Source organism: Subtercola sp. YIM 133946 (assembly GCF_036553535.1).
Taxonomy (GTDB): domain Bacteria; phylum Actinomycetota; class Actinomycetes; order Actinomycetales; family Microbacteriaceae; genus Subtercola.
In genome coordinates, this window is record NZ_JAZHPE010000005.1 from 1 (window position 1) to 57,671 (window position 57,671).

Sequence of the window (57,671 nt, forward strand, 5' to 3'; positions counted from 1 at the left end):
CAGCGGGGGTCGAGGGGGGTGGTTTCGATACGCCCGCTGCGCGGGCTACTCAACCAGCGGGCGGATCGAGACCGGGGGTCAGACCGAGGTCAGCTGGCGGTCGTGGCCGGTGACGCGGATGGCGCGGTTCACCGAGCTGACCACCGCCTTCAACGATGCCGTCGAGATGTCTGCGTCGATGCCGACGCCCCAGTACGTGACACCCTCGACCTGGCACTCGACGTACGCCGCCGCGAGGGCGTCGCCACCGGCGCTGAGGGCGTGCTCGACGTAATCGAACACCTTCACCTCGACACCCTCCTGCGCCAGCACGTCGAGGAAGGCAGCGATGGGTCCGTTGCCGTCGCCGACGATCGACCGGGTCTCGTCGCCCACTCGCAGGTCGACGGCGAGCGACGTCTGGCCGCTGAGCTCGCTCGACGTGCTCGTGCGGGTGAGCTCGAACCGGCCCCACTTCGCCTCGGCGCGCGACGCGGGCGCAGGCAGGTACTCGTCTTGGAAGATCTCCCAGATCTGGTCGCTGGTGACCTCGCCGCCCTCGGTGTCGGTCTTCGCCTGCACCACACCGCTGAACTCGATCTGCAGGCGCCGAGGCAGGTCGAGCGCGTGATCGTTCTTCAGCAGGTAGGCGACCCCGCCCTTGCCCGACTGCGAGTTGACACGGATGACCGCCTCGTACGACCGGCCGAGGTCTTTCGGGTCGACCGGCAGGTAGGGCACCGCCCAGACGAGCGAGTCGACGTGCACGCCCTGGGCGGCCGCGTCGGCCTCCATGGCCTCGAAGCCCTTCTTGATGGCGTCTTGGTGCGAGCCACTGAACGCCGTGTAGACCAGGTCGCCGGCCCAGGGGCTGCGCTCGTGCACCTTCAGCTGGTTGACGTACTCGGCCGTGCGGCGAACGGCGTCGAGGTCGCTGAAGTCGATCTGCGGGTCGACACCCTGCGTGAACATGTTGATGCCCAGTGCGACGAGGTCGACGTTGCCGGTGCGCTCTCCGTTGCCGAACAGGCAGCCTTCGATGCGGTCGGCACCCGCCAGGTAGCCGAGCTCGGCGGCCGCCACCGCGGTACCGCGGTCGTTGTGCGGGTGCAATGAGAGAATCACGTTCTCGCGGTGGGCGAGGCGGCGCGACATCCACTCGATCGAGTCGGCGTAAACGTTCGGCGTGGCCATCTCGACGGTCGAGGGCAGGTTGACGATCACCTTGCGCTCGGGTGTCGGTTCGAACACCTCGATGACCTGGTTCGTGATGTCGAGCGCGAACTCCAGCTCGGTGCCGGTGTAGCTCTCGGGGCTGTATTCGTAGTAGACGACCGTCTCGGGGATGGTCTGCTCGTACTGCCGGCACAGCCTGGCGCCCTCGAGCGCCAGGTCGATGATGCCCTGCTTGTCGCTCCTGAACACCACGTCGCGCTGCAGGATGCTCGTGGAGTTGTACAGGTGCACGATGGCCTGCTTGGCGCCCACCAGCGACTCGTATGTGCGCTCGATGAGGTGTTCGCGGGCCTGTGTCAGAACCTGGATGGTCACGTCGCCCGGAATCGCGTTCTCTTCGATGAGGCTGCGCACGAAGTCGAAGTCGGTCTGGCTCGCGCTCGGAAAGCCGACCTCGATCTCTTTGTAACCCATGCGCACCAGCAGGTCGAACATGATGCGCTTGCGCTCGGGGTTCATCGGGTCGATGAGCGCCTGGTTGCCGTCGCGCAGGTCGACGGCGCACCAGCGCGGGGCATGGGTGATGGTCTTCGACGGCCACGTGCGGTCGGGCAGGTCGACGCCCAGCGTCTCGCGGTACGGGCGGTACTTGTGCACCGGCATGGCGGTGGAGTTCTGGTTGTTCTTCACGGGTTCTTCCTCACGTCTCAGTGTGTGCGTCTGGGTGGATCAGCCAATGACGAACTCCGCGACGAGGAAGGCTTTATGAAAGCTCGTCGCGGCAGCTAAGAAGGAGCAGACCGAAAAACACCCTCCGAGGCTATCACGATCCGCGCGGCGACGCGGAGACGGTCACGAACCGCGCGAGGCCAGCAGCGCGATCGCCTGGCGCGCCGACAGCGTGGGCACGTAGGCCCGGGCGAGCGCGACCCCCACGGCCGGCAGGGTGAGCGGGTCTGCATAGGCGAGGTAGAGGGGCACGTTCTGCGGCCGGAACTTCTGCTTGAACGCAAGCAGCGACTGAAAGCCGTAGACCGGCTCGAGCGCCCGCCCCAGCACGTCGAGCAGCGCGGCGCGGGCTCCGCCCTCACGCGCGGCGCCCTCGCCGGCAGCGGCTCCCCCGTCTTCGGTGTGGGCGAGCGGCGCGGCCGACAGGCTGACGAAGCGCAGCCCCTCGCGCTTGGCGGCGAGGATGCTCTCGCCGATCGTGAACTCCATGACGCCGTTGATCGCCCCCGGCCGCCGGCGCATGAAGTCGAGCGTGTAGCCGACCACCGTGTCGTTCTCGAACGTCGGGAGCCAGCTGGTCACGCCCAGCACCCTCTCGTCGGCGTCGACCGCCAGCACCAGCCGCACCTCGGGGTCGGTCAGCTCATCGACCCCGCCGAGGGTGAAGCCCATCTCGGGCAGCTGCTTGTCGGCCACCCAGGCCTCCGAGATCTCGCGCACCTGAGCCGCCTGGCCGAGGGTCAGTCGGGAGAAGGAGGTGAATTCGGCCCGGATGCCGAGCTTGGTCGCCTTGTTGATCGCGGTGCGCACATCCTGCATCTTCTTGCCCTCGAGCGAGAAGGCGGCGAGGTCGATGCGAGCCTCTTCGGCGATCTTCATCATCGACCAGTGCAGGCCCGCGAAGACGGGGGCGAGCTCGGCCGAGACGACGTAGAACACCGGGGTCCAGCCGTGCCGCGTGCAGAACGCGGCGAACTGCGCGATGGTCTCGGAACGGGCATCCCGAGCCGTCGGCGCACCGAGCCGCTCGCCACCCAGCGGCTCGCCCGTCGCTATCGCGACCCCGTTCACCACCCGGTAGGCGATGGCAGACCCCTGATCGGGCGAGAACCAGTAGTGGTGGCCGCGCCAGGTCGTGATCCACGAGAGCGAACCGGTCGCGCCCTGGTGCAGCAGCGTCCGGATGCGCCCGGCCTCGCCGCCCGCCTGCCCGAGGCGGTGCCGCGACACCGAGAGAACGGCCGTCACCGCCACGACGAACCAGAACAGCGGCCCGACCCACTCGTACACGAACTGGGCCGGCCCGCCGTTCGGAAACACGTCGACCCGCTCGAGCGAGAGAAACCCGACCGGCATGAACCGCTCGGGCAGGTCGTAGAGCAGGTCGGCCAGGTTCACGGCCGGCGCGAACTGGTCGCGCAGGGCGTAGGCCACGACGAGGTAGACGGCCGCGATTCCGACCAGCGCGCTGGCGATGATGATGAAGAACCGCGGCGTGGCGCCGAACGTGGAGTCGACCGGAAAGATGCGCAGGCTGCCCACCAGCAGTGCGGCGATGAGCAGGGGCACGAGCACCGAGACGAACACCGACACGCTGGCCTGGTCGAACGTGCCGTTCGAGAAGTCGAAGAACGAGCCCGTGCCGAGCGCCGGAATCACCCCGTAGTAGGCCACGCCCAGCACGGTGAGAAACAGGTTGACCGCGACGGCGAGCCAGAGGGCGACGCGACGGCCGCGCAGGATGCCGAGCGCCGCGATCAGCAGCACGACGAGCGGCAGCACGGTGACCAGCACCGGGCCGAGCCCGTCGAGCCGGGCGGCCGCGTGCGCGTCAGAGCAGTCGTCGCCGTAGGCCGCCGCCGCGCACTGGGCCGCAAGGGCAGCCGAATTCGAGAGGGTGTCTCGAAAGAGCAGGCCGAGCGGCTGCAACGGGCCGAACCCGTTCGGTGCGACAACGGTGATCACGGGGCCGACAGCCGTGATCGCCACCAGGGCCGCCAGCAGAGAGCGCTGCTCGCGATGGGTGCTGCGGTAGCGGGTCGGCTCTCCCGCTCGCCCTCCCGGTCGTCGCCGCGCGCGCACGCGCCAGAGCGCGGCCCCGAAGGCCACTCCCACGACCGCCGCGAGCAGCCGGTACAGGTCGACCGGCAGCCCCGAGTACAGCACGAGCATGAGCAGCACAGTGAAGCCCAACACGCGGATGCGCCGCCGCAGCAGCGGCCCGGCGAACGCGCTCGCCGCCATGATGGTGCCGACGATGGGGGTGATCGGGTCGATCGTGGCGTACGACCGAACCTGCTCGGCCACCACGATGCCGAGCCACAGCCCGACACCCTGCAGGGCCAGGCCGAGACCCCCACCGAGAACGGCGACGACGACGTAGCTGACCGCAGTGCGCCAGGTGCCCATCAGTCGCTCGGCCGCACCCAGCATGATCAGGATGATCGGCACCACGATGAGAATGTGCAGCGCCCTGGCAGCGAACAGCACCGAGGTGATCGCCGCGAACCAGTGGTGCTGCCCCACCACCGAGTCGAAGCTGAACGAGAACGCCGGGTCGAACAGCCGGTACAGCGATGCATGGAAGACCAGCTGCAGCACGCCCACGACGATCGCGACGCCCACGATGACCCAAGTGAACGGTATCGAGGCCGCCCAGCGGCCGACGGCCCTCGAGGCGACGACGGCACGTTCTGCGGCGCTCACGAGGCCAGCCCGAAGTGGTCGGCGAGCAGGCCGAACCCGCGCGCGAAGGCGTAGGTTGCCGTGGTGTAGTCGTGGGCGCTGCCCGGCGCCTCGAAGTAGGTCACGGTCATCCCGGCGTCTCGAGCGGCCTGCGACACGGTCAGGGCGTAGGGCCCGTACATGTCGTCGTTCTGACCGACCGAGAACACTGCGAAGGTGCCGGCGTAGGGTGTGTGTTTCTTCAGAATCGTGAGCGGCTGGGCGTCGAGGTAGGCAGCGCTGTTACCGGCGAACCCCTGTTCGACGGTGGTCGACTCGTCACCGAGCGACGGCACGAGCTCGCCCGACACATCGAGAATCGAGCCGAAGAGCTGCGGATGCCCACCACCGAGCTGAATCGAACAGGTGCCGCCCTGCGAGAACCCCGCGATGCCCCAGCCGGCGGGGCCGGGCGCCACGGGCAGGGTGGCCGAGATCCAGTCGACCACGTCGACAGTGAGGTAGGTGGCCGAGTTGCCGAGCGGCCCGTCGACGCACATCGGGTTGTCGTCGGGCGCCCCCAGCTGGTCGGGCGCCACCACGATCGGAGCCAGGCCGTGATGCGCGTGGGCGTATGCATCGAGCGTCTCGATGAGGTGTGCCGAGACGAGCGGGTCTGACGGCTGGCCCGGCTGGCCCGACATCGTGATCACCACAGGCAGGCCGGGCGGATGCGCGGTCAGGGCGGCCGGCGGAAGATAGACCAGCGCGGGGCGGGCCACGAAGCCGCTCGCCGTGCCGGGAATCTCGACCTCGCTGACCCGGCCGGTCGCCGGCATGTCGGCCGGGGCGTTCCAGGCGGCGGCGATCGTCTGCCCCGCCGGCGGTGGCGGCCCGGCCTTGGCCAGCGTGCCGAGCGGGCTGTCGGCGAAGGGCGAGATGCCCAGCAGCGCGTCGACCGTGGGGTACGTGCCGATGTCGATGTTGAGGCTCATCGCGGTGGCGGCGGCGATGACCACGATGGCCAGCGCAGACAGCACCCTGCGCCACCACCGGGCAGCGACCAGCGAGCACACGCACACCGCCATGAGGCCGAAGCCGATGCTCACCCAGGCCAGGGCCACCACCGAGAGATCCACGCCGAACAGGTTCAGCCCGCTGGTGACGACGAGGGCCGTGAGCCAGCCGATCACCGCCCCGCCGAGCAGCGCGATCGCGCTGGTGACCGACCAGCGCCGCCTGCTCCACCGCGGGCCCGGCCGCACAGCGAGTTCCACGACGACGAGCACGGCGGCCACCGCGTACACGATCACCACGAACGCGCCCGCGACGATGCTGACGGTTCCGAACGAACCCATTGCACTAACCCTTACTCGAACCCCGACCTGCGGTGCACAGCCCGGGCCGCACAGCCGAACGGCACCGTGATCGGGCCGTGCCGCGGCACGGCGATCAGAAGCGTACCGTCACCAGAACCCTGTCATCGAATGCTGTCTATCTGGTGTTAGCGTGACCGCAGTACGCTGGGGTGACCGAACCGAAAGGCACAGGGCCACAGATGACGACGTTCAGCCACGAGCGGGCAGGCGCATGACCGCGGCGCAGAACATCCTGATCGCCGGGGGCTCGGGCTTCATCGGCACCGAGCTCACGAAGCAGCTGCGCGAGCACGGCCACCGCGTGGTGCTGCTGGTGCGGCACCCGACGCACGACCCCGACGAGCGCATGTGGGATCCGGATGCCGGCTGGCTCAACCCCGAGACGGTGCAGCGCGCCGACGCCGTCATCAACCTCTCGGGCGCGTCGATCTCTCGGCTGCCCTGGACCTTGGCGTACAAGCGCACCATTCTCGAGTCGCGCGTGAATGCGACGACCACTCTGGCCTCGGCCATCGTGAAGTCGGCAAACCCGCCCGCGGTGTTTCTGAGCGGCTCGGCTGTCGGCTACTACGGCGACCAGCCCGGCGTCGTGCTGACCGAACAGTCGCCGATGGGCGAGGGGTTCCTGCCGAAGGTCGTCGACTCGTGGGAGCGGGCATCGCGCATCGCGGCACCGGTGACACGGGTCGCGAATATTCGCACGGGGGTGGTCATCGGGCAGGGCGGCCTGGTGGGCACGCTGAAGCTGATCGCCAAGCTGGGTGGTGCGGGCCCCCTGGGGTCGGGCGCACAGCACTGGCCCTGGATCAGCCTCTACGACGAGGCCGCGGCCATCCGTCACCTGCTCGACTCGGGGCTGTCTGGCCCGGTCAACCTGGCCGCGCCCACCTCGGCGACCGCTGCCGAGGTCATGAAGACCATCGCCCGGGTGGAGCACCGGCCCTACTGGCTGCCGGCCCCGGCGTGGGCGATAAAGGGGGCGCTGGCCGACGCCGGTCGCGAACTCATTCTGGCCGACCAGAACATGTCGTCGCAGCTGCTCACGGCCGACGGTTTCGGGTTTCGTGACACCGTGCTCGACGACACCCTCGAGACGGCTCTGGCCGCCGCCTGACCAGCTCGGCGCGGGCCGGCCGCGGGTGCGCGGGCCAGCCGCGGGTACGCGGGCCGGCCGCAGGTACCGGGATGGCGCCGGCCCAGGTCGGCTGCGGGTGCCGGGCCCGATCACCCGGCCGCGTCAACGCGCCGACACTGCTCAGGCCGGCTGCGGCTGCCGGTGGTAGAACGCGATCGCCTGGCGCAGCGCCTTGCGCGCCCGCTTGCGGTCGCCGCTGGCGTCGTAGGCCAGCCCGAGCCTGAACCATGCCTTCCACGACTCGGGGCTCGCATCGACCTCGTCTCGGTACGTCTCGAAGTCAGCGTCGGCCGCATCGCGGAACGGGCGGCCGCTGGGCCGCTTCGGCAGATCGTCGACCGGAAGCTCGCCGTTGTCGCGCAGGATGCCGACGAGCTTCTGCGTCGTGAACCCGAACAGCAGTTCGCGGTAGAGCGCCCAGGCCCCGATGACCGGCAGAATGATCAGCGCGAGCCCGATACCGACGCCGGCCGGAACCCCGGTGCCGATGAAGAGCAGCGCGTGCTGAAAGACGAGCACGAGGTACACGACCAGGATGACCGCCATCACGAGGGCGGCGATGCGCCGCTTCATGCGATGGTCGCGGTGGCGGCCTGGCCCGACACCGTCTCGGGCTCGGCCACCCAGCCGGCGTCGGGCGCTGCGGCGGGCTGCGCCGAGGCGGCCAACAGCTGGTCGAGGCGAAGGAGCTTGTCGAGGCCGACCGTCACCCCGCGTGCGCTGCGGGCGGCCTCGAGGCCCAGCAGGATGCCCCGCTCGTACGAACTCGTCGAGATGGTCTCGTGCGTGAGGGTCAGCACCTCGCCCGTTCCGCCGAAGATCACGTCTTGCTTGGCGACCACGCCGGCCAGCCGCAGGCTGTGGATCGGCACGCTGGCGACCTGCTGCCCGCGGGCGCGCTGGTCGGTGTGCGGCGCCGAGACCGGCCCGATGCCGGCCCGGGCGGCGGCCATCAGCTCGGCGGTGCGCACCGCCGTGCCCGATGGCGAGTCGAGTTTCGCTGCGCCGTGCGCCTCGACGATCTCGATCGAGTCGAAGAACTGGGCGGCCATCGCGGCGAACGAGGTCGCCAGCACCGACCCGAGCGAGAAGTTCGGCACGATGACGACGCCGGTCGACGGCTCAGACCCGAGGCTGTGTTCGAGGCGCAGGATGCGGTCGCCCGACCATCCCGAGGTGCCGACCAGCACGTTGATGCCGTGCGACACGGCGAAGTCGACCACGCTCTGGCTGGCCCCGGGCACCGTGACGTCGACGGCCAGGTCGGCGCCCTGCATCTCGGAGAGCTCGCTCGCCGAACCCAGTTCGGCGAACAGCTCGAACTCGGTGTGCGCGGTCACGATCGCGCTGACCAGCCGGCCCATCTTGCCTGATGCGCCGACGACAGCGACCTTCGTACTCATACAGCCAATCTACCAAGCCGTTCTGGGTGCCACGGCGACGTCGTAGGCTCGACGGGTGAAGCTGCGCGAGACGAGTGTGATCTCGGCCGACGCCGTTCGGCTGCTGACCGAGTACTTCGAGAGCCGTGCGCTCGGCTTTCCGGCCGACCAGGGTGTCTACCACGTCGCGTTCCCGCCGCCAGAGCATTTCGTCTCGCCACGCGGCGTGTTCGTGCTGGTCGAGACCGATGACGGCCGCGCGATCGGTTGCGGGGGCATCCGGCGCATCGCCGACGGGCCGGCCGGCGAGGTGCGGTACGAGGTGAAGCATGTGTGGGTCGAGCCCGGGTTCCGCGGCAACGGCTGGGCGGGCATCCTGATGGCCGACCTCGAAGATCGTGCGCGGAGGTTCGGTGCGCACGAGATCGTGCTCGACACCAACGCCAGCCTCACCGCCGCCGCCCGCCTGTACGCCCGGCTCGGCTACCGTTCGATCGACGCCTACAACGACAATCCGAACGCCACGAACTGGTACGCCAAGTCGCTCTGAACGCACGAGGGTCGAGGCACAGAAGGTGGTGCGGGCTCGCGGGTTCAGGCGTGGGTGCGGCTCAGGGGTTCAGGCGTGGGTGCGGGCTCGCCGGTTCAGGCGTGGAGGCGGGCTCGCGGGTTCAGGCGTGGGCGCGCAGCAGGCGCTAGCTGAGCGTCGCGACCGTCGACTCAGTACGGCTGGGCGTCGGCCATGCCGGTGCGCAGCTCGACCGGCAGATGCCCCAGGTCGTTGTGCGCCACCAGCTCGGGCATACGCCCGCTGCGGTACCGGATGATCGTCAGACCGCAGTTCGCCTGGTTGACCCCGACCCAGCGCCAACCCGGCGCACTGAGCGCCTCGCGCACGAACCAGCCGATGACGAAGTTGTGCGTGATGAGCAGGTCGTGCGTGGTCTCGCGCGACGGAGTGAGAAACTCTGCCACCGCGTCGGCCATCTGTGCGCGACCGGCATCGACCTCTTCTTCGGTGACCGAGTTGAAGAACGGCTCGAACGAGTGCGGCATCTCGGGTGAGTACTCGGTCGGCACGCAGTCGAACAGCAGCGGTGTCGGCTTCGGGTCGAGGGCCGGCAGCTGCTTCGCCATGATGGCGGCCGTGTCGGCGGCGCGCTGCAACGGCGAGTGCCACACGGTGTTGAACGGCACGCCGCCCAGCCGGTCGGCGATCAGTCGCGCCTGGCGTTCCCCGCGCGGTGACAGCGGCCCGTCGGCCACTCCGTATTCGGCGTCGACCTGCTCGCCGTGACGCACGAGGTACAGCATGTGCCCCAGGTTCACGATGCCACCGGCTCGAGCTCGTCGGTGTCGGCACTGTCGGCGGCGGCGGCAACCACGCCGACGGCGGCTGCGGCGTCGAAGGCAGCAACGGCGTCGAAGGCATGCTCGTCGAGCGCTCCGACCGCCGCGATCGACAACGGTCGCGCCGCGATCTCCTGCGCCAGCCGCTGCACGTCGGCCGGGGTGACCTCGTCGAGCCGGCGCAGCGCCTCGTCGAGGTCGGCGAACTCCCCCGTGGTGAGTTCAGAGCGGCCGAGCCGCGACATCCGTGTGTCGGAGTCTTCGAGGGCGAGGGCGGCCGAGCCCGAGAGCTGCCCGCGGGCTCGCGTGAGTTCGTCGGCCGTGATGCCGTCGTCGGCGAGACGACCGAGCTCGGTCAGCAGCAGCTCGGCCACCTGGCCGGCGTTCTTCGGCGAGCAGCCGGCGTACATGCCGAACACCCCCGCATCCGAATACCCCGAAGCGAAGGAGTAGACCGAGTAGGCGAGGCCGCGGCGTTCGCGCACCTCCTGGAACAAGTGTGACGACATGCCTCCGCCCAGCACCGAGTTCAGCACGCCGAGCGCCGAGCGCCGGTCGTCGGCGGCCGAGAATCCCGGGTAGCCGAGCATCAGCACGGCCTGCTCGTTCGGTCGTTCGGTGAGCGAGAAGGCCGAGCCGCGTTCGATGGTCGCGAGCGTCGCCGTTCGCCTGGCCACCGGGGCGGCCCCGGCGTCGAGCTGCCAGCCGCCGGCGCTGACGGCGTCGGTCACCGCGGCGACCAGCTCATCGTGGTCGACGGCACCCGCCACCGTCACGACCAGGTCGTTGGGCCGGTAGTTGGCACGGTAGTGATCCCAGACGGCGTCGCGCGTCACAGCGCGAATGGTGTCGCTGTCGCCGCCGACGGGCCGGCCGAGCGGATGCCCGCCCAGAACGGCCTCGAACAACCGCTCGCCCAGCACATCGTTCGGGTCATCGTCGGCCATCGCGAGCTCTTCGAGGATGACGCCGCGCTCGTTCTCGAACTCGCTCCGTTCGAGCAGCGACGACGTGAACATGTCGGCGAGAACCGAGACCGCCATGGGCAGGTCGCGGTCTTGCACCTTGGCGTAGTAGCAGGTGTACTCCTTGCCGGTGAGCGCATTGTGCTCACCGCCGACCTCGTCGAACGCCACGGCGATGTCGAGGGCTGTGCGCGACGCGGTGCCCTTGAAGAGCAGGTGCTCGAGAAAGTGCGTCGACCCGTAGCGGGAGGGAACAGCCGCCGTACCGGCCCCGGCGGGCACGGCGCCGAGCTCGTCGCGCGAACCGACTGCCACCCAGAAGCCGACGGTCGAGCTCCGCGCACCCGGCACCCGTTCGCTCAGAATGCGGATTCCGCTGGGAAGCACAGAACGCCTGACCAGTGCGTCACCGGATGCGGTGAAAGACAGCTCGGGCAGATCGAGGGGAAGAGCAACAGCACCGTTCATCGTCATCCACCCTAGTCGACCGCGCCTTGTACGGCCCCGGGTCGAGACCTGATCGAGGGGTGTTCCCAGCCTGAGTCAATCCATGGCGTCGTGGATGCTGCGGGCCTTCGTGATGCCGTAGCTGTGGGCCGGCTTCATTCCGAGCACGATCTTGCCGCGGGCGTGTCTCGTCTCGAGGTCGTCGAACGCCTCCTGCACCAGGCCGAACGGGTAGTACCCCGAGATGAGCAGCGAGATCGCGCGGGAGCCGGCCAGGTCGGCGAGCATGCCGAGCACCTGCGTGTTGTGGGCGGCGGCCTCGGCGTCGGGCACGATGGCCGCGAGTTCGCACGCCTTGCGGTCGTCGCTCGAGGTGAAACGGGAGGGGTCGACCCCGAGGGCCGCCGAGATGTCGGCGCCGTCGACGCCGAAGTTGTCGAGATAGGCCGCCACCCCGTTCGGCGCCAGCTTCTCGATGCGCTCGGCGAGGCCGTCACCGTAGACGACCGGCTTCACCCCGAGCTGGCGCAGGTAGTCGAAGTTGCGTTCGCCGCAGGTGCCGATGACTGTGGCGCCCTTGAGCTTGGCGAGCTGGATCTCGATACTGCCGACTCCCCCGGCGGCCGCCGACACGACGATTGCGTCGCCCGGCCTGATATTCACCGATTCGATGGTGTCGTAGGCCGTCAGCCCGGCGAGGAAGAGCGCCCCGGCGACCTCCCACGGCAGATGCTTCGGCTTCACGACCAGGTTCGAGGCCGGCACCACCACGTGGTACGCCTGCGATGAGAGCCGTGCGTGGCCGAGCACCTCGGCGTTGCGGCGCAGCGTGGTCACGCCCTCACCGACCTCGAGCACGATGCCGGCGAAGTCACTGCCCTGCGTCTGGTTCTCGGCGCAGTCGATGTGGTCGACGAACTGGCCACGGCGAATGTACGCCTCGATGTGGTTGATGCCCGCGACCAGCACCTCGACGAGCACCTCGCCGGGCCTCGGGTGCGGCATCTCGATCTCGACGAGTTCGAGCACGTCCACTCCGCCGAAGGCCTGGAACGAGACGGTCTGGGTGCTGTTCGCGATTCTGCTCATGCCTCATCATGTGCCTGCGCGGCCCCTGCGCCGTGGCCTTGCGCGGGGCCGCCCGATGTGCAGTGCCGGCAGATGTGCAGTGCCGGCAGATGTGCAGTGCCGGCAGAACGACGGATGCCCGTCACCTGCACCTGCGAACAGGGCGGGCGACGGGCATCCGTCGTTTCAGCTGTGTCGCGTCAGATCAGACGACGGCGCCTTCGGCAGGCTCGACGGGGCCCTGGCTGTGCGCAGCCGAACCCTCGGTGTCGGCCGGGTCGGCCTCGTCGATCACCGGAGCGAGCGAGAGCTTTCCGCGGTCGTCGATCTTGGTGATCTCGACCTGGATCTTCTGGCCGACACCGAGCACGTCTTCGACGTTCTCGACACGCTTGCCACCGGCGAGCTTACGAACCTCGCTGATGTGCAGCAGGCCGTCTTTGCCGGGCATGAGCGACACGAACGCACCGAAGGTCGCGATCTTGACGACCGTGCCGAGGAACCGCTCGCCGACCTCGGGGTTGAGGGGGTTCGCGATGGCGTTGACCGCCATGCGAGCAGCCTCGGCCGACGGGCCGTCGACCGCACCGATGTAGACGGTGCCGTCTTCTTCGATCGAGATGTCGGCGCCGGTGTCGTCTTGGATCTGGTTGATCGTCTTGCCCTTCGGGCCGATCAGCTCACCGATCTTGTCGACGGGAATCTGCACCGAGATCACGCGGGGCGCGGTCGGGGCCATCTCGTCGGGGGTGTCGATCGCGGCGTTCAGTACCTCGAGGATCGCGGTGCGGGCGGCCTTGGCCTGGCCCAGTGCGCCATCGAGCACCGACGTGGGAATACCGTCGAGCTTGGTGTCGAGCTGGATGGCCGTGATGAACTCACTCGTACCGGCGACCTTGAAGTCCATGTCGCCGAGCGCGTCTTCTGCACCGAGGATGTCGGTGAGGGCCGCGTAGCGCGTCTCGCCGTCGACGGTGTCGGAGACGAGGCCCATGGCGATGCCGGCGACGGGGGCGCGCAGGGGCACACCGGCGTTCAGCAGCGACAGGGTGGATGCACAGACCGAGCCCATCGAGGTGGAGCCGTTCGACCCGAGGGCCTCACTCACCTGGCGGATGGCGTAGGGGAACTCCTCACGCGACGGCAGCACCGGCACGAGGGCGCGCTCGGCCAGGAAGCCGTGCCCGATCTCGCGACGCTTCGGGGTACCGACACGGCCGGTCTCACCGGTCGAGTAGGGCGGGAAGTTGTAGTGGTGCATGTAGCGCTTCTTGGTGATGGGGCTCAGCGAGTCGATCTGCTGCTCCATCTTCAGCATGTTCAGCGTGGTGACACCCAGGATCTGGGTCTCGCCGCGCTGGAAGATCGCCGAACCGTGCACGCGAGGGATGACCTCGACCTCGGCGTCGAGCGGACGGATGTCGCTGAGGCCCCGGCCGTCGATGCGGATGCCGTCACGCAGGATGCGGCCGCGAACGACCACCTTGGTGACCGACTTGTACGCGGCGCTGAACTCGGTGAGAACGCTGGCCGGCAGAACGCCCGCCTCGACCTTCTCGGTCAGGGCGACCTTCGCCTCTTCCTTCACCGCGTCGTCGGCGTCTTGACGCTCGATCTTGTCGGCGATCTGGTACACGTCGACGAGCTTGTCGTAGGTGAGGCCGGCGACGTTGTCGTAGGTCTCCTTCGAGTAGGGCAGGAAGACCGGGTAGTGTGCGATCTCCTTCGCCGACTGCGAGGCCAGAACGGTCTGCGCGCCGACGAGCTGCTTGATGAACGGCTTGGCGGCCTCGAGGCCCTGGCTGACGACGGCCTCGTCGGGCTTGGTCGCGCCGGCCTGGATGAGGTTCCAGCTGTGCTCGGTGGCCTCGGCCTCGACCATCATGATCGCGACGTCTTCGTTGCCGTTGTTGTCGGTGACGACACGGCCGGCCACCACGATGTCGAAGACAGCCTCTTTGAGCTGGTCGAACGTCGGGAAGGCGACCCACTGGGTGCCGATGAGCGCGAGGCGCACGGCGCCGATCGGGCCCGAGAACGGAACGCCCGAGATCTGGCTCGAGGCGGATGCCGCGTTGATGGCCAGTGCGTCGTAGAACTCGCCCGGGGCGATCGACAGCACGGTGATGACGACCTGCACCTCGTTGCGGAGGCCGGTGACGAACGACGGGCGCAGCGGCCGGTCGATCAGGCGGCAGACGAGGATGGCCTCGGTCGAGGGGCGCCCTTCGCGGCGGAAGAACGAGCCCGGGATCTTGCCGGCTGCATACGAACGCTCTTCGACGTCGATGGTCAGCGGGAAGAAGTCGAAGTTGTCTTTCGGGTGCTTCGAGACGCTGGTCGCGCTCAGCAGCATGGTTTCTTCATCGAGGTAGGCGGCGACGGCACCCTGTGCCTGCTGCGCCAGACGACCCGTTTCGAACCGGATCGTGCGGGTGCCGAACGATCCGTTGTCGAGAACGGCTTCGGCGAATTTGATTTCTGGACCCTCCATGTGGGGGTTTTCTCCTTTATTTTTTGTTCCGCACCATACCGGCGCGAAGAACGTCGCATTCCCGTGTGGAACACGATCCTCCTGGGAGCAGGGGCAGATTTTGAGAAAATGCCGCAGCAGCTCCATTTGTAGCAAGATGAGTCTATCAGCGCACCGCTCCGGCCGGGCGGAATCGCCGCGAACGGCGCGCTGGGGGGATCTCTACAGGAAGTTGCACTGCATGCGCACCACCGTTCACCGTGGAACACTGACCACCGCCGCGCTGCTCGTGGCGCTCGCCCTCGCGGTCGGGGGCGCCACCGCTCCCGCTCTCGCCGACGAGACTCCGTCGCCCTCCCCTGGCCAGACCCACGAGCTCGGCTCCTCCTTCGGCGCGAGCGACACGCCCGGCGCGAGCGACACGCCCGGCGCCAGCGAGACTCCCGACGCGAGCGACACATCCGGCGCAGGCGACTCCTCGGCAGCTGCCTTCACACCCTCGGGTGTTCCGGGTTTCGACGTGAGCAGCTTCCAGCCGAACGTCGACTTCGCCGCCGCCTATGCCAAGGGCGCACGCTTCGTGTACATCAAGGCGACCGAGAGCTTCAATTCGACGAACGACATCTTCCAGAGCCAGTGGAACGGGGCGACGAACGCCAACCTGATCCGCGGCGCCTACCACTTCGCCGATCCGTTCGAATCGAACGGCACGAAGCAGGCCATGTTCTTCCTCGCGCACGGAGGTGCCTGGACGCCAGATGGCAAGACCCTGCCCCCGGTGCTCGACATGGAGGCCAATCCGTACGGCGCCGTCGACGGCGATCACTGCTACAGCAAGACCCCGGCGCAGTTGGCCGTCTGGGTGAGCGACTTCTCGAACACGGTGCTGCAGCGCACGGGCATCCGGCCGACCATCTACACGAACACCGACTTCTGGAAATCGTGCATGAACGGCAACCCGAACTTCGGCGCGAACCCGCTCTTCTTCGCCACGCGCGGAGTCAGCACGCCGGGCACACTTCCGGCCTCGTGGTCGACGTACACGTTCTGGCAGTACGCAGACGACTCGAAGAAGCCTGTGTTTCCGGGCGACCAAGACGTCTTCAATGGAAGTCTCGCGGCCCTGAAGGTGTTCGCCGCGAACGCGACGCCCGACAGCAACTACATCACCGCCCTGTACCACGACTACCTCGGCCGGGCGGCCGGCCCGACCGAGCTCGCCGGCTGGGAGACCAACCTGGCCGACGGTGCGCCCCGCAGCTCGGTGGCTGCCGGGTTCGTGAACAGCGACGAGTACCGGCTCATCCGCATCGACGCCGCCTACCAGACCGTTCTCGGCCGCGCGGCAGAGCCAGGGGGGCGACAGAGCTGGCTGAGTGCGATGCACAGCGGCGGCATCACGACCGACGACATCGAGACGTCGCTCTACGCCTCGGCCGAGTACTACCAGAAGAACGGCAACAGCGACGTCGGCTTCGTCACCTCGCTCTACCAGAATCTGTTGCACCGCGACGGCACGAAGTCGGACTACGCCTTCTGGGCCGGCCTGGTCGCACAGAACGGACGGCCGTGGATGATCGCCCAGTTCTGGGACGCGAACGAAACGATCAGCGCGCGGGTCAGTGCCATGTACCAGCTCTACCTCGGGCGTGTACCCGACGCGGCCGGGCTGCAGGGCTGGGTGAACGTGGCGCTGCAGATCGGCGACTCGGGGCTGCGCTCGGGCTTCACCAGCAGCACCGAGTACTACAACCGCAGCCAGTCGCGCACCTATTGATATCGAATATATGACACCGAATATGATGTTTGCTCAGGGACGAGAGGAGTCGTCGTGAAGACTTTGTCGAGGCTGGCCCTGCCGCTGGCCGTCACCGCGCTGTTGGTGGGCGGCGGCGCGGGTGCGGCCCAGGCGGCGACGACGCCGACCCCCGTGCCGTCTGCCGCCGCGACGCCGACCGCCGGCGCAACGCCCACGTCAACGCCGACACCGCCGCCCACGCCCAGCGCGACGCCGACGCCGACGGCCGCCGCGACACCGACACCGACACCGACGCCCACCGCGACGCAGACACCGCCGCCTACGCTCGCCCCCGCGACGGTTGTGAGCGACCCCACGCTGGCCGAGCAGAACGCCGCCCACGACCACAGCATGGGGTCGACCATCCCTGAGTTCGAGCCGGGCAGTGCCACCGGCGACGCCACCACGCTCAGCCCCCAGGGCCTGCAGGAGAACGCCCAGGCCGCCCTCGCCACCCACGTACTCGGCATGGACGTCAGCGGCTGGCAGCCCACGGTCGACTGGAACGCCGCATGGGCGAACGGCGGCCGCTTCGTCTACATCAAGGCCACCGAGAGCAACGACTACACGAGCAGCCATTTCGCCGCCCAGTACAGCGGCGCGACGGCGGTCGGCATGATCCGCGGTGCCTACCACTTCGCCAACCCGCACGAGTCGACGGGCGCAGTGCAGGCCAACTATTTCGTGAACAACGGCGGCGGCTGGAGCGCCGACGGCCGAACCCTGCCGCCGATGCTCGACATCGAGTACGACCCGTATGCCGGCTCTGACGGCACCGACGCCTGCTACGGCCTCAACTCGGCGCAGATGGTGGCCTGGATCGCCGACTTCTCAAACACGGTGCTGGCCCGCACGGGCATCCGGCCCACCATCTACACCACCACCGGGTGGTGGAAGACCTGCACGGGCAACAACGGCGCGTTCGGCGCGAACCCGCTCTTCATCGCTCGCTGGCCCCAGAACATGTCAGACGGTGCCGGCGCCCTGCCGAACGGCTGGAACAGCTATGCCGTGTGGCAGTACGCCGACGCCGGGGTCTTTCCGGGCGACCAAGACCTCTACAACGGCGACTACTCCGCCCTGCGTGCCTTCGCCTCGAACGGCACCGCCCCGGCCAACGGCACGACGCTCGACAGCAACTACATCACGGCGCTGTACCACGACTACCTCGGCCGGGTGCCGTCGGCCAGCGACATCGTGTTCTGGGAGAACGCGCTGGCCGACGGCGCGCCGCGCAGCGACATCGCCGCCGGGTTCGTCAACAGCGACGAGTACCGGCTCATCCGCATCGACGCGGCCTACCGCTCGGTACTCGGGCGCAACCCCGACCCGGGCGGCCGGCTGAGCTGGCTCGACGCCATGCACCGCGGCGGCATCACGACCGACGACATCGAGACGCAGCTCTACGGGTCGGCCGAGTACTACCAGGCGCACGGCAACACCGACAGCCTCTTCGTCGCCTCGCTGTACTCGACCCTGCTGCACCGGCAGGGCACAGCGTCTGACTACGCGTTCTGGTCGGCACTCATCACGCAGCACGGCCGCTACTGGGTGATCGCGCAGTACTGGAACGCGAACGAGACCATCAGCCAGCGCGTCAGTGCCATGTACACGCTGTACCTCGGTCGCGCGCCCGACGCCGACGGACTGCAGAGCTGGGTGAACATCGCCCTGCAGATCGGCGACTCGGGGCTGCGCTCGGGGTTCACCAGCAGCAACGAGTACTTCGCCCGGTCACAGAACCGTCGCTACTGACCCGGGCCGCCGCTACTGACCCGGGCCGCCGCTACTGACCCGGACTGCCGTCACTGACCCGGGCCGTGCTCCGTGGGGCCGACGATCGACGGCCCCACGGCCACACGCAGCGTGTACGGCCGCTTCTGGTTCAGGATGCTCGCCGGCACCGTCACGTACCGGCCCTGTTCTGCGAGCGGGGCCAGTGCGGCATCCGCCCGCTGGTCGATCTCACGGGGCAGGTAGCCCGTGCGGTACACGCGCGACCCGATGACGATGTCGACGGCGACCCGGTAGTCACGGCCGAGCCACGCCGTGGCCCGCGGAACCAGCACGGCGGTGAACGGCGACACACCGTGCGCCAGGGCCGCCTCGATGCTGCCCTGGTGACGCTTGCCGTCGACGACCGGCAGCACGTCGTCGGTCTCGCCCTCGACGAGTGTCACGCCGGGCCCCAGCGCGAGGGTTCCTTCACCGTCGCGGCGCAGCGCGAGAACGAACAGCGGCAGCACGAGCAGAACGGCGGCCGCACCCGCGATCAGCAGCAGCACGGTGAGCGCCACCGCGGTGACGACTGGCAGGTCGAGCCGCTCGAAGACGGCGCCGATGAGCGAACCGACCAGAACGACACCGAGCAGGAACGGATCCCAGCGCCACAGGGGCAGCTTCTGCCGTACGGGTCGGGTCATGGTCTCTCTGATCGAATCGGATCGGATCGGGTAGGGTCTGATCGGGTCGGGCCCGGCCGGGCCGGGCCGGGCCGGGCCGCAGGATAGGCCGCGGGATGGGCCGCGGGATGGGAAAAGGGCCGCCTCCCTGCAGGAAGACGGCCCTCTGCCAGCATGAGAAGCCGGTGCTCGACGCGCTGCTGCCAGCGCGCCGCTTCAGTGCGCTCTTATCGGCACGCTGCTTTCGGCGCGCTCTTATCGGCGCGCTGTTATCGGCGCAGGCCGAGGCGTGCGATCAGCGAGCGGTAACGCTCGATGTCGACGCTCTGCAGGTAGCCGAGCAGACGACGACGCTGACCAACCAGCAGCAACAGGCCACGACGTGAGTGGTGGTCGTGCTTGTGAAACTTGAGGTGCTCCGTCAGATCGAGGATGCGGGTCGTCAACATGGCGACCTGAACCTCGGGAGAACCGGTGTCACCTGGGTGGGTGGCGTACTCGTCGATGATGGCTTTCTTGGCATCTGGCGTTAATGGCATAGATGACCCCTTTTCTCTCGTTGCGCGGCGCCCATCACAGGGTGTGTGGGCTCTCTTCATCCGCGGCCGTTCGACGGCAACCTTGCGAGTTTAGCAGAAATCGACGTGACAGGGCTCTAGCCCATACAATGACCGTATCGATGAGTGAGGGCTTGGTCTATGTCAATGGTGGGCTCTTCACGTGACGTCTTGGCCGACATCCTGCTCGGCTCGAGACTGCGCACCGTGTTCCAGCCCATTGTCGAGCTCGAGACCCGCGCCACCGTCGCCTACGAGGCGCTGACCCGGGGGCCGGCCGGTTCGACCCTCGAGAGCCCGGATGCCCTGTTCGCCGCCGCGCGTGCGAACGGCCGGCTCGCCGAACTCGACTCCGCCTGCCGGGTCGAAGCCTTTCGCGCGGCGTTCGCCGCCGGGCTCGACACCCCCCGGGGTCTGTTCATCAATTCCGAGCCCGAGGCGCTCGCCCTGCTCGCCGGCGACGTTCGCCCGACCACTCCGGCCATGGTGCTCGAGATCACCGAGCGACTGCTCACCGGCGACCCCGCGCAACTGCTGCGGTCGATCGACCATGTGCGCGACCTCGGCTGGAGTGTGGCACTCGACGACGTGGGGGCTGATTCGGCATCCATCGCCCTGCTCCCCCTAATCAACCCCGAGATCATCAAGCTCGACCTGCGCCTGGTGCGCGAGATGCCAAACCAGCATGTGGCCCGCATCATGAACGCGATCACCGCGCACGCCGAGTCGACCGGCGCGATCATCGTGGCCGAGGGCATCGAGACAGAGCGGCACCTCGACAACGCCCGCGCGATGGGCGCCACGCTCGGCCAGGGCTGGCTGTTCGGGCGCCCGGTCGACCTGCCGAACCCGCTGCCCAGCATCTCGGGCCTCCCGTCGCCGGTGGTCGGCCTGGCCGAGGCGCCCGGGTCGACCCCGTTCACCATCTCGGCGAGCAGACGTGTGGCACGGGCCTACAGCCGCGACCTGCTGGCCGAGATCAGCCGGCACCTCGAGTCGCGGGCCCTCGCCGGGGGCGACACGGCTGTGGTGCTGTCGACGTTCCAGTACGCCTCGAACTTCGTCGGCGACGTGGCCGCCCGGTACGCCGAGCTCAGCGAGACCGTCGCTCTGGCGGGCATCCTGGCCGCCGACCTCGAGCCAGACCCGACCCTGCCGCGCCTGCACATGGCGGCGATCGCCGACCGGGATGCCCTGCTGCACGAATGGAGTGTCGCCGTCGTGACACCCGAGTTCACGGCCCTGCTGGCCGCCCGCGAACTGGCCCCACAGCCTGGTGCCGGCGCCGATGCCGAGCCGCAGTTCGAGTTCGTTCTGACGCACGACCGGGCCATCACGATCGCGGCCGCGCGGTCGCTCATGGCCCGGCTCTGACCCTGGGGGCTAGGGCGCAGAGGTGAGCTTCAGCGCCTGCCGGGGGCAGAGGCTCACGGCGTCGCGCGCGGCATCCAGTTCGCCCGGCGACAGAGCGACGTCGGAGCGGTCGCCGGGGGCCGCCTGGCGGGCCAACGGGTAACCCCATTCGTCGCGTGCGAGGCGGCCGGCCAGCAGTTCGGTGCAGAGTCCACGGCCGTCGCAGCGGGTCCAGTCGATGTGCAGGCGGGCGGCGCCCACGGCCGGGTGCTCGGTCATCGGGCGTGCACCTCGCAGCGGCCGTCGAGATGGGAACGGACATCCGAATCGAACGCCGTCAGCGCGCTCAGCACGAAGCGGGCCGTGCCGTCGGGGTGCGAGCACGAGCCGCGACCCGTGACCACGTCGGCGAGGCGAACCACCTCGGCGGGCAGGCGTGCGTCGCGGGAACGCGCGGCCAGCCTCGTGAGTACGTCGGCCAGGGCGGGCAGGCCGTTCACGCACGGTCCGCACTGGCGAGCCGACTGGCCGGCCAGGTAGTGGGCGATGCGGGCCGCGGCGTCGAGGCCGCAGCGGTGGGAGCCCAGAACGTGAACGACGCCCGCACCGGGCGCGGCACCGTGCACCGCGAGGGCGGCGCGCGACAGCGGCAGGTCGATGGCGCTCCCCGGCACCCAGCCGCCGTGGTACCCGCCGACGAGCACCGCCGAGACGCCCGGCCATGCGGTCGGCGCAGAGCCGTCGTGGCCCGCCGGCGCGGCCGGGAAGCAGGCGGCCACGATCGCGTCGACCGGTGTCGCGCCGGCGACCTCCAACACCTGGGGCACGGGTACGTCACCGCTCACCGTGACGAGACGCGTGCCGGGCTCGTCTGGCGTTCCCATCGAGCGGAACCACTCGGCCCCGAACCGCGCCACCAACGCCAGCTGCGCCAGTGTCTCGACGTTCTGAACGAGGGTCGGCCGACCCCCGATACCCGACTGGCTGAGGTGCAGCAGGTGGTCGCGGGGCACGCTGACCGAGCGCTCGACGGCGTTCGCGACCGCCGTGGCCTCCCCCGCTACGAACGCCTCGGGCGCCACCGTGAGGCTCACATGGCCGGCGTCGGGGCGCTCAGAGAGGGCGCGCCGAACCGCCTCGTGCGAGGCCGCTGAGACGAACAGCGACACCGTGGATGCCCCGACCAGGGCTGCGCAGAGCAGCAGCCCGTCGATCACCAGGTGCGGGGCCTGCCTGAGCAGGGTCTGGTCTTTGAGGCTCAGCGGCTCGCCCTCGGCCCCGTTCGCCACGACCACCGTGCGCCGGGCCCTGCCCCGCGACATCGGGGTGCCTGTGCTGGTGCCGGTGCCTGTGCTTGTGCCGGTGCCGGTGCCGTCGCTGGACAGCGGTCTGGACAGACCGGCGCTCGCCCGCACCGACGCGAGCTTGCGCCACACCGGAAAGCCCGCGCCGCCACGGCCCTCGAGCCCCGAGCGCCGCAGCTCTTCGATGAAGGCCTCGGCTTCGGAGATCTGCGGCAGTGCGGCGTAGGCCGCCAGGTGCCCGGCGAGCGACGCGTCTGCGGCCCGGAAGAGCCGCGCCGCGCCGGCCGGGGGCGAGACGGCACCCGGAACGGCGCCGCCCGACGGCGTGACGGCGCCCGGAACGACACCGGCAGCGGTACCGGGCAACGCACCCGGCACCCTGGCAGCCATCACCGTCACGAGAGCTCACCTGCCCGAACCGACCGGAACTCGACGAACCGGGCCGACACCCGCCAGCCCACTGCGGCGAGCACGAGAGCGGTGCACACCGCCGACAGCCAGAGGAACCAGGGGCTGGTGCCGTCGGTGCCGTTGCCGATCGCGTGGGCGAGCGCGACGGGCCACATCGCGTAGGTCAGCCAGTGCACCGCCCGGAATACGCGCAGCCCGAGCCGGTTGCGCAGCAGGGCAGTCACCGTCACCGCGACCAGCAGGTCGACGGCGACCGTGCCGAGCCCCTGCCAGAACGGCAGGAAGCTGCCGAAGAACGGCACCACGATGTCGAGCAGGGTCAGCTGGGCGAACGAGTCGAAGAAGAGCGAGACGATGTGGATGAGCAGAAACACGCACGCGACCAGCGACACGTTGCGGTGCACCAGCGTGATCGAGAATCGAGGCAGCCCGGGCAGCGGCCGTCCCGACCGGGTGACGATGCCGAGCAGCACCGAGAGCGTGATCGCAACCAGCGCCACGACGCCGGTGCCGCGCCCGATGGCCCACAGTGCGGCATCCATCAGCGGGCCTGCCGAACGTGCACGCTGTCGTCGTCAGGCCAGCCGCCGAGGGTGAGCACGCGGCCGTCTCGGTTCACCAGGCGGGCCGTGGTGGCGCGCCGGGCGAGCCAGCCGATGGCCCGGTAGCCCCGAACGACGGATGCCGTACTGACCGTGTTCGCCCGAACACAGCTGGCGGCCGAGACGGTCACGGTGCGCCACACCGCATCAGCCGGCAACCCGAGCGCAGGATCGAGGATGTGGTGCAACGTGCGGCCGCCCTGCTGCCAGCGGCGCTTCTGGGTACTCGACGTGGCGAGTGCGTGGCCCGGGGCGAGGGTGACCTGGCTCGCCGGGTCGCCCGGCAGGTCGCACACCGTGATCTGCCAGCCCCCGTCGGGGCCGGGGCCGGCCGTGGCGATGTCGCCGCCGAGGCTGACGAGCACGCCGCTGCCGAGTACGGCGAAGACGCGGGCAGCGGCGAGGTCGGCGGCGAGGGCCTTGGCGGTCGCGCCGAGGTCGAGGCTGAGGTCGGCCGGCACCGTCAGGCGGTTGCCGTCGAGCGTGATGCGTCGCCAACCCGCCACCCGCGGCGTGCTCGTCGTGACGGGCACGCCGAGTACGGTGCGGCTCGGCCGGGCCGCCGGTGCGCCCAGCCCGGTGGTCGGTGCGGGCACCGCGGGGGCGGCGGGCGTGGCGGCGCTCTCGCGGTCGTAGCCGAGAGCCGTGGCGTCGCGGTCGTAGCCTGCAGCCGTGGTGTCGCGGTCGTAGCCGAGAGCGGCGCTGTCGCGGTCGTAGCCTGGAGCCGTGGTGTCGCGGTCGTAGCCGAGGTGTGCGATGTCGCGGTCGTAGCCGAGGTCTGCGAGGGCCGCGCCGAGGGTGGGGTCGACGTCTCCGTCGGTCAGGCGTGCGGCGGCGAGGGCGGTGCGCACGAGCAGGGCGAGCGTGTCGCTGACCTCGACTCCTTCGGGCAGGTCACGGTGCAGACGGTTCAGCTCCGACGTGGCAGCGAACCGGTCGCAGGCCCGCCCGACATCGTCGAGCACGTCGCGCACGATCCCCTCGGCGGCGGCCAGCAGGTGCGGCACGGTGACGACGACGCGCATGGTCGTGCTCCACTGCTGCCACTGCACCGCGGCGGTCTGCTGCACGCCGACGCCCGTATCATCCAGGAGCGTCATCATGACCCCGCCGTGCTGGCGTGCGACGACGAACCCGTGCCGGGAGTGACCGCGCTGCCGGAACTGCCCGAGTCGGCGCCAGAACTGGAGCTGCCCGAGTCGGTACTGGAGCTGCCCGAATCGGTGCCCGAGCTCGAGCTGCCCGAGTCGGCACTCGAGCCACCCGATCCAAAGCCAGAGGATCCGTCTGTCGACGGCGACGACGAGGTCGAGCTGGACGAGCTTGACGTGCTGGTCGAGCTCGACGCGAGCGGCGTGGTCGCCCACAGCGCCACGCTCGTGGCACCCCCGGCGATCAGACCGGCGAGGCTGACGGCCAGCGTGACGAGCCCGGCCCGCCGCCTGCCCAGGTCTCGTGGGTTCATGTCTCGCCTCCGCTGTTCTGTCGCCTCGGCCGCGCAGACCGCGGGCCGTGAACTCGCGCCGTGGGGTTCGCCTACGAGTACAGCTTGCGCCTTCGCTCTGCGAGAAACGCTGGAGTTTGCTATGAACCGAGCCAAAACCCGAGGGCCGCCGCCGCAACGGAGACCACGAGCATCCCGAGCCCGTTGGCGAGCGCAGCGGCGTACCGCCTGGTCTGCGCGAGACGAACGGTCTCGAAGCTGGCAGTGCTGAAGGTGGTGTAGCCGCCGAGGAAGCCGGTGCCGAGCACGAGCCGCCAGTCGTCGGTCAGCACCGAGCCGAGGGCGAGCGCGGTGACCAGCCCGAGCAAAAACGACCCGGTGACGTTGATGACCGTCGTGCCGATGGGGTAGCCGGCCCGCACGTATGTGCGAATGACACCGTCGAGCACGAAGCGGCTCATCGCGCCGAGCCCGCCGCCGATCGCGACCGCGACCACCACCCACGCGCTCACGAGGCCTGCCGTCGGCGCTGGATGGTCGAACCGAGGGCGATGCCCGCGATGGTGGCCACGGCTCCGAACACCAGCGTGCCGAGGGCGTACAGCGTCGCCTCGACCACGTGTCCGCCGTGCAGCAGGGTCACGGTGTCGACCGACAGCGTGCTGTAGGTGGTGAAGCCGCCGAGCACTCCGGTGCCGAGCAGCAGGCGCAGCCTCTGCCGGGTGCCCTGGTCGGGCCCGAGCCGCGCGAGGGTGTCGAGCAGCAAGCCGAGGGCGAATGCGCCGAGCAGATTGATGGCCAGCACCGGAACCGGCAGCCCGCTGATGGTGGGGAAGGCGTCGACGATGACGAAACGCACCGCGGTGCCGACCGCCCCGCCGAGCGCCACGAGGCCGAGATTCGCCAGGCGGAAGTGCACCGGCCGAGCCGCGCCCGCCTGGGACTCGCCGACCTCGGTATCGCTGTCGACCGGCAGGTCGCTGCGTTCGTCTGCGGGTGAGGTCACAGCTGAAAGCCTACGGTGCGCCGACTCGCACTCCGTTTCAGCGCGCGTCGGCGTGGCCCTCTAAACTCACCCCATGAGTAACTATGTATACGGTGGCCGCGCAGACATCGAGAAAGCCCTCGACATGCTGGTGAACCTCGACGACGTGCAGCGCAACGCGATCGTGGTGCTCGAGATCGACGAAGAGATCGACCGGCTGCAGACCGAGCTCGACAAGATCGACAAAGACCCGTCGCACGTTCCCGACGCCGACTTCATCGAGGTGCTGAGCGGCTACGTCGAGCGCGCGGACGACTGGAACAGCAAGCAGTAGCGCGGTAAGCACGGCCGCGCGACGGAGACGCTGCACATCGCACATTGCACATCGCACATGGCACATCGCTCAGCGCGCAGACGCCACTCGGCCGCGACGCCGCCGCGACTCAGCGCTGGATGACCAGCAGCGTCGAGGTCGCCGTCGCCAGCAGGGTGCCCCGGGCATCCGTCAGCCGGGCCTCGGCGAACGCGGCACGGCCGCCCATCTTCACCACGGTGGCCTCGGCGGTCACTTCGCCGGTCTGGGCGGTGATGGCGCGCAGGTACGACACCTTCAGCTCGAGCGTCGTATACGCCTGCTCGGCGGTCAGCAGGGAGTGCACGGCGCAGCCGCACGCCGAGTCGAGCAGGGTCGCGGCATAGCCGCCGTGCACCGAGCCGATGGGGTTGTAGACGCGCTGGCTCGGCGTGCCGGTGAACACGGCGCGGCCCTCGTCGATGCTGACCAGGTCGAACTCCATGGTCTGGCCGATCGGCGGCTGCACGCCGATCTCGATCAGGGCGCGCAGTTGGTCGATGCCCGAAAGGCCGGGGCCGGCTTCGTCGGCGAGTGTCACGGTGACTCCTGAGTGGTTCGAGTGTCGTAATGTCGAAGGGCCGAGGTTATCGCCTCTGACGCGACAGCCAACAATGAATTGGACACATTCCACAGTGACGAACGTATTTTCGTGACGGCCGACGACGACGACCTCACGAATGTCGACTCGGTGCACAGCGCAGAGCCGCTGGGCGCCCACGTGGCCGGCGACGCCGCCGGCGAGACGGATGCCCAGACAGAGCCCCTGAGACGCCGAAGCCGTTTCGTCGACCTCACTCCCCTGCGCGCCAGCCCGCCGTTCGCACGGCTCTGGACAGGCGCTGCCATCTCGGGCATCGGCGGCCAGATGACCATCGTCGCCGTCGGCCTGCACATCTACGACCTCACCGGCTCGACCTTCGCCGTGTCGCTGGTGGGAGTGTTCACGCTGCTGCCGATGATCGTCTTCGGGCTGTACGGCGGCATTCTGGCCGACACCTTCGACCGCCGTCTCGTGGCGCTGGTGGCGGCCATCGTCACCTGGGCGTCGACGGCCACCCTCGCCGGGATCGCCTGGGGTCAGGTCGGTGCGGTGTGGCCGTACTACATCCTCGCGACCGTGATCGCGGTCGGCAGCACGGTGATCGGCGCGACCCGCCAGTCGATCGTGCCGCGTCTGCTGCCGAAAGAACTGCTGCCCGCCGCCAGCGCGCTGAACGGCATCAGCATGGGCGCGAGCATCACCGTCGGCCCCGCGCTGGCCGGCGTTCTGGTGGCGACGGTGGGCATCCAGTGGACGTACACGGTCGACGTCGTGCTGTTCATCGCCGCGTTCACCGGCATCTTCTCGCTGCCGAAGATCATCCCGGAGGGGTCGACCGGCCGCGCCGGGTTGCGTGCCGTCGCCGACGGCATCCAGTTCTTGAAGAGCGCGCCGAACGTGCGCATGTCGTTCATCGTCGACATCATCGCCATGACCTTCGGGCAGCCCCGGGTGCTGCTGCCGGCGGTGGGCGCGGTACTGATCGGTGGCGGTGCGATCACCACGGGCATCCTGACCGCCGCCGTCGCGGTGGGGGCGCTGCTCAGCAGCATTCTGTCGGGTCGGCTCGGGCACGTGCGCTGGCAGGGCCGGGCCATCGGCGGCGCGATCACGGTGTACGGCGCGTTCATCGCCCTGTTCGGCGTGATTCTGCTGGTCACGAGCCTGCTCGACGACGTGCGGCTGCACCCGATCGGCGAGTCGATCGGCGACGCGAACATCGGGGCGCTGGTGCTGGCGACGCTCGCCCTGGCGGGCTCGGGGGCGGCCGACAACGTGAGCGCGATCTTCCGCTCGACGCTGCTGCAGGCGGCCGTGCCCGACGCGATGCGCGGGCGCATCCAGGGTGTCTTCACCGTGGTGGTGGCTGGCGGGCCGCGCCTGGGCGACGCCTACATCGGCATTCTGGCGACGTTCGCGGCCCTGTGGTTTCCGCCGCTGTTCGGCGGCATCGTCATCATGGCGCTGATTCTCGTGCTGCTGCGCCTGAACCCCGGCTTCCGCCGCTACGACGCACAGAACCCGCTGCCCTGACGGTCGGTTCCGTCCCGGTCAGCGGGTTCTGGATGCGCGGCTACTGCCAGCGGTGCGCCGCAGCGGCGGCGGCGCACCAGACGAGGTCAGCTGAAAGCGGCGGCGTGTACGTCGCTTTCAGCGCCGGGCGGCGCCACGACGACGGTTCGAGGGCTGATGCCGGCAGTGCGCCGCAGAGGCGGCGGCGCACAGGCAAGCACAGCTCAGCTGACGCCCTTGAGGTCGATCACGAAGATGAGCGTGCGGCCTGAGAGCTGGTGCCCTCCGCCGGCGGGGCCGTAGGCGAGCTCGGGCGGAACGGTCAGCTTGCGGCGGCCGCCCACCTTCATGCCGGGGATGCCCTGCTGCCAGCCGGCGATCAGCTGGCGCAACGGAAAGTTGATCGACGCGCCGCGGCTCCACGACGAGTCGAACTCGTCGCCCGACTCGTAGTCGACGCCGAGGTAGTGCACGTCGACGGTCGACCCTGCGGTGGCCTCGGGGCCGTCGCCCTCGACGATGTCGACGATTTCGAGGGTCTCGGGTGCGGGCCCGTCGGGCGCGTCGAGTTCTGGCTTGGTGGTGAGATCTGTCATGGTTCCATCCAACCGGTCGGGGCGGGCCAAAGTCAAAGCGGTTACGCCCTCAGCGCACCGCGCTGCCGTAGAGCCGGAAGGGGGGCGTGCCGCACCCGCCCCTCGACCCGACCTCCGACCCCCGACCCGAGCCGCGCACGGTCAGGCCCGGTCGACGAACGTCAGCCGCTGCGTCGGCCGCGTCATCGACACGTACAGCGCCGAGGCACCGCGCGGAATCTCCCGCAGCATGCGCTCCCGGTCGACTATCACCACCGAGTCGAACTCGAGGCCCTTGGCCTCTTGCGGGGTCAGCACCGCCACCGACCGGGTGAGCCCGACCGCACCGAGACCCACGTCGCCGGGCAGCGCAGCCGACACGGCATCGAACGTGGCGTCGAGGTCAGCCGGGGCGACGATGACGCCGACCGTGCCGACGGGGTCGATGCCCCGGTCGACGGCGACGGCATCCAGAACCGCGCGGTGCAGGTCGTCGGGCAGGCGGCCGGATGCCCGAACAGTCGTGATGGGCCACTCGCTCTCGCGCACCGAGGTCGAGCGGGTCACGGGCAGCCCCTGTTCTTCGGCGAACCGCTGTGCGGCATCCGCGATCTGGGCGGGGGTGCGGTAGTTCACCGTGAGCTCTTCGAGCCGCCAGCCCTCCCCCTCACGGGTGCGGCCGACGAGCGGGGTGACGGCCTCGCGCCAGCTGCTGGCGCTGGCTGCGGCGCTCGCCTGGGCGATGTCGCCGACGATGGTGAACGAGCGCAGCGGGCCGCGGCGGCGCAGCAGGCGCCACTGCATCGGCGACAGCTCCTGCGCCTCGTCGACGACTATGTGGCCGTAGGTCCAGGTGCGGTCGGCCGCGGCGCGTTCGGCGGTGGTGCCGCGCGAGGCCTGCTCGGCGAAGGTGTCGGCGAGATCTTCGGCCCGCACGAGCCCTTCGACATCCATGTTCTTGATGGCCTGCTCGGCGTTACGGATGTCGAGTTTGCGCTGCTGCCTGGCCTCGCGGTCGACGGCGGCCGAACGCTCGTTGTGCTCGCCGAGGTGCTCGGCCGCCTCGTCGAGCAGCGCGACGTCAGAGACGGTGAAAGCGGCATCTCGGCCGCGGCGCAGCAGCGCGCGCTTCTCGTCGCTCCAGCGCGGGGTCAGCTCGGCCAGCCACTGCGGGCGGGCGTAGAGGTCTTGCAGCAGCTTCTCGGGAGTCAGAGGAATCCAGGCCGTGTTCAGCGCCACCCTGACGTCGTACGACTGCCGCAGGTCTTCGCGCAGCCAGCCGTAGTCGTCTTCGTCAACCGTGTTGCCGTGCGAGCGGAGCTGGGTCGCCAGAAGCCGGGTGAGCTCGGCCAGGGCCGCCTTCACGAACACCACCCGCGCCTCGTTGTAGCTCTTGCGGCTCTCGTGGGCGCGGGTCATCGCGTTCGCGATCACGCTGGGTTCGAGGGTGAGCAGTTCGCCGTTGACGTCGAGCTGCTGTGGCTCGGTCGGCACCTTCTGGCGCGACCGGATGGCCCGCTCGATCAGCCCCGCCATCTCGGTGGCACCCTTCACCTGCGCAACCGCCGGCTCGTCGTCGGCGGTGGCGTCGATGCCCGGGAACAGCTGCCCCACGCTCGCGAGCACCACGCCCGTCTCACCGAGGCTCGGCAGCACGGCCTCGATGTACTGCAGAAAGGCGCGCGAGGGCCCTACGACCAGCACGCCCGAGGTCTTCAGGCGGTCGCGGTACGAGTAGAGCAGGTACGCGGCACGGTGCAGCGCCACGGCGGTCTTGCCGGTGCCCGGCCCACCCTGCACCACCAGCACGCCCTGCAGGGGCGAACGGATGATGCGATCCTGCTCGGCCTGGATCGTCGCGACGATGTCGTGCATGCGCCCGGTGCGCTGCGTCGACAGCGACGCCATCAGCGCGCCCTCGCCCTGCAGCGCCCCGGCCTCCTCTTCGCTCAGCCCGGCGCTGTCGAAGATCTCGTCTTCGATCTTCACGATCTGCCGGCCCTTGCTCAGCAGGTGGCGACGAGAACGGATGCCCATCGGCGTCGCCGCGGTCGCCTGGTAGAAGGGGCCCGCCTGCGGCACGCGCCAGTCGAGCAGTATCGGCCGCAGGTTCTCGTCGCGCAGGCCGATGCGCCCGATGTACCGGTACGCGGAGTCGGCCTCCTCGCCCTCGCCCGCCTCGCTTGTTCCGCCGGGGGTGCCCGCGCCAGTCGCATCCCCGGCGCCACCCGCCCCGGTACCGCCGGCATCCGCGTCGCCCGCGGCGACCTCGAGACGCCCGAAGGCCAGCCGCTCATCCACGTCGTTCAGCGCGGCGATGCGATCTTCGAACACCCGGGCGAACGCGTCGCGCTCAGACCGGCTCTGGTGGTTGCCGCCGACGTCTTGCGCGTGCACCCGCGAGAGCTGCGCCCGGGCGTCGTCTCGCAGCGCGTCGAGCCGTTCGTACAGCTTCGCCACATAGTCGCGTTCACGGTCGAGCTCGGCTGAAACCACGTCTGTTACCCCTCAAAAATCCGGCTAACCATTCTACCCCGGCTCACCCGTGCGCCGGCCCGGCCGAGCCCAGCCCGTACAATCGGGGGCATCAAGAACGTGGTCGTCGAGCTAGGAGGCTCCGAACCGGAGGCGAAGCGACTGAAGCACTGCGACTCCTTCGGGGTTGTCATCGGGCGCGGTGAATTCCCATTCGGAACCGTCAAAGGCCGACAGCACCAGAGAACAGCCCGAGTACTGTTCCGCGCGTAGCAGCTGGTCACCGGGCACTTCGCTCGCAGCAGCGACTGCGACGAGCCAATTGAGGTCGGTCAACTCATCCGCAAGCTGCACCATCTCTCGCCACGTCGTGGCCACCCCGCCGGGATGGTTGAGCGCCGTGTCTGCCAACGCCTGAACATCACAACTGCTCGATTCGTGGGTATAGCCCTCGAATTCGAGGATGACCCACGACCAGTCGTTTGAAGGAACACTCGCCAATACATCGGCCAGGCCGAGCTTGATACCCCCTGGCGTCCGCATCCTGATGACGAGGTTCATTGTCATTGCTCCGCTCTCCCGATCCCACCGCTCCTATCATGACGATAGTTCATCATTGTCGGCCGAGCCCAGCCCGTACAATCGGGGGCATGACGGATGCAGCGCACGCGCCGGGGCGCGACGAGCGGATGCCGCCGGCCGTCGGCGATGAGAGCCCCGTCGAGACGCTGGAACGCAACTGGAGCGAACTGCTGCAGGAGTTCAGGGTGGTTCAGACCGGAACACAGATTCTCACCGGGTTTCTGCTCACGCTGCCGTTCCAGGCGAGATTCGGCGACCTGACGGCCTTCCAGAACGCGCTCTACCTGTGCCTGGTGGTCGGTTCGGCACTGGCCACGGCCCTCGCCCTGACCCCGGTGAGCATCCACCGCGTGCTGTTCCGGCACGGCGCGAAGGCGCAGATCGTCACGACGGCCAATCGGCTCGCGCTGGTCACCCTCGGTGTCGTGTCGCTGGTGATCACCGGCACGGTCGCCTTCATCTTCGACGTGGTGCTCGGCGACACAGCGGCGGTCGTCGCGGCTGTCGCGGCCCTGGTCACGCTGGCGGGGCTGTGGGTGGCGCTGCCGCTCAGCATCCGCCCCCGTCAACACCCGCCCGTCTCGTGAGCGACACCCGGCAGGCCGACGAGCTCGGCCACGGCATCGACATCGGCACGGCCGACATCGGCACCGGCGACGCAGGCACGCTCGACGACCGTGACGCGACGCCCTTCGACTTCTCGCGGTCGGCCGTCGCCGAGCGCCTTGCCGCCGATCGCGAGATCAGGCGCCACGGCGCCACGGCCGACTACCGCGACCTCGACCGCCGCGCCCTTCGCTACGCCATGCGGCGGGCGTACTTCGGCTTCTTCCTGCACCGGGGCATCGACTCGAGCGCCACGCTCACGTTCTACTGCGCGCTGGCGCTCTTCCCCGCCACACTCGCCGTGGTCTCGATCGTGGCGCTGCTCGACCCACAGGGCGACGTGGTGCGCGTGATTCTGAACGTGATCGACAGCTTCATACCGAAGGCGACGGTCGACACCACCCGGCTCGCGCTGCAGCAGTTCACCCGCATGCCCGACCCGGTCATTGCGCTGGTCATCGGTCTCGCACTGACCATCTGGGCGGGCAGCAGCTACGCCACCTCGTTCGGGCGAACCGTCAATGCCGTCTACGGGGTGGTCGAGGGCCGGCGGTTCATCAAGCTGCGGCTGCTGATGCTGCTCGAGTCGGTGGTGCTCATCGCACTGCTCTCGCTGATCGTTCTGCTGGTGATCGTCACCCCCGACGTGGCCCACACCGTGGTCGTGACGCTCGGCTGGCCTCCGTTCGTCGTCGACGTGTGGAGCGTCGCCAAGTGGCCCGTGCTCGCTCTACTGGCGATCTTCACGGTGGTCGTGCTCTACTACGGCACTCCCAACGTGCGCCGGCCGCGCATCCGCTGGATCTCGGTGGGGGCGGCCTTCGCGATCGGCGCCTGGAGCCTGACCACCGGCGCGTACTCGCTGTACATCTCGACGTTCGCTGGGTACGACCGCTTCTACGGTCTGCTCGGTGGCGCGATCATCACCCTGATCTGGCTCTTTCTGTCGAACCTCGTCATCGTCATCGGTGTCGAGGTGGATGCCGAGCTGACCCGTGCGCGCCAGCTGGTCGTCGGGCTGCCGTCAGAGGAGGCGATCGTCATGCCGCTTCGCGACTCGTCGCGCATCGACATTCTGGCCAGGCGGCACCGGGCCGACCTCGACGAGGGACGGGCTATTCGCGAACAGGCCGACCTTCTGCGCCGCCGTTCGCGGCATCAGCAGCCGCCAGCGTGATCGCCTCGGCGTCGGCGCTGATGACCTGGGCGTCTGCAGCATGGGCCCCCACGGCACCTGTGCCGAGGTCGTCAGGGCTGATGATCGGAATCGCGCTCGTGATCGCCTCGAGCCCCGACAGCCGCGCGGGCGACAGCAGCTTCGTGACGCGCTCGCGCGTCATCAGGTCGGCCTCCACCACCAGGTCGGCGATGTTGCGGCCGGTGAGCAGGGCCGTCTTCGCCAGCGCCGACGAAGCCGAGTAGCCGATGTAGGGCGTGAGGGCCGTGACGACCCCCACCGAGGTCGACACGAGCCGGTCGAGCCGGTCGATGTTGGCGGTGATGCCGTCGATGCAGTTGACCCGCAGCGTGAGGCACCCCTGTGTCATCCAGGCGATGCTCTGCAGCAGCGAGTGGGCGATCACCGGCTCGAAGGCGTTCAGCTGCAGCTGGCCGCCCTCGGCCGCCATCGTCACGGTCACGTCGGCGCCCGCCACCGAGAATGCGATCTGGTTGACCACCTCGGGGATGACCGGGTTCACCTTGCCGGGCATGATGCTCGACCCGGCCTGCCGCGCGGGCAGGTTGATCTCGCCGAAGCCGGCCTGCGGGCCGCTCGAGAGCAGCCGCAGGTCGTTGCAGATCTTGCTGAGCTTGATGGCAGAACGCTTCAGGATGCCCGACAGCTGCATGAACACGCCGGCGTCGCTCGTGGCCTCGATGAGGTCGGGCGCGGTGACGTACTCGAACCCGGTGAGCTGGCGCAGGTGGCGGCGCACCGCGTCGGCGTAGCGCGGGTCGGCGGTGATTCCGGTGCCGATGGCCGTGGCGCCGAGGTTGATCTCCCAGAGCAGCGGCACCGTCTCGGCGAGCCGCTGGTTGTCTTCGGTGAGGGTGGTGGCGAAGCCATGGAACTCCTGGCCGAGGGTCATCGGCACGGCATCCTGCAGCTGGGTGCGGCCGATCTTCAGCACATCGGCGAACTCGACCCCCTTCGCGGCGAACGAGTCGCGCAGCTGCTCGTGCTCCACGAGCAGGCGCTGCAGGCCGAAGCACAGCGCGAGCTTCACGGCCGTCGGGTACACGTCGTTGGTGCTCTGGCTGCGGTTCACGTCGTCGAGCGGGTGCAGCGCCCGGTAGTCGCCCTTCGGCCGCCCCATCAGCTCGAGGGCGATGTTGGTGAGCACCTCGTTCGCGTTCATGTTGGTCGAGGTGCCGGCGCCGCCCTGGATGACACCCACGACGAACTGGTCGTGGTACTCCCCGTCGCGCACCAGCTGGCAGGCCTCGTCGATGTGACGCGCCTTGACGGGGTCGAGCACGCCGATCTCGGCGTTCGCCCGCGCGGCGGCCTGCTTGACGATGACGAGGGCGTTCACGAGGTCGGGGTACACCGAGATGGGCCGGCGGCTGATGGGAAAGTTCTCCAGCGCCCGCGCGGTATGGATGCCCCAGTAGGCCTCGAACGGAATCTCGATGCTGCCCAGCGAGTCGGTCTCGGTTCGCGTCGCACCGGTGTCGGTGACCGTGGCGGTGCTGGTGTTTGTGATGGTCGGGAGGGGGTTCGTCGCCGTCGACGGGGTGGTCGGTGAAGTCTGCACGACGGCGACCTTACTCGCCTCAGGTGAGTTTTCTGAGGAATCCGCGGATGAACGCATCTTTCTTCTGGGTGAAGGGCGGATACACGAGGTTAAATGTGTCGGGCTTCAGAATCTTGCTGAGCACGGCCTTCTCGTGACTGAACACCTGCACGCTGCGTTCGCCGTGATACGCACCCATTCCGCTGGCGCCCACTCCCCCGAACGGCAGGCCCTGCACGAGCAGGTGCGCGGCCGGCACACCGAATGCGATCGCTCCCGACGAGGTGCCGGTGATGAAGCGCCGGCGCACCGCCTTCGACTCGGTGAACACGTAGAGGGCGAGCGGCTTGTCTCCGGCGTTGATGTACGAGATCGCGTCGTTGAGGGAGTCGACGGTGACGATGGGCAGGATCGGGCCGAAGATCTCTTGCGCCATCACCGCCGAGGTGCGGTCGACGTCGTGCAGCACCGTCGGTGCGAGGTACCTGGTTCGGGCATCCGACTCGCCACCGGCGACCACGGTCTCGCCGGCCAGCAGACCGGTGAGGCGCTCGAACTGGGCATCGTTGACGATGCGGCCGAAGCTGTCGCTCGTCGCCGGGTCGGGGCCGTAGAACTCGGCGATGACCTCGGTGAGCAGCGGCTCGAGCGCCGCAGCCACCGCGGGGCTCGCGAGCAGGTAGTCGGGGGCGACGCAGGTCTGGCCGGCGTTCATGAACTTGCCCCAGGCGACCCGGTGCGCCACCGCACGCAGGTCGACCGTGTCATCGACGTAGACGGGCGACTTGCCGCCGAGTTCGAGGGTCACCGGCGTCAAGTTCTCGGCGGCGGCGTGCATCACGATGCGCCCGACGCGGCCGTTGCCGGTGTAGAAGATGTGGTCGAAACGCTGCTTCAGCAGTTCGGTGGTCTCGGGCACCCCGCCCTCGACGATGGCCACGGCACGCTGGTCGAAGTACCTCGCGAACAGCTTGGCGAACACCGCGGAGGTCGCCGGGGCGAGCTCGCTGGGCTTGGCCACCAGGGCGTTGCCGGCAGCGAGGGCGCCGATGATCGGCACGAGCAGCAGCTGTACGGGATAGTTCCAGGGCGCGATCACCAGCACGACGCCGAGCGGTTCGAGCACCGTCTTCGCCGACGACGGAGCGATCAGCAGGGGTGTGGCCACCCGCTTCGGCCGCAACCACCGCGTCAGGTTCGCCAGAGTGTGCTCGATCTCGGCCAGCACGAACCCGATCTCGGTGAGTTGCGCCTCTGCCGGGTTCTTGGCGAGGTCGGTGATCAGCGCCGCCTCGATCTCGGGTGTGTTCTCGAGCAGCAGCGCCTTCAGCGCTTTCAGCTGACGGATGCGCCAGGCCACCGGCTTCGTTCTGCCGGCCTCGAACGTGCTGCGCAGCCGCGCCACAAGGGCGCCGACGTCGTCGCGCGGGGGCGCCACCGAAGCGTCGGGCGTGCGCGCGTCGGCCACTGCTTCGGCGGGAGAAGCGTCAATGCTCATGGTTCATCGTAGGCCCGGGCCGAGCCGTGCGAGCGAGAAATTCGGGTTGCTGATCTCGGGAGCGCGCCCGGTGCGGGCGAAGCCGGCCCAGGTGCGGCGCAGCACCCGCCCGAACCGGTCGAGGTCGCTCCAGTCGGTGTCGCCGAGCATCGGCGATCCGCGCCAGAACTGCTCGTCGGCCCAGAAGAACGGCAGTTCGATGCAGTGGCAGGCACCCCACGGCGTGCCCGCCGGCCGCCAGTCGACCCGGTAGGTGAACACGGTGGCACCCGAGCGCTCGAGCAACCGCGCCAGGCGCAGGGCGGGAGCGGTGAATGCGCGGCGAGTGAGGGCGTAGGTCAGCGGTCTCGTGAAGGGCCGCGACAGCCGGGCGGTCTGCGCGCGGCGGAGGGCCGGCACCGAGTCGATGAACACGCTGAACTCGTCGCGGTTCGAGCCGATGAGGGCGTCGATCTGGCCGGCGCGGCGTTCGAGCAGGGCATGCCACTCGGCGGAGGGCGGCACGGGCCACACACCCGGGGTCGGCGCGTAGGGCATCCCTCTGGTGAGGAAGTCGCCCGACAGACCCGTGGTGGCCGCGACCTGGGCGTGCAGCATCGGCAGCACCGCCGCGGTACGCAGGTCGTCGCCGAGCTTCGCGAGGAAGTTCGCACTCAGCTCGGCCGCGAGGGCCTCACGCCCGACGCTCAGCCCGAGCGGCGCGCTCTGCAGGATGACCCGGTGGTAGAGGTGGTCGGCCTCGGTGACGGCCAGCAGGTGCGCGATGGAGTCGGCCCCGGCCGACTGGCCGAACAACGTGATGTTGCCCGGGTCTCCCCCGAAGCTCGCGATGTTCTGCTTCACCCAGTCGAGCGCCGCGAGCTGGTCGAGCACGCCGAGATTGGCCGGTGCGACGCCGTCGATCGGCAGAAAGCCGAAGACGCCGAGCCGGTAGTTGATTCCGACCACGATCACGTCGCCGTCGGTCACGATGCGCGAGGGGTCGTAGATCTCGCCGCTGCCCGATCCGTTCACGTAGGCGCCACCGTGAACCCACACCATGACGGGTCTCGGGCTCTCGCTCGGTTCGGCCGGGCCCGTGATGTTCAGAAAGAAGCAGTCTTCGGCCATCGGCGGAATACGCTTCGGCAGCGCCAGCATGGTCATGCCGAAGCGCGGCTGGGGGCACATCGGCCCGTCGCCGAGCGCCTCCTGCACGCCCTCCCACGGTGCTGCGGCCACCGGCGGTTCGAAGCGTGCGGCCGTGGCGTAGCGCACCCCGCGGAAACGGCGCAGGGCGCCCTCGATCGAACCGCGCACGGTGCCGTTCGGCGTCTCGACGTCGACGGTCGGCGCATCGGCCGGCGCGCGCTGGAACCCGGCGTCGGCGGTCTTCTCCGGGCTCGCCAGCTGCTCGTCGTCGTGATCCACCGGGGTGCACTCTCCTTCTGCTCAGTCGGCCGCCTGACTCGCGGCCGCATCGTGGTGGGGCCGGTCGGCGACCGGCTGGGGGCCGATCAGCGACCGGCGAGTACGTCTTCGAGGGTGCGCGGCGCGTGGCCGGTGACCCGTCGCACGTCGTCGCTGATCGCCTCGAGCTCGCCGTCGCGAATACCCGTGTAGGTGCTGACCCAGGCATCGACCATGAACGCCGGGGCGCCGAAGTGCGCGCGCGACGCGTAGGCCTCGTCGACCGTCTCGTCGTGGAAGGTGAGGGTGCGCCCCGTGGCGACGGATGCCCGGCGGGCCACATCGGCGAAGGTCAGCGTCTCGCCACCGGTCAGGGCGTAGACCTGCCCCCGGTGTGCCGCCGCATCGCGCAGCACGGCCACGGCGACGTCGGCGACGTCTGCCCTGGCAACCGCGGCGATGCGGCCGTCGCCGGCCGGTCCGCGGATGACGCCCGTCTCGTCGGCCCACTGCGGCAGCAGGTCGAGGTAGAAGTTGTCGCGCAGAAAGGTGTGGTCGCGCCCCGAGGCGCGCAGCACGTCTTCGGTCTCGCCGTGGTCGCGGGCGAGGGTGAAGCGGGCGTGCGGGCCGGCACCCGTGAATGACGTGTAGACGAAGTGCGACACGCCCGCGTCGATCGCGGACTGGATGAACTGCACGTGCTCGGCGACGCGGTTCGGCGACTCCGACGCCGACACCATGAAGAGCACGTCGACGCCCTCGAGGGCTCGCCGGCCGGCGTGTTCGTCGCCGTACTCGGTCACGCCCACCGAGATGTCGGCGCGCGCCGGCGAACCGGCGGCGGCGAGCTCGGGTACCCGGGCAGCGTCGCGCACGATCAGGCGCAGGGAACGGTCATCCTGGGCCAGCTGACGGGCGACCAGCCCGCCGACGTGCCCGGTGACCCCGGTGATACCGATGGTCGGCTGCATGCCGAGAACTCTACCCCCGGGCGTGAATCTGTTCGATGATCGCCAGCGCCTGCAGCGAGCTGCGCGGGTCGACCGGCAGAGCCGACCCGGTGGTGAGGGCGTCGCCCAGCACCCGGTAGAACCCCGCGTAGTCACCCGGCTCGGTGGGGCGCCGGGTCAGGCTGCCGTCGACGCCGAGCTGGCCCCAGGTCGACTCCGGCTCGACACCGAAGCCCTCGTCGGCGGGCCGGGCGCCCGAACGCAGCGCATCCTCCTGCCCGTCGAGGCCCCACTTCGTGTAGGCGCCGGTGGAGCCGAGCACGTGGAAGCGCGCACCCTTCTGGGCCGCGAGCGAGTTCATCCAGAGATGGCTCGTCACGCCGGAGACGTGCCGCAGGGCGACGAACACATCGTCGTCGGCCGAGCCGCCCGGCAGCCGGGTCGCCACCTCGGAGTACACCTCGTCGACCGGACCGAACAGCTGCAGCGCCTGGTCGGTCAGGTGCGAACCGAGGTCGAAGAGAATGCCGCCGCCCTCGGGCACCGTCACCTCGCCCTTCCAGTCGCGGCCGCCCTGCGGCTTCCACCACTCGAAGCGCGACTCGAACCGGTACACCTCGCCCAGGGCGCCCTCGTCGAGCAGGGTGCGCAGCGTGAGGAAGTCGCCGTCCCACCGGCGGTTCTGAAACACCGTGAGCGCCACGCCGAGCTGCTCGGCGCGCTCGATGAGCTCGGTGGCCTGCGCCACGCTGGCGGCGAACGGCTTGTCGATCACGACCGAGAGCCCGGCGTTGATCGCGGCGAGCGCGAGGCCGTAGTGGCTGCCCGGCGGTGAGCCGATGACGACGAGGTCGAGGTCGTCGGCCTTCTCGAACAGTTCGGCGGTCGAGTCGAGGATGACCGTGTCGGGGTACTCGTCGCGGGCCTCTGCCTGGCGCCCGGCGTCTGACGTGACGATCGCGTCGAGTGAGAAGCGCGGGTCGAGCGCGATGAACGGGGCGTGGAAGATGCGCCCCGAAAGACCGAACCCGATCAGGCCGGTGCGGATGGGCGCGGTGAAGACGCTCGACGGGACGGGGCCGGAATCTGCGGGGGTGGTCATGCTGCCAACCCTAGCGATGTGGCACCTGTCGGAATACTCCCAGTTGCTTCGCAGTTGGCAAGGAGATGCAGCAGACGACACCCACGCCCCCGACAGAGGGCGTCTTGACCGCCCGCGAGCGAAAGCGGCTCACCAAGCCCGAGAACGAGCGGGCGATCGTCTTCGTGCTGGCCTTCACCGGACTCATCGCCTCCTTCATGCAGACGCTGGTCACGCCGATCGTGCCCGAGCTGCCCACACTGCTGAACACCTCGCCGTCGAACGCGACCTGGGTACTCACCGCCACGCTGCTGGCCGCGGCCATCGCCACCCCCATCGCCGGGCGGCTGGGCGACATGTTCGGCAAGCGCCGCATCACGCTCGTGCTGTTGTTGCTCATGCTCGCCGGATCGGTCATCGCCGCGCTCGCCACCGACGTCACCGTGCTGATCGCGGGGCGGGCACTGCAGGGCATCGGACTCGGTGTGATCGCCCTCGGCGTGAGCATCCTGCGCGATGTACTGCACCCGAAGCGCCTCGGCGGTGCGGTCGCCCTGGTCAGCGCCACGCTCGGCATCGGCGCGGCGGTCGGTCTGCCCATCTCGGCGCTCATCGCCGAGAACTTCGACTGGCACATGCTGTTCTGGCTGGCCAGCGCGCTGGCTGTTCTCGCACTCGCCCTCGTCTTCTTCGTCGTACCGGTGAGCACGCTGCGCACCGGCGGTTCGTTCGACTTCGTCGGCGCCGTGTTCTTCGCCATCGGGCTCGTCGGCATCCTGCTGGCGGTCTCGAAGGGCGGCGAGTGGGGCTGGGGCAGCCCCGTCACGCTCGGGATGCTCGCCGGCGGCGCGGTCGTACTGGTGCTGTGGGGCGTGTACGAACTGCGTGCCGACAACCCGCTCGTCGACCTGCGCATCGCGGCCCGCCGCCCGGTGCTGCTCACCAACCTCGCCTCGATCACGGTGGGATTCGGCTTCTTCGCCAGCGCGGCCGTACTGCCCCAGCTGCTCGAGGCACCCTCGACCACCGGGGTCGGGCTCGGCCAGACGCTGCTCGTCTCGAGCCTCTGCCTCATGCCCAGTGGCCTCGTCATGTTCTTCATGGCTCCCGTGGCCGCACGCCTGAGCGCCGCCCGCGGGCCCCGCATCAGTCTGCTGCTCGGCGGCTTCATCATCTTCGTCGGGTACGCCATCGCCATCGGCCTGATGACCGAGGTGTGGCACGCGGTCTTCATCGCCACCGCCGTCGGGTTCGGCGTCGGCTTCGCCTACGCGGCCATGCCGACACTCATCATGCGCTCGGTGCCCGCCACCGAGACCGCCGCCGCGAACGGGCTCAACTCGGTGATGCGCAGCCTCGGCTCGACGGTCGCCGCTGCCGTGCTCGGCCTCATTCTGTCGTCGAACATCGTGATCAGCGACGGCCGGCCGATTCCCACCGCCGGGGCCTTCCAGCTCTGCTTCGCGGTGGCCGGCGCCGTGGCGCTGGCCGGGGTGGTCGCCGCGTTCTTCATTCCGCGCCAGGAACCGGCCGACAGCACGGCGAGCATCCCGGTGGTGCAGACACGGGAGCCCGCGCTCTCCTGACCGCAAGCCCATATCTGGCCCTCGCTCTTTCCGTAAGGTGAGGAGCTATGGAAACGGGTGAACTGCTCATCATCCTCGCCGGGTCGCTGGCGGTCAGCGCGTTCGCGCGCTGGCGCGGATGGCCGGCGCCGCTGCTGGTCGTCGGCATCGGGCTGCTGGTGTCGTTCATCCCGGGTGTACCGAGCGTCGAGATCGACTCCGAGGTCATTCTCACGGTCATCCTGCCGCCCCTGCTCTATTCGGCCGCGCTCGACGTGTCGTACCAGAACTTCAAAGAGAGCGCGCGGCAGATCAGGCGGCTCGGTGTCGGTCTCGTGGTCGTCACAGCGTTCGCGGTGGGCGGGGTGGCCTACCTGCTGGTGCCGTCGCTGACACTGCCGGGGGCGCTGCTGCTCGGGGCCATCGTCTCGCCGCCCGACGCCGTCTCGGCCGCGGCGATCGGCCGGCGGCTCGGGCTGCCGCGGCACGTCATGACCGTGCTCTCGGGCGAGAGCCTCATCAACGATGCGGCCTCGCTGACGCTGTTCAAAGTGTTCGTGGCGGTCATCGGCGGCGAGATGCTCAGCTTCGGCGGGGTGGCCTGGCTGTTCGTGGTGACCATCGTGGTGGGCATCGCGGTGGGGCTCGCGATCGGGGTGGTCGTGCAGTTCATCCGCATGCGTGTGCGCGACTCGCTCGTGGGCACGACGCTCAGCCTGCTCGTGCCGTTCGCCGCCTACGCAGCGGGTGAGGCCCTGCACGGCTCCGGTGTTCTTGCGGTCGTGGCGGCCGGTCTCCTCATCGGCTACAACTCGCCGCGCACCGGCTATCAGACACGACTGCAGGAGCGCCCGGTGTGGGCCTCGATCGACCTGCTGCTCGAGGGCTTCGTCTTCGCCCTCATCGGGCTGCAGCTGCGCGACGTGACCACCAGCGTCGCCTCGAGCGGGCTCGGCCTCGGCGCCTCGGCCGCACTCGCAGGGGTGGTGTTCGTGGTGGTGGTGCTGGTGCGCCCGGCGTTCGTGTTCGCCGCCTACTACCGCAGCAGGGGCTGGCAGAAGTGGCGGGCGCGCATCCCGGTGCTGAACCGGCTGCGCGACCGGTCGGAGCCCGAGCTGAACTGGCAGGAGCTGAGCGTCATCTCGTGGACGGGCATGCGCGGCGTCGTCACGCTCGCGGCCGCCGCGGCGGTGCCCACCATGACTGCGTCGGGGCCGGTGGCCGAGCGCGACACGATAACCCTCGTGGCCTTCACGGTGACGGTGGGAACGCTGCTGGTGCAGGGGCTGACGCTGCCCTGGCTGATCCGTCGGCTCGGTGTGGTCGACGAGGGCCAGGTCGAGCGCGACACCGAGAACGAGGTGCGGGTGTTCGAGCGCAGCGTGCGCGAGACGAGCGACTACATCGACGCGCACCACGACGAGTGGGCCGAGAAGTACGGGGCCGAGAAGCTCGACCGGTCGATCGACATCCTCAAGAAGCAGTACGCCCGGCAGGTCGCGGTGCTGCTCGAAGAGAACGACCTCGACGAGCAGCAACTGGATGCCCCGACCATCGACGAGGCGATCGACACGTCGGTCGTGCACGAGCCGCGCCTCTCCGGTAGCGAGCTCAACGAGCTGCGCAGCGAGCTGCTCGACCACCGCCGCCTCATCGCGGTGCAGCAGCGCAACGCCGGCGAGCTCGACGAAGAGGTGATGCGCAGCGTGCTGCGGGGCATCGACGCCGAGCAGCTCGCCCTCGACACGTCGACGTTCACCCGCACGCGCACCGAGAACGACAGGGCGGCCCAGGCGGCCGAGGAGTCCGGGCGTGCCGACGGCGACGGCCAGGTGGAGCAGGTCGACAGGTCGGGGGTGAGCAATGAGCGGGAGTGATCGCGGTGGAGCGACCACCGGGCGCGGCGGTCTGCGGTCGTGGTCGATCGGCCACCTGGCACCGGTCGGCCGGTTCTACGCCGGCCGGCGACCGTCGGGTGTCGCCGTGGTCGACGACGTGCTGCCGCACCCCCTCGAGTCGGTGCGGTTGCGCACCTACAGCCCCGCCCGCGGTGCCGCCGACACCCGCGCGGTGATTCTCTACTATCCTTCCGCCGCCGACGTCGCCGCCTTGCGCGGCCGGGTCGGCGAGTGGCTCTGCGGGTCGCTCGCCAAGCAGCTTCCGGCGGTGGTGGTTCGCGTCGACGTCTCGCCCGAGGTGACCGGGCAGAGCGAGGCCGGGTACGAGGCTGTGCGCTGGGCCGCCGCCCGGCATCCACATGCCCAGCTCGCCGTTCTCGGCGCCGGCGACGGCGGCTCGCTGGCAGCCCGCGTCTCGATGCTCGCCCGCGACGAGCGCAGCAGGGCCGAGCTGCCCGACGACGCGACAGACCCCTTCCGCACCCACACCCCCAGCACCGACACGATCAGCACCGACGCCTCCCGCACCGACACCCCCAGCACCGACGCCTCCCGCACCGACACCCCCAGCACCCGCGGCCCCGTATCGCCGCACCTCGAACGGCAGGCGCTGATCACGCCCGACTTCAGCCTGATCGCGGGCCCGCCTGCCACCGCCGACGCCCTCGCCGCCTCGTTGGTCGCGCGGCTGAGCGAGCTGCCGCCCACTCTGCTGCAGCGACCTCTGGCCAGCAGCGCCCAGCTCGGCGGTGAGAACCTGGCCGTTCTGCTGCGCGAGGCGGGCGTGGCCGTGCGCGAGATCGAGTACCCGAAGACAGCCGTCGGCTGGGCCTCGTACCCCCGTGCCGTGGGTCATTCCGGCCGCGCACTCGACGACCTCGTGGCGTTCTTCAGGCGGGGCCTGATCGATGACGGCTTCGACGTGGTTCCGGCGTGGAACGTGCACTGACCCAGGGTGCACAGCGAGACCGCGCACACATCGTATTGTTAGATCACGTGGGTTCGAGCACTGCGAAGGATGGGCATGTCTCAGTCGGTCGAAGACAACTCTTCAGCACCTGCACCAGCGTCATCGGCCGAGCCGATCGACCCTGACGACCCAAACGTCGCCCACCATGTCGTGGCCGACCCCGACCAGCAGCCGCACGGCCGCGTTCGGCACTGGCTGCTGCAGGGCCTCGTCGACCAGTCGGGCCGCTACCAGGGCTCGTACGCCGCCAAGGCCGAGAAGACGCACTCATGGTGGCGCGTCATGTGCCTCACCGGCGTCGACTACTTCTCCACGCTCGGCTACCAGCCCGCGATCGCCGCCCTCGCGGCAGGCCTGCTCTCGCCCTTCGCCACCATCGTTCTGGTGCTGCTGACACTCTTCGGCGCCCTGCCGGTGTACCGTCGGGTGGCCCGAGAGAGCTTCAAGGGCGAGGGATCGATCGCCATGCTCGAGCGCCTGCTGCCCTGGTGGGGCGGCAAGCTCTTCGTGCTGATCCTGCTCGGTTTCGCGGCCACCGACTTCATGATCACGATCACGCTCTCGGCCGCCGATGCCACCGCCCACGCCATCGAGAACCCGTTCGCGCCGGCCTGGTTCCAGGGCAACCAGATCGTCATCACGCTGGTCTTGATCGCGCTGCTGGGTGCGGTGTTCATCCGTGGTTTCAAAGAGGCCATCGGCATCGCCACGGTTCTCGTGGCGGTCTACCTCGTGCTGAACGCGGTGGTGGTGCTGGTGTCGATCGGCCACGTGTTCGAGAACCCGGTGGTGGTCACCGACTGGTGGGCGGCCCTGACGGCGCAGCACGGCAACCCGCTGGTCATGGTGGGCATCTCGCTCATCGTCTTTCCGAAGCTCGCCCTCGGCCTGTCGGGGTTCGAGACCGGGGTCGCCGTCATGCCGCAGATCACCGGCGGCCCCGACGACACCCCGCAGAACCCGAAGGGGCGCATCCGGGGCACCTGGCGCCTGTTGACGACCGCCGCGGTCATCATGAGCTGCTTTCTCATCACCTCGAGCTTCGTCACCACCCTGCTGATTCCCCAGGCCGAGTTCCAGGCCGGCGGCGAGGCGAACGGCCGCGCCCTCGCCTACCTGGCGCACGAATACCTCGGTCCGGCGTTCGGCACGTTCTACGACATCAGCACCATCGCCATCCTCTGGTTCGCCGGGGCGTCGGCGATGGCCGGACTGCTGAACCTCGTGCCCCGCTACCTGCCGCGATACGGCATGGCGCCGCAATGGGTGCGGGCGGTGCGGCCGCTCGTGCTGGTCTTCACCGGCATCGCCTTTCTGATCACCCTCGTCTTCAAGGCCAGCGTGGATGCCCAGGGCGGCGCCTATGCGACCGGCGTGCTCGTGCTCATCACCTCGGCCTCGGTCGCCGTGACCCTCTCTGCCCGGCGCCAGCGCCAGCGCAAACGCACCATCGGCTTCGGAATCGTGTCGGTGGTGTTCCTCTACACGACGATCGCGAACGTCTTCGAGCGGCCAGACGGCGTGCGCATCGCTGCGCTGTTCATCCTGGCGATTCTCGTGGTGTCGCTGGTGTCGCGCGTGCAGCGCTCGTTCCAGCTGCGCGCCACGAGCGTCACCCTCGACGAGTCGGCCCTCGCCTTCGTGCGGGAGGATGCCCGGCGGGGCCACATCCACCTCATCGCGAACGAGCCCGACGACGGCAGCGCGATCGAGTACCGCGTCAAGAACAAGGAGGAGCGGCAAGACAGCCACATTCCGCTCGGCACCAAGATCATCTTCGTCGAGGTCTACCCGGCAGACTCGTCGAACTTCGAAGAAGATCTGGTGGTGCGCGGCGTGATGAAGCACGGCTACCGGGTGCTCGAGGTGCGCAGCGGCAACATTCCGAACACCCTCGCGGTGGTGCTGCTGACCATCCGCGACGAGACCGGGGTGGTGCCCGAGATCTACTTCGAGTGGACCGAGGGCAACCCGCTGTCGAACATGCTGCGATTCTTGATCACCGGCGGCGGCGAGGTCGCACCGGTCACTCGCGAGGTACTGCGCGAGGCCGAGAAAGACCTGAAACTGCGCCCCGGCGTGCACGTGAACTGATCACCACCCCCGCCCGCTGCCGCGACGGCTTCGAGGTTCGCCGCAGTGCCGCCAGTTCGTCGGCGAACGCCTCGCGCGAGCGCACCAGCTCGGCCTGCATCTCGACGATCTGGGCCGACAGCGCATCGATGTGCTCGACGTTCGCCGTCTGGCTGCTCGAGTCGGCGCGCACGCGGTCGACCAGCCAGCTCGCGAGCGTAGCCGTGATGACACCCAGCAGGGCGATGCCGGCGATCATCAGCCCGACGGCGATCAGCCGGCCCTCGAACGTGACGGGCACATAGTCGCCGTAGCCCACGGTGGTGATGGTCACGAAGGCCCACCAGAGGGCGTCGCCGATGTTCGTGATGTCGGCGCCCGGCGCGTTCTGCTCGGCGTCGAGGATGCCGAGCGCGGCGATGATCACGAGCAGGCCGGCCGAGCCGATGACGTAGGTGGCCACCTTGCCCCGGAACGCCGTTCCCGCAGTGCGCTGCAGCACCGTCCAGAGCATCACCAGCCGCAACAGGCGCAGCGGTCTCAGCATGGGCAGCGCCACAATCAGAAACTCGAGGATGTGCGTGAAGAACCAGCGCAGCCGCCGCGGCGCAAGCACCAGGTTGGCGATGTAGTTGATCATGAACACGCCCCACACGGCCCACATGATCACCTCGGCGGTGACCTGCTGCGCGCCCTTCAGGTTGCCGATCACATCCCACGAGTACACGGCGAGAAAGACGATCGACACGACGGTGAGCGGCCACTCGACGGTCGAGTTCCAGTGCGCCTGGCCCTCCTCGCCGCGGTGGAAGCCGAAGAACCGGCCGTGCGCCGCGTGACCTGACGGCGGCTCGCGGTACTCCTCGTCGGCCATCGTGCCGGGCAGCGCCTCGGTCAGCACGTCGGTGATGCGGTCGGTGATGGCAGCGGCGTCTGCCTCGCGCTCGGCCTGCGCCAGCCCGATGCCCGAATCCGGCTGGGCCGTGGTGTGCGTCTTTCTCGAACTGCGAATGCTCATGACGAACCCCGTCTCTCGTGGCCCGGCGTCGACACCGAACCGCTCCCACGAATGGGCATGAGCATAATGCGCGTGCGGGTGCGGCACGTTTCGCCCGTGTTACGGCCTCGGTCGCCTACTCTGAAGGTATGAACGCCACGCACACCCCCGGGTCTGACGACAGCCACCTCGACGAGATCGAGCGAGACGAAGACAAGCGCGAAGAGGCGCAGGTCGACGAATCGCTGGAGAAAGACGGCCTGCTGCCCGTTCCCGAGGCGACCCCGACGGAGGGCCCGGCGCCCGCAGCCTGACCAGCCCGCGGCCAGTCGGCTCCCGACAAATCAGCCCACGGCAAGTCAGCCGGCAGCCAGATCAGCCTACGGCACGTCAGCCCACAGCCAGCCAGTGTGCCGCCTGACCAGCCCGCAGCCAGATCACCGCGACGGCAGCCACTTCCTGGCCGCCCTGAACTCGCCGCGTGCCCGGCTGTAGTCTTCGATCGCGTAGTCGGCGCGCTGCTGCTCGAGGGCGTGCAGCCGCCCATAGCCGAAGGTGTTCTCCCCCTCGCTGAAGGCCAGGTCTGAGCTGGCGACGAGCAGCCCCTGCAGCAGAATGCTGTCTCGGTACTCCCCCAGCGAATCCTGAACGCGTTCGGCGGCCTGCGCCAGCCGCCTCGCCTTGTCGCCGAAGATCGCCGTGTCACCTGACGACACCGCCTCGACCGCGAACCGCAGGCGGCGCGCCGCCTTGCGCACGGCGTGGATGCGTTCCTGCCACTCGGCCGCGTTCGCAGCACCGTTCACCTTCGCCATGCGCCTGGTCACCCGGCGGTAGTCGTGCCGAAGCCCGGCCGCGAGCACCTTCGCCGCGGGCCGGTCGCCGATGGGCTTGAACTTCACACCGGCGACGAAGCTCTCGAGGTCGTCGAGCAGCCCGAAGTACCGCGACCCCGACATGACGACGTGCAGATAGTCGAGCGCCGTGTGGTACTCGGCGCTCTTGCTGCTCACCACGCGGGCCAGCACGGCCTCGTGCATCTTCTTGTTCGACTGCGAGCGCACCAGGTTGCGGGCCCGGTCGTGCATCACCTGCGGGTCTCTGGCGTCGCCGAGCACCACGCCGAGGGCGGCGAGCTCGGTCTCGAGGTGAGCAGCGGCCGACGAGGCGAAGATCGGCCGGAACGTCGCGAGCACGCTGCGCAGCCGGCGAACGGATGATCGCATGGCGTGCACCGCCTCGGCTTCGTCTTGGCGCACCAGCGGGTCGGCGGTCTTCAACCGGTCGGTGAGCTCACCGATGGCCGCGCGCAGCACTTCGCCGGCGGTGCTCTTGCTGGTCAGCGACCAGCGCGGCGGAAGCTCGCCCAGCTTCTGGCGACCGAGCGCGTGCGCGAGCTTCGAGATACTCTTCGACGGATGCGCACCCACCTCAGCGAGGCGCTTCTCGATGGCGTCGAGCAGGGCCTGCCGCTTCTTCGGTGAACCGGGCGCGTTGTCGGTCAGCTCGACCTCCCACTCGCGCCACACCCGCAGCAACCCCGTGCTCTCGTCGACCGCCGACACCAGATCGTCGGCGACTTCGGCCACATCGAGGTCGTCGCCGTCGAACAGGCAGTAGGTGGTTCGCGTGGTCGTCAGCCGTGCCACCGGCGACAGTCGGTGGTCGCGCACGTGCACCAGCACCAGATCGAGCACGGCCTCGGGAATCGGTGTCTCGTCGCCGAGCGGCCAGTGCAACTCGAGCCGGCCCTCGTCGCCCGGCAGCTTGATGTGCCAGCCCTCGTCGGCACCGCCGACCCGGCGCCGCAGAACGATGCGCTGGCCGGCCAGGTCGAGCCGGTCGGTGTCGTAGTAGACCGCCGTCAACGTTGCCGTCTCGGGTTCGCTGACCCGCGCGATGCCGGCCACGCCGACCAGATCGGGCACCCCGACGGTGTCATCGACATCGTATTTGCGCTCGATTTCGATGTGCACCTGATGGCTCATGCTGTCTCACTCCACTTCACCGGTACAAACGTAATGCATAGACCACATCGGCCGACGGGCCGGCCGGCCGGGCTACGGTGGAGGCATGGCTGCGCTGACCCCACCCACTGCCCGAAAGATCCCCCTGGAGCGAACCCACCACGGCGATACGTTCATCGACGATTACGAGTGGCTGCGCGACAAAGACAGCGCTGAGGTCATCGAGCACCTCACCGCCGAGAACGCCTACACCGAGCAGCAGAACGAGCACCTCGCGGGCCTGCGCCAGTCGATCTTCGACGAGATCAAGGGGCGCACTCTCGAGACCGACCTGTCGGTGCCCGTTCGGGAGGGCGACTGGTGGTACTACACCCGCACGATCGAAGGCAAGCAGTACGGCGTGCACGCGAGGGCCCCGATCGCCGCGCCCGACGACTGGGTGCCGCCGGTGCTCGAGCCCGGGCATCCGATCGACGGCGAAGTGGTGCTGCTCGACGACAACGTCGAGGCCGAGGGCACCGACTTCTATTCGCTCGGCAGCTTCGATGTGAGCCTCGACCAGGGCCTGCTCGCGTATGCCGTCGACACGGCCGGCGACGAGCGCTACACCCTGCGCATCCGCGACCTGGCAACCGGCACCGACCTCGACGATGTCATCGAGAACACCGCGCCGGGCGCCACATTCTCGCCCGACGCCCGCTACCTCTTCTACCCGACCGTCGACGAGTCGTGGCGGCCCGACACCATCTGGCGGCACCGGCTGGGTTCGCCGGCCAGTGACGACGTGGTGGTGTACACCGAACCCGACGAACGGTACTGGATCGGCATCGGCCTCACCCGCAGCCGCCGTTACCTCGAGATCGGCATCGGTTCGAGCATCACCAGCGAGTCGCTGCTGCTCGACGCGAGCGACCCCGAAGGCGAGTTCACCGTGGTGTGGCCGCGCGTCGAAGGCGTCGAGTACTCGGTCGAGCACGCCGTGGTGGCGGGCACCGACCGCCTGCTCATCACGCACAACGCGCACGGCGAGAACTTCGAGCTCGTCGAGGTGGCTCCGGATGCCCCCACCGACTCCGACCGCTGGCACACCATTCTGGCGCACAGCCACGAGGTACGGCTCGAGAGCGTCGACGCCTTCGCCACCCACCTGAGCCTGGAGTACCGTCGCGATGCGCTCAGCCGGGTGGCGGTCATCCGGCTCGCCGGCAAGGAGGGGCAGGGCGACGCAGGCATCTCGGTCGACGGAGGCATCGGAGTGGAGGGAGGCGCCGGAGTCGAGGGTGCCACCGGGGTCGGCGCCGGCTGGCCGTACTCCGAGCCCGTCGAGCTGCCGTTCGACGAACCGCTGTTCGCGGTCGGCACCGGCGGCAACCCTGAGTTCGCCCAGCCCACGCTGCGGGTCGGCTTCACCTCGTTCGTCACGCCGTCGACCGTGTACGACTACGTCGTGGCCACCGGCGAGCTGCGGCAGCTGAAGCAGCAGCCCGTGCTGGGCGGCTACGACCCCGCGCAGTACGCGCAGCGCCGCGAGTGGGCGGTCGCCCCCGACGGCACTCGGGTTCCCATCTCGCTCGTCTCCCGCGCCGACGGGGGCGCCGCCTCGGCAGCCGCCGGTACCGCCGAACCGGCCCCCACCGCCGCAGGCTCTGCCCTCGGGCATCCGTCGCCCGCGCCGCTGGTGCTCTACGGCTACGGCTCGTACGAGGCCAGCATCGACCCGTCGTTCTCGGTCGCTCGGCTCTCGCTGCTCGACCGCGGCGTGGTGTTCGCCATCGCGCATGTGCGCGGCGGCGGGGAGCTGGGCCGCTGGTGGTACGAGAACGGCAAGACGCTCAGCAAGCGCAACACGTTCAGCGACTTCGTCGCGGCCGCCCGGCACCTCATCGACATCGGCGAGACCACGCCCGACCTGCTGGTCGCCCAGGGCGGGAGTGCGGGCGGGCTGCTGATGGGCGCGGTCGCGAACGATGCGCCCGAGCTGTTCGCGGGCATTCTCGCGCAGGTTCCCTTCGTCGACGCCCTCACATCGATTCTCGACCCCTCGCTGCCTCTCACCGTGATCGAGTGGGACGAGTGGGGCGATCCCCTGCACGACCCCGAGGTGTACGCCTACATGAAGTCGTACTCGCCCTACGAGAACGTGCGCGACGGGGTGGAGTATCCGCGCATCCTCGCCGTGACCAGCCTGAACGACACGCGCGTGCTGTACGTCGAGCCCGCGAAGTGGGTGGCCCGGCTGCGCGAGGCCGGCGCCGAACCCCTGCTCAAGATCGAGCTGACCGCGGGTCACGGCGGGGTCAGCGGCCGCTACGAGCGCTGGAAAGAGACGGCGTTCGAGTACGCCTGGCTGCTCGACGTGCTCGGTCGGGCGAACGTGTGAGGGGCAGACAGCACGCGACCGCCTCGCCTGCCCGCTCGTGATGCCCGTCGCGCCCGCCCCTGCCCGCACGTCATGCCCGTCGCGCCCGCCCCCGCCCGCACGTCATGCCCGTCGCGCCCGCCTTGCGGCATACCCCGTCACAGAGTGAGCGCCGCCATACACCTTCGTGTGCGTTCGCGCAGCCACCCGACACGGCCCCGCCGCGCCCCGTAGGCTGAAAGGGTGAACTCGACTGAGCTGCTCGCCGCCCTGACCGAATGGATGCCCGCCCAGCGCTGGTTCGCCGGCAAAGGCACCCGACCCTCGCTGCGCCTCATCGGCAGCTACGACCTCGGACCGGGCCTGACCACCGCGCTGGTGCTCGACGAGGGTGGCCAGCAGGCCAAGCTCTACCAGGTTCCGCTCGTGGTCTCGGCCGAGCCCCGCACCGAAGACGAGGGTTCGGGGTCGGGAGGCTCCTTCATCGCCCGCATCTCAGCAGATGCCGACTCCTCGAGCACCGCCACACCGTCCTCGAGCACCGCCACACCGTCCTCGGGCACCGCCGCACCGTCGCCGAACACCGCCGCACCGTCGCCGAGCCCCACCGCCACCGCCACCGTCTCCGTCTACGACGCCCCGCACGACGTGCGGTACGCCCACGCCCTGCTCGCGCTCATCACCGGTGATGCGGCCACGCCCGGCGACGGCGCCATCACGGCAACCGGCCGCAGCCAGGTGCCCGGGCATCCGCTCGTCGCCGTGAGCGCGAAGGTGCTGAGCGGCGAGCAGTCGAACACCTCGATCATCATGGGCGTCGAGACCCCCGAGGGAGAGGCGGCGGCGCCGGTCATCTGCAAGGTGTTCCGGGTGCTGCACCACGGCAACAACCCCGACGTGGTGCTGCAGTCGGCCCTCGCCGCGGCGGGTTCGACCCGCGTGCCCGCCTCGGTGGGCAGCATCGTCGGCCAGTGGAACGACTCGCGCCTGCCCGACGGGCGCACCTCGGGGCACCTCGCCTTCGCCCAGGAGTTTCTGCCGGGCGTGCGCGACGCCTGGCGGGTGGCGCTCGACGCCGCCTCGGCCGGCCAGTCGTTCACGGCTGAGGCCGCCGCCCTGGGCGACGCCACCGCCGAGGTGCACGAGACCCTCGCCGCCGTGATGCCCACAGTCGCCCCGAGCCCCGACCTCGTGGCCGGCGTGCTCTCGAGCATGCGGCGCCGGCACGCCGGCGCGGTTCGTGAGGTGCCCGATCTCGCCGCTCACGGCGATGCGATCGCGCGCGTGTTCGAGAAGGCGGCGGCCATCGAGTGGCCGCGCCTGCAGCGCATCCACGGCGACTACCACCTCGGCCAGGTGCTCGCCGTGCCGGGCGGCGGCTGGGTGCTCGTCGACTTCGAGGGCGAACCGCTGCGACCGATGGTCGAGCGAAACCAGCCCGACCTCGCGCTGCGCGACATCGCGGGAATGCTGCGCTCGTTCGACTACGTGGCCGGGTCGCACGCGCACTCGCACCCCGGCGAGTCGGCCGCCGACTGGGCGACGGATGCCCGAACCGCCTTTCTCGACGCGTACGTGGCCCGCTCCGGCCTCGACCTCGAGGCGATGCGGCCGCTGCTCGACGCGCTCGAGATCGACAAGGCCCTCTACGAGGCGATCTACGAGGCGCGCAACCGCCCCGACTGGCTGCCCATCCCCACCACGGCCATCGCCCGCCTCGCCGCTAGCGCGGGCTGAGGTCGTGCGTGGCCGGGCCCTCGAGCAGGGTGCCGGTCGCCGAGAAGCGCGAGCCGTGCAGGGGGCAGTCCCACGAGTGTTCGGCGCCGTTCCACGACAGCACTCCCCCGAGGTGCGGGCAGACCGCCGAGACCGCGCAGGTCGACCCCGCCACGGTCGAGACGCCCACCGGATGCACGGCGGCCCCACCGAGCAGGCCCTCGCCCGTGGCGACGCGGCCGATCAGCCCCTCGCCGTCGCCGGGCGTCGGCAGGGCATCCACGCGGGGCCCGAACAGCGCGCCCGCCCAGCCCTTTGCGGCCCACCAGCCCACTGCCGCCCCCGCGCCGAGCCCGGAGCCGATGGCGGCCGGCAGGGTGGCGCGGTGGTGCAGCGCCTTCGCCCAGTCGGGGCTGTCGCCCATGATGTCGCTGGCGAGGGTGAGGGCGGCGGCGACCGCGTTGGTCATGCCCCACTTGCCGTACCCGGTGGCCAGGTAGATGCGGCCGCGGCCGCGGGGCAGGTAGCCGACGAACGGCACCCGGTGCGGCGTCTCGTAGTCTTGGGCGCTCCACGAGTGGGTGAGGCGGGCGCCGGGAAAGAACGTCTCGGTCCATTCGCGCAGGTCGTCGACGTTCTGCTTCGTCGACGGGTCGCGGCCGACCACGTGCCCGTTGCCGCCCACCAGCAGCTCCTCGTTGCCGTGGCGACCATCGCCCGTGGGCGCTGTGCGCAGCGAACGACTCGGTTCGTCGACCGAGAGGTACATGCCCTGTGGCAGCTCGCCCGGCACCGAGTACGAGGTGGCGTACGAACGCAGGGGCTTCAGCTTGGCGAAGTACAGCCCGCGATCGAGAATCGGCGTGCCGGTGGTCAGGTGCACGTGGCCGCCGTACACCTCGCCGCGGGTCGTGAAGACGGTGGCCGCGTCGCGCGGCGGTGATCCTGTATTGCGCGACGGCGACCCTGCATTGCGCGACGGCGACCCTGCATTGCGCGACGGCGATCCTGCACCGCCCGACGCCCGCACGCCGGTGACCCGCGCGCCCTCGACGATCACGCCACCGAGCTCGCGCACGTCGGCGGCGAGGGCTGCGAGCACGTGCATCGGATCGAACTGCGCCTGCTCGGGCAGCACCACCGCGCCGAACATCGGAAACGGCAGGTCGAGCTCGTCGCGCAGCCTCACGTCGAGGCCGACCGATCGCGCCACCCGGTATTCGCGCTCGACGGTCTCGGTGCCGTCGGGGGTGCCGGCGTAGCTGATGGCGTCGCGCAGCTGCACGGCGACGCCCCGCGCCGAGGTGTAGTCGAGCATCCACTGCTGTGCGGCGCGGTTGCTGTCGACGTAGGCCTGCGTGATCGACTGGTAGGTGTGCTTCTTGATCTGCTGCAGCTGGCTGCCCTGAAGCAGCGACAGTTTGGCCGTGGTGTTGCCGGTGGCGACCGCGCCGACATGGCGCGACTCGAGCACCGCCACACGTCGACCGGCCCGCGCGAAGAGCAGCGCCGTGACGAGACCGGTGAGGCCCGCACCGACGACGACCTCGTCGTAGTGCTGGCCCTCGGTGAACGGGTCGGAGCCGATTTCGGGCGGTGAAGACAGCCACAGGGAGGTCATGTTTTCACCCTACGTCGCGCTGTCTGCGGGGTGCCAAGACCGGCCCACCCTAGCCAATCGACGACATGTCTGCTAGCGGCTACAGCCAGCCGCGGCGCTTGAACATCACGTACAACCCGATGCTCAGCGTCGCCATCAGCGCGAGCGCCGCCGGGTAGCCCCACACGAAGTGCAGCTCGGGCATGAAGTCGAAGTTCATGCCGTAGATGCCGGTGACCACGGTGGGCGCGAAGAAGATGGCGGCCCAGGCCGAGATGCGCTTGACCTCGTCGTTCTGGTGGTTGCTCGTCTCTGCGAGTTTCTTCATGTCTTCGTTCTGCCGCTGGGCCACCAGGGTGGCGTTCACGGTGAGGATCTCGCGCAGGGTCTGGCGAAAGCCGTCGACCCGGTCGTTGACCACGGCGACGTGGTCGGCGACGTCGCGAAAGGCGCGCTTCAGCTCCAGGGTGCCCTCGACCTGGTCGAACTGGCTGCGCAGCATCTCGAGCATGCCGGCCAGCGGCAGGGTGGCCCGCTGGAAGTCGAGCACCTCCTGCGACAGTTCGTAGATGCGCCGTGACACCGCGGGGTCTCCTTCGAAGACCTGCGCCTCGATCTGGTCGATGTCGGTCTCGAGGCCGGCCACCACCGGGGCGTACTGGTCGACCACCGCGTCCATGATGGCGTAGAGCACGGCGATGGGGCCGAGCGCCAGCAGGTCGGGGTCGTTCTCCATGCGCCGGCGCACCACCGACAGGTCGGGCGATTCGCTGTGCCGCACCGAGATCACGAAGTTCGGGCCGACGAAGAGGTGCAACTCGCCGAACTCGACCTCCTCACGCTCGTCGACATAGTGCGCGGCGCGCAGCACCACGAAGAACACCTCGGCGTAGCGCTCGAGCTTGGGCCGCTGGTGAGCGCCGACCGCGTCTTCGATGGCAAGCGGATGCAGGTCGAAGTCGTTCTCCATCTCGAGCAGTTCATCGGCGCTGGGCCGGTACAGGCCGATCCAGGCGAGCCCGCCGGGCGTTCTGTTCAGCGCCGCGATCGCCTCCGCCGGATTCGTCGGCGACAGCACGCGCTTGCCGTCGCGATAGATCGCGTTGTCGACCATGCTCGAACGCGGCTCGAACGGCTCGGCCGTCGCGATCTCGTCGGGGGCGGGTGAGATCGGTTTGGCACCGGGCCGCACCGATGTGATGCCCTTCACCATGCTCGAGAATCGCATGCTCTTCATGCCAGACCCACCCTTCAGATCGTGAGCGTCGTGGTGACATCGCCCTAGCCGGATCGCCTACAGACTGCCATACTTCTTGAGGCACAAATCGCGTGGACACCGAGAGTTCATCACGGGTCTTGTTCGTCATACTCCCGCGTGGCGTTTACCGCTCGTTCAGGTTTCTCTGCTTGTGTTGATCTCAGAACCACCCGTCGTGCGCGAACACCGTTCGCCTTCTCGCCGGGAACCCGACTCGAATCGATTTGAAACCCCATGACCGCGACGCTGGCGCAGTATCCCAGGCCTGACCACTTCGTACTCCACTTCAGCGACACGCACTTCGTCGGCGGCGACAACCTGCTGTACGACAAGGTCGATGCCGAGGGTCATCTCGTCGAGATCCTGGCCGAACTGCAGGCCTCCGGCGCACGCCCCGAGGCGATCATCTTCACCGGTGACCTGGCCGACAAGGGCGACCCCAAGGCCTACGAGAAGCTGCGTGCGATGGTGGAGCCCGCCGCGGCCGCCATGGGCGCCGAGGTCATCTGGGTGATGGGCAACCACGACAACCGCGCCGCCTTCCGCGCCGGCCTGCTCGACCAGCTGCCCTCGATGAAGCCGGTCGACCGCGTCTACGACATCAACGGCCTGCGCGTCATCACGCTCGACTCGACGGTGCCCGGTTCGCACTACGGCGAGGTCACACCTGAGCAGCTCGACTGGCTCGCCGAAGAACTGTCGACCTCCGCCCCGCACGGCACCATCCTCGCCATGCATCACCCGCCCGTGCCCAGCGTGCTCGACCTCGCCGTGATGGTCGAGCTGCGCGACCAGGCGTCGCTCGCCGAGGTCATCCAGGGCTCAGACGTGCGGTCGATCATCGCCGGCCACCTGCACTACTCGTCGACCGCCATGTTCGCGGGCGTTCCGGTGTCGGTCGCCTCGGCAACCTGCTACACCCAAGACCTCAACGTTCCGGTCGGCGGCACGCTCGCCCGCGACGGGGCGCAGGCGTTCAACCTGATCCACGTCTACGAGAACACCGTGCTGCACTCGGTGGTTCCCATCGGCCACTACGCCCGGGTGTCGTACACCGATGCGGCGCAGACCCAGAAGATCCTCGCCGACGCGAACCTCGAGATCGCCCCGCCCGCCAATGCGCCGGTGCCCGCAGAAGAGCCGCTGGTCATCCCGGCGCTCGCTGCGGTCTAGTCGGTTTCGATACGTGCTGCGCGCTACTCAACCAGCGGCGGGGCGGGCGACGCCGGTTGAGTAGGCCGAAGGCCGTATCGAAACCACCCCGCACCACCGGTTTCGATACGCGCTGCGCGCTACTCAACCAGCGGCGGGCGGGCGACGCCGGTTGAGTAGGCCGCAGGCCGTATCGAAACCCACCCCGCAC

At 69.4% G+C, this 57,671-nt stretch carries 48 protein-coding genes; 17 read left to right on the top strand and 31 right to left on the bottom strand.

From position 1 onward, the window contains the following. Nucleotides 1-78: 78 nt before the first annotated feature. The 3 genes from leuA to V3W46_RS01140 form a co-directional block, all read right to left on the bottom strand. Nucleotides 79-1,818 carry a 2-isopropylmalate synthase gene (gene leuA / locus V3W46_RS01130; RefSeq protein ID WP_443069905.1) on the bottom strand — a complete coding sequence of 580 codons (1,740 nt, stop codon included), beginning with the start codon at nt 1,816-1,818 and terminating at the stop codon, nt 79-81. A gap of 189 nt (nt 1,819-2,007) precedes the next feature. Next, on the bottom strand, nt 2,008-4,590 hold the full coding sequence (locus V3W46_RS01135) for a bifunctional lysylphosphatidylglycerol flippase/synthetase MprF (protein WP_331781243.1): 2,583 nt from the start codon (nt 4,588-4,590) through the stop codon (nt 2,008-2,010). Then, nucleotides 4,587-5,906 (bottom strand): alpha/beta hydrolase, encoded by a 1,320-nt coding sequence (locus tag V3W46_RS01140; protein ID WP_331781244.1) that lies wholly within the window; start codon nt 5,904-5,906, stop codon nt 4,587-4,589. Before V3W46_RS01140 ends, V3W46_RS01135 begins: the two co-directional genes overlap by 4 nt. A gap of 232 nt (nt 5,907-6,138) precedes the next feature. On the opposite strand from V3W46_RS01140, the gene V3W46_RS01145 reads away from it, so the two are divergent. Beyond that, complete coding sequence (locus V3W46_RS01145) at nt 6,139-7,041, top strand: TIGR01777 family oxidoreductase (RefSeq protein WP_331781245.1); 903 nt, start codon at nt 6,139-6,141, stop codon at nt 7,039-7,041. 141 nt (nt 7,042-7,182) lie between these two features. Here V3W46_RS01145 and V3W46_RS01150 read toward each other — a convergent pair whose 3' ends face one another. Beyond that, a complete protein-coding gene (locus tag V3W46_RS01150) occupies nt 7,183-7,635 on the bottom strand; it encodes a hypothetical protein (protein ID WP_331781246.1) in 453 nt (150 codons plus the stop codon). After that, complete coding sequence (gene dapB, locus V3W46_RS01155) at nt 7,632-8,465, bottom strand: 4-hydroxy-tetrahydrodipicolinate reductase (protein WP_331781247.1); 834 nt, start codon at nt 8,463-8,465, stop codon at nt 7,632-7,634. Before dapB ends, V3W46_RS01150 begins: the two co-directional genes overlap by 4 nt. 55 nt (nt 8,466-8,520) lie before the next feature. Here dapB and V3W46_RS01160 point away from each other — a divergent pair, with 55 nt between their 5' ends. Then, nucleotides 8,521-8,994 carry a GNAT family N-acetyltransferase gene (locus V3W46_RS01160; protein ID WP_331781248.1) on the top strand — a complete coding sequence of 158 codons (474 nt, stop codon included), beginning with the start codon at nt 8,521-8,523 and terminating at the stop codon, nt 8,992-8,994. A gap of 170 nt (nt 8,995-9,164) precedes the next feature. Here the strand turns inward: V3W46_RS01160 and V3W46_RS01165 are convergent, their stop codons facing one another. The 4 genes from V3W46_RS01165 to V3W46_RS01180 form a co-directional block, all read right to left on the bottom strand. After that, on the bottom strand, nt 9,165-9,767 hold the full coding sequence (locus V3W46_RS01165) for a histidine phosphatase family protein (RefSeq protein ID WP_331781285.1): 603 nt from the start codon (nt 9,765-9,767) through the stop codon (nt 9,165-9,167). Between the two features lie 2 nt (nt 9,768-9,769). After that, nucleotides 9,770-11,233 (bottom strand): M16 family metallopeptidase, encoded by a 1,464-nt coding sequence (locus tag V3W46_RS01170; protein ID WP_331781249.1) that lies wholly within the window; start codon nt 11,231-11,233, stop codon nt 9,770-9,772. Nucleotides 11,234-11,302: 69 nt separating this feature from the next. Next, nucleotides 11,303-12,295, bottom strand: coding sequence for an NADP-dependent oxidoreductase (locus V3W46_RS01175; protein WP_331781250.1), 993 nt, complete (start codon nt 12,293-12,295; stop codon nt 11,303-11,305). Between the two features lie 184 nt (nt 12,296-12,479). Continuing rightward, entirely contained in the window at nt 12,480-14,768 is a 2,289-nt protein-coding gene (locus V3W46_RS01180) for a polyribonucleotide nucleotidyltransferase (protein WP_331781251.1), read from the bottom strand. 220 nt (nt 14,769-14,988) lie between these two features. Here V3W46_RS01180 and V3W46_RS01185 point away from each other — a divergent pair, with 220 nt between their 5' ends. Next, entirely contained in the window at nt 14,989-16,524 is a 1,536-nt protein-coding gene (locus V3W46_RS01185; RefSeq protein WP_331781252.1) for a GH25 family lysozyme, read from the top strand. A gap of 54 nt (nt 16,525-16,578) precedes the next feature. Continuing rightward, nucleotides 16,579-18,300: a GH25 family lysozyme gene (locus tag V3W46_RS01190; protein ID WP_331781253.1), complete on the top strand. Its 1,722-nt coding sequence runs from the start codon at nt 16,579-16,581 to the stop codon at nt 18,298-18,300. Nucleotides 18,301-18,350: 50 nt separating this feature from the next. Here V3W46_RS01190 and V3W46_RS01195 read toward each other — a convergent pair whose 3' ends face one another. Next, on the bottom strand, nt 18,351-18,968 hold the full coding sequence (locus tag V3W46_RS01195) for a hypothetical protein (RefSeq protein ID WP_331781254.1): 618 nt from the start codon (nt 18,966-18,968) through the stop codon (nt 18,351-18,353). 248 nt (nt 18,969-19,216) lie between these two features. Further along, nucleotides 19,217-19,486 (bottom strand): 30S ribosomal protein S15, encoded by a 270-nt coding sequence (gene rpsO, locus V3W46_RS01200; RefSeq protein WP_104243121.1) that lies wholly within the window; start codon nt 19,484-19,486, stop codon nt 19,217-19,219. 159 nt (nt 19,487-19,645) lie between these two features. Here rpsO and V3W46_RS01205 point away from each other — a divergent pair, with 159 nt between their 5' ends. Further along, nucleotides 19,646-20,878 (top strand): sensor domain-containing phosphodiesterase, encoded by a 1,233-nt coding sequence (locus tag V3W46_RS01205; RefSeq protein ID WP_331781255.1) that lies wholly within the window; start codon nt 19,646-19,648, stop codon nt 20,876-20,878. A gap of 9 nt (nt 20,879-20,887) precedes the next feature. Here the strand turns inward: V3W46_RS01205 and V3W46_RS01210 are convergent, their stop codons facing one another. From V3W46_RS01210 to crcB (V3W46_RS01240), 7 genes are all read right to left on the bottom strand, one after another. After that, entirely contained in the window at nt 20,888-21,136 is a 249-nt protein-coding gene (locus V3W46_RS01210; RefSeq protein WP_331781256.1) for a ferredoxin, read from the bottom strand. Continuing rightward, nucleotides 21,133-22,551 (bottom strand): NADH-ubiquinone oxidoreductase-F iron-sulfur binding region domain-containing protein, encoded by a 1,419-nt coding sequence (locus tag V3W46_RS01215; protein ID WP_331781286.1) that lies wholly within the window; start codon nt 22,549-22,551, stop codon nt 21,133-21,135. The genes V3W46_RS01210 and V3W46_RS01215 overlap by 4 nt, the downstream gene beginning before the upstream one ends. Before the next feature lie 5 nt (nt 22,552-22,556). Beyond that, nucleotides 22,557-23,114, bottom strand: coding sequence for a ferric reductase-like transmembrane domain-containing protein (locus V3W46_RS01220; RefSeq protein WP_331781257.1), 558 nt, complete (start codon nt 23,112-23,114; stop codon nt 22,557-22,559). Continuing rightward, nucleotides 23,114-24,277 carry an FAD:protein FMN transferase gene (locus tag V3W46_RS01225; protein WP_331781258.1) on the bottom strand — a complete coding sequence of 388 codons (1,164 nt, stop codon included), beginning with the start codon at nt 24,275-24,277 and terminating at the stop codon, nt 23,114-23,116. Before V3W46_RS01225 ends, V3W46_RS01220 begins: the two co-directional genes overlap by 1 nt. Continuing rightward, the gene (locus tag V3W46_RS01230) at nt 24,274-24,639 is read right to left on the bottom strand and encodes a hypothetical protein (protein WP_331781259.1); all 366 of its coding nucleotides are present in this window, start codon (nt 24,637-24,639) and stop codon (nt 24,274-24,276) included. The genes V3W46_RS01225 and V3W46_RS01230 overlap by 4 nt, the downstream gene beginning before the upstream one ends. Nucleotides 24,640-24,758: 119 nt before the next feature. Then, nucleotides 24,759-25,130 carry a fluoride efflux transporter CrcB gene (crcB, locus tag V3W46_RS01235; RefSeq protein ID WP_331781260.1) on the bottom strand — a complete coding sequence of 124 codons (372 nt, stop codon included), beginning with the start codon at nt 25,128-25,130 and terminating at the stop codon, nt 24,759-24,761. Beyond that, nucleotides 25,127-25,624, bottom strand: coding sequence for a fluoride efflux transporter CrcB (gene crcB / locus V3W46_RS01240; protein WP_331781261.1), 498 nt, complete (start codon nt 25,622-25,624; stop codon nt 25,127-25,129). The genes crcB (V3W46_RS01235) and crcB (V3W46_RS01240) overlap by 4 nt, the downstream gene beginning before the upstream one ends. A gap of 73 nt (nt 25,625-25,697) precedes the next feature. Here crcB (V3W46_RS01240) and V3W46_RS01245 point away from each other — a divergent pair, with 73 nt between their 5' ends. Beyond that, a complete protein-coding gene (locus tag V3W46_RS01245) occupies nt 25,698-25,937 on the top strand; it encodes a hypothetical protein (protein ID WP_331781262.1) in 240 nt (79 codons plus the stop codon). A gap of 109 nt (nt 25,938-26,046) precedes the next feature. Here V3W46_RS01245 and V3W46_RS01250 read toward each other — a convergent pair whose 3' ends face one another. After that, nucleotides 26,047-26,496 (bottom strand): PaaI family thioesterase, encoded by a 450-nt coding sequence (locus tag V3W46_RS01250; RefSeq protein ID WP_331781263.1) that lies wholly within the window; start codon nt 26,494-26,496, stop codon nt 26,047-26,049. Between the two features lie 180 nt (nt 26,497-26,676). Here V3W46_RS01250 and V3W46_RS01255 point away from each other — a divergent pair, with 180 nt between their 5' ends. Continuing rightward, on the top strand, nt 26,677-28,032 hold the full coding sequence (locus V3W46_RS01255; protein ID WP_443069906.1) for an MFS transporter: 1,356 nt from the start codon (nt 26,677-26,679) through the stop codon (nt 28,030-28,032). A 203-nt stretch (nt 28,033-28,235) separates the two neighbouring features. Here V3W46_RS01255 and V3W46_RS01260 read toward each other — a convergent pair whose 3' ends face one another. From V3W46_RS01260 to V3W46_RS01270, 3 genes are all read right to left on the bottom strand, one after another. After that, on the bottom strand, nt 28,236-28,607 hold the full coding sequence (locus V3W46_RS01260; RefSeq protein ID WP_331781264.1) for an FKBP-type peptidyl-prolyl cis-trans isomerase: 372 nt from the start codon (nt 28,605-28,607) through the stop codon (nt 28,236-28,238). A gap of 141 nt (nt 28,608-28,748) precedes the next feature. Next, nucleotides 28,749-31,082, bottom strand: coding sequence for a HelD family protein (locus V3W46_RS01265; protein WP_331781265.1), 2,334 nt, complete (start codon nt 31,080-31,082; stop codon nt 28,749-28,751). Between the two features lie 111 nt (nt 31,083-31,193). Continuing rightward, entirely contained in the window at nt 31,194-31,628 is a 435-nt protein-coding gene (locus tag V3W46_RS01270; protein ID WP_331781266.1) for a hypothetical protein, read from the bottom strand. An 83-nt stretch (nt 31,629-31,711) separates the two neighbouring features. On the opposite strand from V3W46_RS01270, the gene V3W46_RS01275 reads away from it, so the two are divergent. Both V3W46_RS01275 and V3W46_RS01280 read left to right on the top strand, forming a co-directional pair. Beyond that, complete coding sequence (locus tag V3W46_RS01275) at nt 31,712-32,230, top strand: DUF6328 family protein (RefSeq protein ID WP_331781267.1); 519 nt, start codon at nt 31,712-31,714, stop codon at nt 32,228-32,230. Continuing rightward, nucleotides 32,227-33,426 carry a YihY/virulence factor BrkB family protein gene (locus tag V3W46_RS01280; RefSeq protein WP_331781268.1) on the top strand — a complete coding sequence of 400 codons (1,200 nt, stop codon included), beginning with the start codon at nt 32,227-32,229 and terminating at the stop codon, nt 33,424-33,426. Before V3W46_RS01275 ends, V3W46_RS01280 begins: the two co-directional genes overlap by 4 nt. On the opposite strand, the gene V3W46_RS01285 is transcribed toward V3W46_RS01280, so the two are convergent. From V3W46_RS01285 to V3W46_RS01305, 5 genes are all read right to left on the bottom strand, one after another. After that, entirely contained in the window at nt 33,365-34,957 is a 1,593-nt protein-coding gene (locus V3W46_RS01285; protein WP_331781288.1) for an aspartate ammonia-lyase, read from the bottom strand. The two genes, V3W46_RS01280 and V3W46_RS01285, sit on opposite strands and share 62 nt — an antisense overlap. A gap of 70 nt (nt 34,958-35,027) precedes the next feature. Then, the gene (locus V3W46_RS01290; protein WP_331781269.1) at nt 35,028-36,485 is read right to left on the bottom strand and encodes an aldehyde dehydrogenase family protein; all 1,458 of its coding nucleotides are present in this window, start codon (nt 36,483-36,485) and stop codon (nt 35,028-35,030) included. A 3-nt stretch (nt 36,486-36,488) separates the two neighbouring features. After that, nucleotides 36,489-37,895 (bottom strand): carboxylesterase/lipase family protein, encoded by a 1,407-nt coding sequence (locus tag V3W46_RS01295; protein ID WP_331781270.1) that lies wholly within the window; start codon nt 37,893-37,895, stop codon nt 36,489-36,491. An 86-nt stretch (nt 37,896-37,981) separates the two neighbouring features. Further along, nucleotides 37,982-38,845, bottom strand: a complete 864-nt coding sequence (locus tag V3W46_RS01300; RefSeq protein WP_331781271.1) for an SDR family oxidoreductase — start codon at nt 38,843-38,845, stop codon at nt 37,982-37,984. Nucleotides 38,846-38,855: 10 nt separating this feature from the next. Further along, nucleotides 38,856-39,926: a Gfo/Idh/MocA family protein gene (locus tag V3W46_RS01305; protein WP_331781272.1), complete on the bottom strand. Its 1,071-nt coding sequence runs from the start codon at nt 39,924-39,926 to the stop codon at nt 38,856-38,858. Between the two features lie 65 nt (nt 39,927-39,991). Here V3W46_RS01305 and V3W46_RS01310 point away from each other — a divergent pair, with 65 nt between their 5' ends. The 4 genes from V3W46_RS01310 to V3W46_RS01325 all read left to right on the top strand — a co-directional run bounded on the left by V3W46_RS01310 (nt 39,992) and on the right by V3W46_RS01325 (nt 46,432). Then, the gene (locus tag V3W46_RS01310) at nt 39,992-41,491 is read left to right on the top strand and encodes an MFS transporter (protein ID WP_331781273.1); all 1,500 of its coding nucleotides are present in this window, start codon (nt 39,992-39,994) and stop codon (nt 41,489-41,491) included. A 47-nt stretch (nt 41,492-41,538) separates the two neighbouring features. Next, the gene (locus tag V3W46_RS01315; RefSeq protein WP_331781274.1) at nt 41,539-43,347 is read left to right on the top strand and encodes a cation:proton antiporter; all 1,809 of its coding nucleotides are present in this window, start codon (nt 41,539-41,541) and stop codon (nt 43,345-43,347) included. Beyond that, entirely contained in the window at nt 43,334-44,317 is a 984-nt protein-coding gene (locus V3W46_RS01320) for an alpha/beta hydrolase (protein WP_331781275.1), read from the top strand. The genes V3W46_RS01315 and V3W46_RS01320 overlap by 14 nt, the downstream gene beginning before the upstream one ends. A gap of 75 nt (nt 44,318-44,392) precedes the next feature. Further along, on the top strand, nt 44,393-46,432 hold the full coding sequence (locus V3W46_RS01325; protein WP_331781276.1) for an amino acid transporter: 2,040 nt from the start codon (nt 44,393-44,395) through the stop codon (nt 46,430-46,432). On the opposite strand, the gene V3W46_RS01330 is transcribed toward V3W46_RS01325, so the two are convergent. Next, a complete protein-coding gene (locus V3W46_RS01330) occupies nt 46,365-47,429 on the bottom strand; it encodes a potassium channel family protein (RefSeq protein WP_331781277.1) in 1,065 nt (354 codons plus the stop codon). The two genes, V3W46_RS01325 and V3W46_RS01330, sit on opposite strands and share 68 nt — an antisense overlap. Before the next feature lie 128 nt (nt 47,430-47,557). Here V3W46_RS01330 and V3W46_RS01335 point away from each other — a divergent pair, with 128 nt between their 5' ends. Continuing rightward, a complete protein-coding gene (locus tag V3W46_RS01335) occupies nt 47,558-47,722 on the top strand; it encodes a hypothetical protein (protein ID WP_331781278.1) in 165 nt (54 codons plus the stop codon). A gap of 123 nt (nt 47,723-47,845) precedes the next feature. On the opposite strand, the gene V3W46_RS01340 is transcribed toward V3W46_RS01335, so the two are convergent. Continuing rightward, nucleotides 47,846-49,384, bottom strand: coding sequence for a CYTH and CHAD domain-containing protein (locus V3W46_RS01340; RefSeq protein WP_331781279.1), 1,539 nt, complete (start codon nt 49,382-49,384; stop codon nt 47,846-47,848). Between the two features lie 97 nt (nt 49,385-49,481). On the opposite strand from V3W46_RS01340, the gene V3W46_RS01345 reads away from it, so the two are divergent. Continuing rightward, a complete protein-coding gene (locus tag V3W46_RS01345) occupies nt 49,482-51,755 on the top strand; it encodes a S9 family peptidase (RefSeq protein ID WP_331781280.1) in 2,274 nt (757 codons plus the stop codon). A gap of 222 nt (nt 51,756-51,977) precedes the next feature. Next, nucleotides 51,978-53,471 (top strand): maltokinase N-terminal cap-like domain-containing protein, encoded by a 1,494-nt coding sequence (locus V3W46_RS01350; protein WP_331781281.1) that lies wholly within the window; start codon nt 51,978-51,980, stop codon nt 53,469-53,471. Here V3W46_RS01350 and V3W46_RS01355 read toward each other — a convergent pair. Continuing rightward, a complete protein-coding gene (locus V3W46_RS01355) occupies nt 53,458-55,071 on the bottom strand; it encodes an FAD-dependent oxidoreductase (RefSeq protein ID WP_331781282.1) in 1,614 nt (537 codons plus the stop codon). The two genes, V3W46_RS01350 and V3W46_RS01355, sit on opposite strands and share 14 nt — an antisense overlap. 79 nt (nt 55,072-55,150) lie before the next feature. Further along, a complete protein-coding gene (locus tag V3W46_RS01360) occupies nt 55,151-56,164 on the bottom strand; it encodes a magnesium and cobalt transport protein CorA (protein WP_443069907.1) in 1,014 nt (337 codons plus the stop codon). A 378-nt stretch (nt 56,165-56,542) separates the two neighbouring features. Between V3W46_RS01360 and V3W46_RS01365 the strand changes: the two genes are divergently transcribed. After that, a complete protein-coding gene (locus V3W46_RS01365) occupies nt 56,543-57,481 on the top strand; it encodes a phosphodiesterase (protein WP_331781284.1) in 939 nt (312 codons plus the stop codon). The last annotated feature ends 190 nt before the right edge of the window (nt 57,482-57,671 follow it).

Bases quoted from the DNA above. Each gene is read 5' to 3' on its own strand.
- leuA (WP_443069905.1), bottom strand. From the start codon at position 1,818: ATGCCGGTGCACAAGTACCGCCCGTACCGCGAGACGCTGGGCGTCGAC.
- V3W46_RS01140 (WP_331781244.1), bottom strand. From the start codon at position 5,906: ATGGGTTCGTTCGGAACCGTCAGCATCGTCGCGGGCGCGTTCGTGGTG.
- V3W46_RS01145 (WP_331781245.1), top strand. From the start codon at position 6,139: ATGACCGCGGCGCAGAACATCCTGATCGCCGGGGGCTCGGGCTTCATC.
- V3W46_RS01150 (WP_331781246.1), bottom strand. From the start codon at position 7,635: ATGAAGCGGCGCATCGCCGCCCTCGTGATGGCGGTCATCCTGGTCGTG.
- dapB (WP_331781247.1), bottom strand. From the start codon at position 8,465: ATGAGTACGAAGGTCGCTGTCGTCGGCGCATCAGGCAAGATGGGCCGG.
- V3W46_RS01170 (WP_331781249.1), bottom strand. From the start codon at position 11,233: ATGACGATGAACGGTGCTGTTGCTCTTCCCCTCGATCTGCCCGAGCTG.
- V3W46_RS01175 (WP_331781250.1), bottom strand. From the start codon at position 12,295: ATGAGCAGAATCGCGAACAGCACCCAGACCGTCTCGTTCCAGGCCTTC.
- V3W46_RS01180 (WP_331781251.1), bottom strand. From the start codon at position 14,768: ATGGAGGGTCCAGAAATCAAATTCGCCGAAGCCGTTCTCGACAACGGA.
- V3W46_RS01185 (WP_331781252.1), top strand. From the start codon at position 14,989: ATGCGCACCACCGTTCACCGTGGAACACTGACCACCGCCGCGCTGCTC.
- V3W46_RS01195 (WP_331781254.1), bottom strand. From the start codon at position 18,968: ATGACCCGACCCGTACGGCAGAAGCTGCCCCTGTGGCGCTGGGATCCG.
- rpsO (WP_104243121.1), bottom strand. From the start codon at position 19,486: ATGCCATTAACGCCAGATGCCAAGAAAGCCATCATCGACGAGTACGCC.
- V3W46_RS01205 (WP_331781255.1), top strand. From the start codon at position 19,646: ATGTCAATGGTGGGCTCTTCACGTGACGTCTTGGCCGACATCCTGCTC.
- V3W46_RS01210 (WP_331781256.1), bottom strand. From the start codon at position 21,136: ATGACCGAGCACCCGGCCGTGGGCGCCGCCCGCCTGCACATCGACTGG.
- V3W46_RS01215 (WP_331781286.1), bottom strand. From the start codon at position 22,551: ATGGCTGCCAGGGTGCCGGGTGCGTTGCCCGGTACCGCTGCCGGTGTC.
- V3W46_RS01220 (WP_331781257.1), bottom strand. From the start codon at position 23,114: ATGGATGCCGCACTGTGGGCCATCGGGCGCGGCACCGGCGTCGTGGCG.
- V3W46_RS01225 (WP_331781258.1), bottom strand. From the start codon at position 24,277: ATGATGACGCTCCTGGATGATACGGGCGTCGGCGTGCAGCAGACCGCC.
- V3W46_RS01230 (WP_331781259.1), bottom strand. From the start codon at position 24,639: ATGAACCCACGAGACCTGGGCAGGCGGCGGGCCGGGCTCGTCACGCTG.
- V3W46_RS01245 (WP_331781262.1), top strand. From the start codon at position 25,698: ATGAGTAACTATGTATACGGTGGCCGCGCAGACATCGAGAAAGCCCTC.
- V3W46_RS01260 (WP_331781264.1), bottom strand. From the start codon at position 28,607: ATGACAGATCTCACCACCAAGCCAGAACTCGACGCGCCCGACGGGCCC.
- V3W46_RS01270 (WP_331781266.1), bottom strand. From the start codon at position 31,628: ATGACAATGAACCTCGTCATCAGGATGCGGACGCCAGGGGGTATCAAG.
- V3W46_RS01275 (WP_331781267.1), top strand. From the start codon at position 31,712: ATGACGGATGCAGCGCACGCGCCGGGGCGCGACGAGCGGATGCCGCCG.
- V3W46_RS01290 (WP_331781269.1), bottom strand. From the start codon at position 36,485: ATGAGCATTGACGCTTCTCCCGCCGAAGCAGTGGCCGACGCGCGCACG.
- V3W46_RS01300 (WP_331781271.1), bottom strand. From the start codon at position 38,845: ATGCAGCCGACCATCGGTATCACCGGGGTCACCGGGCACGTCGGCGGG.
- V3W46_RS01305 (WP_331781272.1), bottom strand. From the start codon at position 39,926: ATGACCACCCCCGCAGATTCCGGCCCCGTCCCGTCGAGCGTCTTCACC.
- V3W46_RS01310 (WP_331781273.1), top strand. From the start codon at position 39,992: ATGCAGCAGACGACACCCACGCCCCCGACAGAGGGCGTCTTGACCGCC.
- V3W46_RS01315 (WP_331781274.1), top strand. From the start codon at position 41,539: ATGGAAACGGGTGAACTGCTCATCATCCTCGCCGGGTCGCTGGCGGTC.
- V3W46_RS01320 (WP_331781275.1), top strand. From the start codon at position 43,334: ATGAGCGGGAGTGATCGCGGTGGAGCGACCACCGGGCGCGGCGGTCTG.
- V3W46_RS01325 (WP_331781276.1), top strand. From the start codon at position 44,393: ATGTCTCAGTCGGTCGAAGACAACTCTTCAGCACCTGCACCAGCGTCA.
- V3W46_RS01330 (WP_331781277.1), bottom strand. From the start codon at position 47,429: ATGAGCATTCGCAGTTCGAGAAAGACGCACACCACGGCCCAGCCGGAT.
- V3W46_RS01335 (WP_331781278.1), top strand. From the start codon at position 47,558: ATGAACGCCACGCACACCCCCGGGTCTGACGACAGCCACCTCGACGAG.
- V3W46_RS01345 (WP_331781280.1), top strand. From the start codon at position 49,482: ATGGCTGCGCTGACCCCACCCACTGCCCGAAAGATCCCCCTGGAGCGA.
- V3W46_RS01355 (WP_331781282.1), bottom strand. From the start codon at position 55,071: ATGACCTCCCTGTGGCTGTCTTCACCGCCCGAAATCGGCTCCGACCCG.
- V3W46_RS01360 (WP_443069907.1), bottom strand. From the start codon at position 56,164: ATGGTCGACAACGCGATCTATCGCGACGGCAAGCGCGTGCTGTCGCCG.
- V3W46_RS01365 (WP_331781284.1), top strand. From the start codon at position 56,543: ATGACCGCGACGCTGGCGCAGTATCCCAGGCCTGACCACTTCGTACTC.